Source organism: Comamonas sp. GW821-FHT11H03 (assembly GCF_058807955.1).
This window is the reverse complement of sequence record NZ_JBXARF010000009.1, coordinates 55,266-112,426: the sequence shown is the minus strand read 5'-3', so window position 1 is coordinate 112,426 and position 57,161 is coordinate 55,266. Positions and strand designations below refer to the sequence as shown.

47 protein-coding genes, 1 tRNA gene and 1 riboswitch (1 of these 49 only partly in view) are annotated in these 57,161 nt (G+C 63.0%); of the genes, 29 read left to right on the top strand and 19 right to left on the bottom strand.

Annotated features, from left to right (window positions below; all coding sequences use genetic code 11):
* Positions 1–1,190: the 5' portion of a DUF3482 domain-containing protein gene (locus tag AC1RTQ_RS19240; protein WP_492878063.1), read on the bottom strand. The gene continues 367 nt to the left of window position 1, outside the view; the window shows 1,190 of its 1,557 coding nt (coding positions 1–1,190); its start codon is at positions 1,188–1,190; its stop codon lies beyond the left edge, outside the window.
* A gap of 2 nt (positions 1,191–1,192) precedes the next feature.
* Entirely contained in the window at positions 1,193–2,626 is a 1,434-nt protein-coding gene (locus AC1RTQ_RS19235; protein ID WP_492878061.1) for a DUF2868 domain-containing protein, read from the bottom strand.
* A gap of 186 nt (positions 2,627–2,812) precedes the next feature.
* Between AC1RTQ_RS19235 and trpB the strand changes: the two genes are divergently transcribed.
* Entirely contained in the window at positions 2,813–4,015 is a 1,203-nt protein-coding gene (gene trpB / locus AC1RTQ_RS19230; RefSeq protein WP_492878059.1) for a tryptophan synthase subunit beta, read from the top strand.
* A 121-nt stretch (positions 4,016–4,136) separates the two neighbouring features.
* Positions 4,137–5,513, top strand: coding sequence for a glycerophosphodiester phosphodiesterase family protein (locus tag AC1RTQ_RS19225; protein WP_409811842.1), 1,377 nt, complete (start codon positions 4,137–4,139; stop codon positions 5,511–5,513).
* 14 nt (positions 5,514–5,527) lie between these two features.
* Here the strand turns inward: AC1RTQ_RS19225 and AC1RTQ_RS19220 are convergent, their stop codons facing one another.
* Together AC1RTQ_RS19220 and AC1RTQ_RS19215 are read right to left on the bottom strand one after the other, a co-directional pair.
* Complete coding sequence (locus AC1RTQ_RS19220) at positions 5,528–5,848, bottom strand: hypothetical protein (RefSeq protein WP_492878057.1); 321 nt, start codon at positions 5,846–5,848, stop codon at positions 5,528–5,530.
* Between the two features lie 26 nt (positions 5,849–5,874).
* Positions 5,875–7,107: an ammonium transporter gene (locus AC1RTQ_RS19215; protein ID WP_304349843.1), complete on the bottom strand. Its 1,233-nt coding sequence runs from the start codon at positions 7,105–7,107 to the stop codon at positions 5,875–5,877.
* Between the two features lie 208 nt (positions 7,108–7,315).
* Between AC1RTQ_RS19215 and cls the strand changes: the two genes are divergently transcribed.
* The 3 genes from cls (at position 7,316) to AC1RTQ_RS19200 (ending at position 11,048) form a co-directional block, all read left to right on the top strand.
* A complete protein-coding gene (gene cls / locus AC1RTQ_RS19210) occupies positions 7,316–8,761 on the top strand; it encodes a cardiolipin synthase (protein ID WP_492878055.1) in 1,446 nt (481 codons plus the stop codon).
* A 245-nt stretch (positions 8,762–9,006) separates the two neighbouring features.
* Positions 9,007–10,347, top strand: coding sequence for a C4-dicarboxylate transporter DctA (locus AC1RTQ_RS19205; protein WP_492878312.1), 1,341 nt, complete (start codon positions 9,007–9,009; stop codon positions 10,345–10,347).
* An 8-nt stretch (positions 10,348–10,355) separates the two neighbouring features.
* Positions 10,356–11,048 carry a GntR family transcriptional regulator gene (locus tag AC1RTQ_RS19200; protein ID WP_003071890.1) on the top strand — a complete coding sequence of 231 codons (693 nt, stop codon included), beginning with the start codon at positions 10,356–10,358 and terminating at the stop codon, positions 11,046–11,048.
* A gap of 76 nt (positions 11,049–11,124) precedes the next feature.
* Here the strand turns inward: AC1RTQ_RS19200 and metH are convergent, their stop codons facing one another.
* Positions 11,125–13,884, bottom strand: coding sequence for a methionine synthase (gene metH / locus AC1RTQ_RS19195; RefSeq protein ID WP_302092763.1), 2,760 nt, complete (start codon positions 13,882–13,884; stop codon positions 11,125–11,127).
* 36 nt (positions 13,885–13,920) lie between these two features.
* Positions 13,921–14,030: riboswitch (S-adenosyl-L-homocysteine riboswitch) on the bottom strand.
* Between the two features lie 420 nt (positions 14,031–14,450).
* Here metH and gltS point away from each other — a divergent pair.
* Positions 14,451–15,689 (top strand): sodium/glutamate symporter, encoded by a 1,239-nt coding sequence (gene gltS, locus AC1RTQ_RS19190; protein ID WP_492878052.1) that lies wholly within the window; start codon positions 14,451–14,453, stop codon positions 15,687–15,689.
* 109 nt (positions 15,690–15,798) lie between these two features.
* Here gltS and AC1RTQ_RS19185 read toward each other — a convergent pair whose 3' ends face one another.
* Positions 15,799–16,302 (bottom strand): PACE efflux transporter, encoded by a 504-nt coding sequence (locus AC1RTQ_RS19185; RefSeq protein ID WP_492878050.1) that lies wholly within the window; start codon positions 16,300–16,302, stop codon positions 15,799–15,801.
* Between the two features lie 93 nt (positions 16,303–16,395).
* Between AC1RTQ_RS19185 and AC1RTQ_RS19180 the strand changes: the two genes are divergently transcribed.
* The gene (locus AC1RTQ_RS19180; RefSeq protein WP_492878048.1) at positions 16,396–17,307 is read left to right on the top strand and encodes a LysR family transcriptional regulator; all 912 of its coding nucleotides are present in this window, start codon (positions 16,396–16,398) and stop codon (positions 17,305–17,307) included.
* 318 nt (positions 17,308–17,625) lie between these two features.
* Complete coding sequence (locus AC1RTQ_RS19175) at positions 17,626–18,561, top strand: PPK2 family polyphosphate kinase (protein WP_492878310.1); 936 nt, start codon at positions 17,626–17,628, stop codon at positions 18,559–18,561.
* 154 nt (positions 18,562–18,715) lie between these two features.
* Here AC1RTQ_RS19175 and AC1RTQ_RS19170 read toward each other — a convergent pair whose 3' ends face one another.
* Positions 18,716–19,639, bottom strand: a complete 924-nt coding sequence (locus AC1RTQ_RS19170; RefSeq protein WP_492878046.1) for a fumarylacetoacetate hydrolase family protein — start codon at positions 19,637–19,639, stop codon at positions 18,716–18,718.
* A gap of 209 nt (positions 19,640–19,848) precedes the next feature.
* On the opposite strand from AC1RTQ_RS19170, the gene AC1RTQ_RS19165 reads away from it, so the two are divergent.
* Complete coding sequence (locus tag AC1RTQ_RS19165) at positions 19,849–21,156, top strand: Glu/Leu/Phe/Val family dehydrogenase (protein WP_302092756.1); 1,308 nt, start codon at positions 19,849–19,851, stop codon at positions 21,154–21,156.
* Between the two features lie 321 nt (positions 21,157–21,477).
* Here the strand turns inward: AC1RTQ_RS19165 and AC1RTQ_RS19160 are convergent.
* Positions 21,478–21,554 (bottom strand) — tRNA-Met (locus tag AC1RTQ_RS19160).
* 180 nt (positions 21,555–21,734) lie between these two features.
* Here AC1RTQ_RS19160 and radA point away from each other — a divergent pair.
* The 4 genes from radA (at position 21,735) to AC1RTQ_RS19140 (ending at position 25,130) form a co-directional block, all read left to right on the top strand.
* Positions 21,735–23,120, top strand: a complete 1,386-nt coding sequence (gene radA / locus AC1RTQ_RS19155; RefSeq protein WP_492878044.1) for a DNA repair protein RadA — start codon at positions 21,735–21,737, stop codon at positions 23,118–23,120.
* A gap of 180 nt (positions 23,121–23,300) precedes the next feature.
* Positions 23,301–23,756 (top strand): glycerate kinase, encoded by a 456-nt coding sequence (locus tag AC1RTQ_RS19150; protein ID WP_492878042.1) that lies wholly within the window; start codon positions 23,301–23,303, stop codon positions 23,754–23,756.
* Positions 23,757–23,837: 81 nt separating this feature from the next.
* Entirely contained in the window at positions 23,838–24,776 is a 939-nt protein-coding gene (locus AC1RTQ_RS19145) for a branched-chain amino acid transaminase (RefSeq protein WP_302092752.1), read from the top strand.
* Positions 24,777–24,920: 144 nt separating this feature from the next.
* Positions 24,921–25,130: a zinc-finger domain-containing protein gene (locus AC1RTQ_RS19140; protein ID WP_003059801.1), complete on the top strand. Its 210-nt coding sequence runs from the start codon at positions 24,921–24,923 to the stop codon at positions 25,128–25,130.
* Between the two features lie 45 nt (positions 25,131–25,175).
* On the opposite strand, the gene AC1RTQ_RS19135 is transcribed toward AC1RTQ_RS19140, so the two are convergent.
* Positions 25,176–26,141 (bottom strand): glycosyltransferase family 32 protein, encoded by a 966-nt coding sequence (locus AC1RTQ_RS19135; protein ID WP_492878308.1) that lies wholly within the window; start codon positions 26,139–26,141, stop codon positions 25,176–25,178.
* A gap of 64 nt (positions 26,142–26,205) precedes the next feature.
* Between AC1RTQ_RS19135 and AC1RTQ_RS19130 the strand changes: the two genes are divergently transcribed.
* Positions 26,206–27,339 (top strand): glycosyltransferase, encoded by a 1,134-nt coding sequence (locus AC1RTQ_RS19130; RefSeq protein ID WP_492878039.1) that lies wholly within the window; start codon positions 26,206–26,208, stop codon positions 27,337–27,339.
* On the opposite strand, the gene AC1RTQ_RS19125 is transcribed toward AC1RTQ_RS19130, so the two are convergent.
* A complete protein-coding gene (locus AC1RTQ_RS19125; RefSeq protein ID WP_492878037.1) occupies positions 27,329–28,093 on the bottom strand; it encodes a glycosyltransferase family 25 protein in 765 nt (254 codons plus the stop codon). The two genes, AC1RTQ_RS19130 and AC1RTQ_RS19125, sit on opposite strands and share 11 nt — an antisense overlap.
* A gap of 75 nt (positions 28,094–28,168) precedes the next feature.
* Between AC1RTQ_RS19125 and AC1RTQ_RS19120 the strand changes: the two genes are divergently transcribed.
* Positions 28,169–29,476, top strand: a complete 1,308-nt coding sequence (locus tag AC1RTQ_RS19120; protein ID WP_492878035.1) for an O-antigen ligase family protein — start codon at positions 28,169–28,171, stop codon at positions 29,474–29,476.
* On the opposite strand, the gene AC1RTQ_RS19115 is transcribed toward AC1RTQ_RS19120, so the two are convergent.
* Entirely contained in the window at positions 29,467–30,366 is a 900-nt protein-coding gene (locus AC1RTQ_RS19115; RefSeq protein ID WP_492878033.1) for a lysylphosphatidylglycerol synthase transmembrane domain-containing protein, read from the bottom strand. The two genes, AC1RTQ_RS19120 and AC1RTQ_RS19115, sit on opposite strands and share 10 nt — an antisense overlap.
* Positions 30,367–30,398: 32 nt before the next feature.
* A complete protein-coding gene (locus tag AC1RTQ_RS19110) occupies positions 30,399–31,415 on the bottom strand; it encodes a glycosyltransferase family 2 protein (protein ID WP_492878031.1) in 1,017 nt (338 codons plus the stop codon).
* A 238-nt stretch (positions 31,416–31,653) separates the two neighbouring features.
* Between AC1RTQ_RS19110 and AC1RTQ_RS19105 the strand changes: the two genes are divergently transcribed.
* From AC1RTQ_RS19105 to AC1RTQ_RS19095, 3 genes are read left to right on the top strand one after another with little or no spacing between them, the layout of a single operon-like run.
* On the top strand, positions 31,654–33,060 hold the full coding sequence (locus tag AC1RTQ_RS19105) for an ArnT family glycosyltransferase (protein ID WP_492878028.1): 1,407 nt from the start codon (positions 31,654–31,656) through the stop codon (positions 33,058–33,060).
* A complete protein-coding gene (locus tag AC1RTQ_RS19100) occupies positions 33,057–34,067 on the top strand; it encodes an NAD-dependent epimerase (RefSeq protein WP_492878026.1) in 1,011 nt (336 codons plus the stop codon). Before AC1RTQ_RS19105 ends, AC1RTQ_RS19100 begins: the two co-directional genes overlap by 4 nt.
* Entirely contained in the window at positions 34,064–35,401 is a 1,338-nt protein-coding gene (locus AC1RTQ_RS19095) for a UDP-glucose dehydrogenase family protein (RefSeq protein WP_492878024.1), read from the top strand. The genes AC1RTQ_RS19100 and AC1RTQ_RS19095 overlap by 4 nt, the downstream gene beginning before the upstream one ends.
* A 54-nt stretch (positions 35,402–35,455) precedes the next feature.
* Here AC1RTQ_RS19095 and AC1RTQ_RS19090 read toward each other — a convergent pair whose 3' ends face one another.
* The 3 genes from AC1RTQ_RS19090 to AC1RTQ_RS19080 form a co-directional block, all read right to left on the bottom strand.
* Complete coding sequence (locus AC1RTQ_RS19090) at positions 35,456–36,676, bottom strand: HAMP domain-containing sensor histidine kinase (protein WP_492878022.1); 1,221 nt, start codon at positions 36,674–36,676, stop codon at positions 35,456–35,458.
* A complete protein-coding gene (locus AC1RTQ_RS19085) occupies positions 36,676–37,425 on the bottom strand; it encodes a response regulator (protein WP_302092741.1) in 750 nt (249 codons plus the stop codon). The genes AC1RTQ_RS19090 and AC1RTQ_RS19085 overlap by 1 nt, the downstream gene beginning before the upstream one ends.
* Positions 37,426–37,549: 124 nt before the next feature.
* Positions 37,550–38,908 (bottom strand): AmpG family muropeptide MFS transporter, encoded by a 1,359-nt coding sequence (locus tag AC1RTQ_RS19080; protein ID WP_492878019.1) that lies wholly within the window; start codon positions 38,906–38,908, stop codon positions 37,550–37,552.
* A gap of 103 nt (positions 38,909–39,011) precedes the next feature.
* Between AC1RTQ_RS19080 and AC1RTQ_RS19075 the strand changes: the two genes are divergently transcribed.
* From AC1RTQ_RS19075 to AC1RTQ_RS19060, 4 genes are all read left to right on the top strand, one after another.
* Complete coding sequence (locus tag AC1RTQ_RS19075) at positions 39,012–39,707, top strand: helix-turn-helix domain-containing protein (protein WP_492878017.1); 696 nt, start codon at positions 39,012–39,014, stop codon at positions 39,705–39,707.
* A gap of 68 nt (positions 39,708–39,775) precedes the next feature.
* Complete coding sequence (locus tag AC1RTQ_RS19070) at positions 39,776–40,693, top strand: DMT family transporter (RefSeq protein WP_492878015.1); 918 nt, start codon at positions 39,776–39,778, stop codon at positions 40,691–40,693.
* Positions 40,694–40,730: 37 nt separating this feature from the next.
* Complete coding sequence (locus AC1RTQ_RS19065; RefSeq protein WP_304349828.1) at positions 40,731–41,564, top strand: M48 family metallopeptidase; 834 nt, start codon at positions 40,731–40,733, stop codon at positions 41,562–41,564.
* Positions 41,565–41,659: 95 nt separating this feature from the next.
* Complete coding sequence (locus AC1RTQ_RS19060; RefSeq protein ID WP_492878013.1) at positions 41,660–43,336, top strand: acyl-CoA dehydrogenase family protein; 1,677 nt, start codon at positions 41,660–41,662, stop codon at positions 43,334–43,336.
* Positions 43,337–43,342: 6 nt separating this feature from the next.
* Here the strand turns inward: AC1RTQ_RS19060 and AC1RTQ_RS19055 are convergent, their stop codons facing one another.
* Positions 43,343–44,245 carry a helix-turn-helix transcriptional regulator gene (locus tag AC1RTQ_RS19055; protein ID WP_492878011.1) on the bottom strand — a complete coding sequence of 301 codons (903 nt, stop codon included), beginning with the start codon at positions 44,243–44,245 and terminating at the stop codon, positions 43,343–43,345.
* A 167-nt stretch (positions 44,246–44,412) separates the two neighbouring features.
* On the opposite strand from AC1RTQ_RS19055, the gene AC1RTQ_RS19050 reads away from it, so the two are divergent.
* The 7 genes from AC1RTQ_RS19050 to AC1RTQ_RS19020 all read left to right on the top strand — a co-directional run bounded on the left by AC1RTQ_RS19050 (position 44,413) and on the right by AC1RTQ_RS19020 (position 52,727).
* Entirely contained in the window at positions 44,413–45,975 is a 1,563-nt protein-coding gene (locus tag AC1RTQ_RS19050; protein ID WP_492878009.1) for a 3,4-dehydroadipyl-CoA semialdehyde dehydrogenase, read from the top strand.
* Between the two features lie 3 nt (positions 45,976–45,978).
* Positions 45,979–47,541 carry a benzoate-CoA ligase family protein gene (locus tag AC1RTQ_RS19045; RefSeq protein ID WP_492878007.1) on the top strand — a complete coding sequence of 521 codons (1,563 nt, stop codon included), beginning with the start codon at positions 45,979–45,981 and terminating at the stop codon, positions 47,539–47,541.
* A 190-nt stretch (positions 47,542–47,731) separates the two neighbouring features.
* Positions 47,732–48,895, top strand: a complete 1,164-nt coding sequence (locus AC1RTQ_RS19040; protein ID WP_409811883.1) for an ABC transporter substrate-binding protein — start codon at positions 47,732–47,734, stop codon at positions 48,893–48,895.
* Between the two features lie 155 nt (positions 48,896–49,050).
* A complete protein-coding gene (locus AC1RTQ_RS19035; protein ID WP_492878005.1) occupies positions 49,051–49,920 on the top strand; it encodes a branched-chain amino acid ABC transporter permease in 870 nt (289 codons plus the stop codon).
* A gap of 144 nt (positions 49,921–50,064) precedes the next feature.
* Complete coding sequence (locus tag AC1RTQ_RS19030; RefSeq protein WP_492878003.1) at positions 50,065–51,159, top strand: branched-chain amino acid ABC transporter permease; 1,095 nt, start codon at positions 50,065–50,067, stop codon at positions 51,157–51,159.
* Between the two features lie 19 nt (positions 51,160–51,178).
* The gene (locus tag AC1RTQ_RS19025; protein ID WP_492878306.1) at positions 51,179–51,922 is read left to right on the top strand and encodes an ABC transporter ATP-binding protein; all 744 of its coding nucleotides are present in this window, start codon (positions 51,179–51,181) and stop codon (positions 51,920–51,922) included.
* A 103-nt stretch (positions 51,923–52,025) separates the two neighbouring features.
* The gene (locus tag AC1RTQ_RS19020; protein WP_492878001.1) at positions 52,026–52,727 is read left to right on the top strand and encodes an ABC transporter ATP-binding protein; all 702 of its coding nucleotides are present in this window, start codon (positions 52,026–52,028) and stop codon (positions 52,725–52,727) included.
* 610 nt (positions 52,728–53,337) lie between these two features.
* On the opposite strand, the gene AC1RTQ_RS19015 is transcribed toward AC1RTQ_RS19020, so the two are convergent.
* From AC1RTQ_RS19015 to AC1RTQ_RS19005, 3 genes are all read right to left on the bottom strand, one after another.
* On the bottom strand, positions 53,338–53,811 hold the full coding sequence (locus AC1RTQ_RS19015; protein WP_302092730.1) for a PaaI family thioesterase: 474 nt from the start codon (positions 53,809–53,811) through the stop codon (positions 53,338–53,340).
* A gap of 224 nt (positions 53,812–54,035) precedes the next feature.
* Entirely contained in the window at positions 54,036–55,550 is a 1,515-nt protein-coding gene (gene scpC, locus AC1RTQ_RS19010) for a succinyl-CoA:acetate CoA-transferase ScpC (RefSeq protein WP_304349822.1), read from the bottom strand.
* A gap of 147 nt (positions 55,551–55,697) precedes the next feature.
* Positions 55,698–57,020 carry a solute carrier family 23 protein gene (locus AC1RTQ_RS19005; RefSeq protein WP_302092728.1) on the bottom strand — a complete coding sequence of 441 codons (1,323 nt, stop codon included), beginning with the start codon at positions 57,018–57,020 and terminating at the stop codon, positions 55,698–55,700.
* Positions 57,021–57,161: the final 141 nt, after the last annotated feature.

Here is a 57,161-nt window from a genome sequence, read left to right as displayed (position 1 = left end):
TTCGCTCCCCAGGCCGCTCCCCCAAAGGTGAGCGCCCCCAACAGCGCCCCCACCAGGGCACCGGCACCCAGCGTCAAGCCTCCCGCCATCAGATCGGCCCCCAGTCCTGTGGCCGCACCGGCAGTCAACGCCCCCCACAAGCTGGCCGCCTGCGCATCCACGGGCGTGGTGATCTGAAGCTCGTTGCGCAGTTGATCCTGAATCTGACTGGCCGCCTGACCGTCGAGTCCATGAATCTCGAGCAAGCGCTGGGTGGCCTGCACATCGGCCTGACGCAAAGCCTGCATCAGCCGCTGAACGGCTGCCTTGGCTTGCGTTCCGAGCCGCTCTTCACCCTCTGCCGATTTGCCCAGTTTGGTGGTGAGCTGGCTCAGGCTTTGCCAGGCACGCGCCAGCAGCTTGCCTTGCTCAGGGTCGAGCTTTTCATGCAGCCCCGCTGCCGCCAGCAACTGATCTGCCATGACCGCCAGGCTCGCCTGCTCGCGCTGTTGCTGCTGCCAGGCCCGCTGCTCCAGCAGACGCCGGTAGGCGGGCTGTTTGGACCGGGGCAACAGCGGCGCAATGCTTTGCATCATCTTGCGCTCATGCCACCAGCTGCGCGTGAAGGCATCCAGCACCAGCACGTCGCGCACCACGCTTTGAAAGCTCTGCGTCGCCTGCTGCCAGCGCCGCAAATCTTCCTGCGTCTGCTCTGCCGTGGTGTCGCTGCCGATCTGGTTGAGAAGCACGATGACCGGCTTGTTCAGCCAGGCCAGTATGTTCATCTCGGCGCTCCAGTAGCCGGCATCGGCCGGGTCTTCTGCCGCGTTGACGAGATAGAGCATCACATCCGCATGATCGCGCGCAGCAAGCAAGGCACGCTGGCTCAGGTAAAAAGGCTTGTCGCGCCAGCGGTCCCAGACATTGCTGAGAAACCAGCCCAGCGGATTGCCCTGCTGCCGCAGGCGCTCATAAAGCCGCACGGAGTCGCCGAAACCCGGTGTGTCCCAAAGCCACAACTCATCGCCCTGCTGCGTTTTCTGAAGCAGATAGCGCTGCGACTGCGTGGTCACATGGGCGGCGTCGTCAATCTCGCCGACATCGTCGGCCATCAGCGTACGGGTCAGCGTGGTCTTGCCGATATTGGTGTGCGACAAAAGACACCACTGAATGCTGTTGTCACTCGGAACCAGCACATTGTTCTCACTCATCATCACACTCCTGCGCCGGGCACCAGGGTCGCGTTCAGGCCCGCGCCGCGCACGAATTCCCGCCACAGCTGCTCGCGCTCCTGCACTCGCGCCGGGGCACCGCTGTTGCGCGCACGAAAATCCGCCGCCCATAGCCACACATCGGTCTGCGCGCCCCAGCGGTTCAATACCTGCGCCAGCAGCACGCCATGGATTTCCGCCTCCGGCGTGGCAGCCAGATTGAGCAGCAGCACCTGCTGTGCGTCAACGGCCGAAGCGTCCGGCAAGGGCGAGCCATAGGCCAGCACAGGCAGCAGCTCAAGCTGCGCACCAGCGCCGTAGCTCTGCGCCACATGGTTGCGCAGGGCGGCTTCGCGCTCGGGCGTGATGTCCAGGCTGTAGGGCTGCACCAGCAGCGCCGTTGCGCGCCCCGCCCAGTCACGCTGCAGCTTCTGGAAATAAGGCTGCTGCAGCGGCAAGGCCAGATGCTGGCTCAACCACCAGACCCTGGCACCCTGCCACAGCGCCAGCAGCAGGCGCGGCGCCACCACCATCAAGCCCAGCAGCCAGCTGTAGAGCTGCACCCAGCGTGGCCCCGCATCTGCGGCATCACCGGCCGACCAGCCCTGCAGCGCCTGGATCTGCGCCAGACTCCACGGTGCCAGACCCAGCAGATGCTGCACCGGTGCAAACAGCATGTTCAGACAGGTCTGCACGGCAGACGGCGAGAGGAAAGTGCTCTCCCAGCCCACTTGATATGCCCTGGTCAGGCCGGTCAGCCATAGCGATGCCAGCGCTCCCAGCGCCAGCATGGCGGCCCCCAGATGCAGGCACACAAGCCATTGCGCATGGCGTGGCCGCTGGTTGACCTGCCACCAGTTGCGCTCGAAGTTCAGCGCCATCTTGCGCAGCCCCGTGCCGCGCGAAACACTCCACCGCCTTGCCTGCAGTTTTTGCAGCCAGCCACCGGGCGCCGCTACGGCACCCTGACCCTGCCCAGGCTCCAGCGGTGCAGTCCCCGTCTTCCTGCGCCGCGCCAGGCTGCGCAACCAGGACAGTAGCAACAGCACATAGACCAGCAGATTCCACAGCACGATGCCGATCAGGGAGGCAGAGAGCAGGTCCACACGGTGCGGGTCTGTGATCGCATGACCCGCAAAGCCCAGCGCAAATGCCGCAGCCATCACGGCCAGCACCATCCAGCTTGAGATACCGGCGCGCTGCCGGGCCATCGCCCTTATGTCGGCAGGCAGCTGCGCTGCAGCAATCACGCGTTGTGCCCGCTCATGCAGAAAGCCTTCGAACGCCGCACGGCCGCCGCCCTTGACCTTGCCCTGGGCGTGCAGGCACTCCTGCGTGATGGCAGTGCAACGCTCGGCCGTGGGCAGCGCCTCGTGCGGAGATGCAGTTTCCAGAGCATGGGCAAAGACAATGTCGCGGGCTGAGCGGGCTTTCATGTCGCTATTGTGTTTCAGAGCAGAAGCTTGTTGCCGCCAATATCAAAACAATAGCTGTCAGCGCTTTCATCTTGAGGGCTGCGCTCCTTTCTGTGCCGATTCCATCCGGACTTGCCTGCAAGCGCCTTGAGCCCGCCGTGTGCTATGAATGCAGCTTCGCTGCACCACACACCAAGGAGACAAGCCATGACCCAGAACCCCCAGGCCATGCCCGATGCGCAAGGCTTCTTCGGCCCCTACGGCGGCCAGCTCGTGCCGCCAGAGCTCAAGCAATGCATGGACGAGATTGCCGCAGCCTACGAAGAGATCGTCAAGCGCCAGGACTTCCAGGACGAGCTGGCCGCGCTGTTTGCCGACTATGTGGGCCGACCCAGCCCCATCTTTCATGCCAAGCGCCTGTCCGATCAACTGGGCGGCGCGCAGATCCATCTCAAGCGCGAGGATCTGAATCACACGGGCGCTCACAAGATCAACCACTGCCTGGGCGAGGCGCTGCTGGCCAAGTTCATGGGCAAGAAAAAAGTCATTGCCGAAACCGGCGCCGGCCAGCATGGCGTGGCCCTGGCCACGGCCTGTGCACTGGTGGGCATTCCCTGCGAGATTCACATGGGCCAGGTGGATATCGAGAAGGAACACCCCAACGTCACCAAGATGCGTATTCTGGGCTGCAATCTGGTGCCCGTGACGCGCGGCGCAGCCACGCTGAAGGAGGCCGTGGACAGTGCCTTCGAGGTCTATCTGCAAGACCCCGTCAACACCATTTACGCAATTGGCTCGGTGGTCGGCCCCCATCCCTTTCCCATGATGGTGCGGGACTTCCAGTCCATCGTCGGTCGTGAGGCGCGCGAGCAGTTCCAGAGCCGGCATGGCAAGCTGCCCGACCATGTGGCGGCCTGCGTGGGCGGGGGCAGCAATGCCATGGGCATCTTCACGGCCTTCCTGGGTGACGCATCCGTGCATCTGGTGGGCGTGGAGCCCGCCGGCGAGGGCGTGGACAAGCCCGGCCGCCATGCCGCCACACTGTCGGTTGGCAAGCCCGGCGAGATTCACGGCATGAAGTGCTATGTGCTGGAAAACGCCGACGGCACGCCAGCCGCCGTGCACAGCATTGCCTCGGGCCTGGACTACCCGGGCGTGGGCCCGCAGCACAGCTATCTCAAGGATATAGGGCGCGTGGACTACCAGTCCGTGGACGACCAAGAGTGCTTGAATGCCTTCATGACGCTGTCGCGTGTGGAGGGCATCATCCCGGCACTGGAAAGTGCACACGCCGTGGCCTGGGCCATGCGCGAAGCGCCGAGGCTTGGCAAGGACCAGCATATTCTGGTCAATCTCTCGGGACGCGGCGACAAGGATGCCGATTACGTCGCCAAGAAGCTGGGGCTGTAACAGCCGCATCCCGCACAGGGCTGCCGCCCCGGCAGCCTTGTGCTTCGGAGCGTGAACATGCTCTGATGACATGGTCACACAAGCGTCATCAACAACCGCAAGCATGAGGCGATGTCCATCCATGCCTGAACCCATGTCCCATACCCGCCACCCCGCCTTTGCTCTGACCTTGCTTGCCGCCCTTGCCCTGAGCGCCTGTGGCGGCGGAGACGGCCCGACGCCGGCACCTGCGCCGCAGTTTCTGACGCTGGACGGCAAGCAGCCCCAGGTCATCGCCCACCGCGGCTATTCGGGGCTGTACCCCGAGCAGACACAGATGGCCTACGAGAAAGCCATCGATGCCGGTGCCGACATGATCGAGCTGGACATGCACCTGAGCCGCGACTGCCAGCTGGTGGCACGCCACAACGCCTGGCTCAGCGACAGCACCAATATCGCCGAGGTCGCCAAGATCAATGCCTATGTGGCGGGCCGCAAGCGCAACACGCCCGGCGTGCTGGTCAACGTGAAGTACCCGGCCATTGCCGCCAACGGCCCCGCGCAGTACCTGAGCGACCGCATCGATCCGAACAATCAGAAGTCGGTGCTGCAGGCGCTGGTGGTCGATGGCGAGGACCACACCGGCGACTGGTCCATCTCGGACTTCACCCTGCATGAGCTGCGCACGCTGTTTGGCGGCACCACGCTGGACAACCGCGCCGATCGTCCCAGCGAATGGAATGGCAAGCTGCCGCTGATCAGCGCCCAGGATGTGATCGATATCGCGCTGGCCAAGGGCAAGGCGGCAGGCCGCACGATTGCCGTCTACGCCGAGACCAAGAATCCTTACTGGAACAACCAGCAGGCCATTGCCAACAGTTGCGGCACGGGCGAGCACCCGTTCGAAGATGCCGTGATGGCGCTGCTGGACAGCAACAACCTCAACCGCAAGGAAGCGCCCATCTACATCCAGAGCTTCGACCCCGACAGCCTGAAGTACCTGCGCAAGGCGGGCATGCAGGCCAAGGCGGTGCAGCTGATTGATGGCAACGACTACAACTTCAGGGACGGCTCCGTAGGCTATATCACCGCCGACGAATGGACCTTCATCAGCGGCCGCCCCTATAGCTGGACTCTGGCCGGCGATGCGCGCACCTTCGCAGTCATGCAGACGCCGGCAGGCCTGGCCGAGATCAAGACCTATGCCGACGGCATCGGCCCCTGGAAGCCCCAGGTGCTGGCCCATTCCGTCGTTCCGTACAAGGACGGCGCTGGCCTCAAGGACGTCAACACGCTCAAGGACACCGGCCTGATCGCCAACGCGCACAAGGCCGGCCTGGTGGTGCACAGCTTTACCTTCCGCAGCGAGGCCAGCCGGCTCGCGGGCATCTTCAAGGGCGACCCGCTGCAGGAATATCTGCCTTACTACCGCCTGGGCATTGACGGCGTGTTCACCGACTTCACGGCCGATGGCGTGAAGGCCCGCGATGCCTATATTGCCGAGCTGAAAAAGCAATAGGCCAGGCTTGTGCCTCAGCGCAGACCGCCGATATAGCGTGCCGAGGTGCGCAGTATCTCGGCGGCCTTGGCGGTGACGGAGCCGTCGCTCTGCGCGGTCCCGGCAGGCGCTGCATGCCGGGGCTTGTCGCAGCTCCAGCTGTCCTGCAGACGCCGGGCCAGGCGCGCCAGCTCCTCGTCCTGTTGCTCTCGTGCATGCTCCAGCGCAAAGGCAACCATGGCCTGTGCGTAGGCCTGGTTGCAGGCCATCCACTCGGTATCGGTCACCCGGCCCGTCTTGCGGCGCAACACCACATGCAGATGTGCAGCCACCGCCACTCGCTCGCTGTCCTCCATACATCGCTCCAGTCTTTGATGGACCACTAGTGCTGACGCTCCAGATGCAGGCTGATATCCAGGCCCTCCATTTCCTGCACGGCATCCACCCGCAACGGCATCAGCAGACGGATCAGCACCAGCAACCCGGCCGTGGCTGCGCCGCTGTAGGCAGCCACCGCTGCCACCGCAATCAGCTGATTCAGCACCGTGGCGCCTGTGCCTGCGATCAGGGGGTCGGCAAACACCGCCGTGAGGATGGAGCCGGCAATGCCGCCCACACCGTGCACGCCGAAGACATCGAGCGAGTCGTCGGCCCCCAGCCGGCGCTTGAGCCAGGTTGCGCCCCAGAAGCACAGGGCGCCCGCAATCAGGCCTATCCACACCGCACTGCCCACCTGCACAAATCCGGCGGCAGGAGTGATGGCGACCAGACCGCCCACCATGCCCGAGAGCAGTCCCAGCAAGGTCGGAGCGCCGCGAACCAGCCACTCCACCACCATCCATGCCAGCCCGGCGGCCGAGGCCGCCACCAGCGTGACCACAAAGGCCAGCGCTGCACGCCCGTCTGCGGACAGGGCCGATCCGGCGTTGAAGCCGAACCAGCCGAACAGCAGCAGCGCCGTGCCCATGGCCGTCCAGCCCAGGCTGTGCGGCTCGAAGGGCTCGGTGCCATAGCCACGCCTGCGCCCCATCATGAAGGCACAGACCAGCGCCGCCACGCCCGCATTCACATGCACCACGGCACCGCCGGCAAAGTCCAGTGCGCCCAGCTGGTTCAGCCAGCCGCCGCTCTCCCACACCCAGTGCGCCACCGGTGCATAGACCACCACGCTCCACAGCGCGGCAAACACCAGCAGGGCCGCAAAGCGCATGCGCTCGACCACGGCCCCCACGATCAGCGAGGTGGTGATGATGGCGAATGCGGCCTGGAACAGGGCATAGGCCGCTTCGGGCAGATGCGGCGCCAGATGGCTGACCGAGATCACGCTGCGCCGGCCATCAAAGTGCAATGAGGCAAACCAGGCGCGCCCCAGATTGCCCAGCCAGGCAGACTCGGCAGTAAACGCGAGCGAGTAGCCCAGGCCGAACCAGGTCAGGGTCACCACACAGGCCACCGCGAACACGGCCACCATGGTGTTGACCACATTCTTGCGACGCACCAGCCCCGCATAGAACAGGGCGATGCCCGGCAAGGTCATCAGCAAGACCAGCGCCGACGCAACCATGACCCAACCCGTATCTGCCTTGTCGATGGCAGTCAATGGCACCATTTCCATGCACTCCCCCCTGCTTGTTTGCTTTGACAAAGAAGGAAGCAGGTTCCATGCCAGTGCCGTGTCCATCTTCTGTCGCTGCATTACTGATAGCAGGTAGCGTTTTCCCATCAAAGAGTTCAAGCTCGCCGCATATGAATCAGGGCTTGCAGCTTGTGCTTGGGGCAGAGCCCGTTATGCTCGACAAGGTCCATCGTTGCTGCACTGATTCATGACCTGGCTGCTGCTGACTCTTCATGTATTGCTGATTGCCGGTTTCGGCCTGCGCATCCTGCTGCGCCGGGACATGCGACCCGACGTGCGACTGGCCTGGCTCATGGTCATCGTGCTGCTGCCCTATGTGAGCTGCCTGCTGTACTACCTGTTTGGCGAAGTGGCCCTGGGCCGCGTACCAGGCCGCAGAAGACTCAATGTGCGCCAGTTCTGCCAGTCCCGCAGCGGCGCCGCGGCTGATGCCGGCCGCAGCCCGCAGGCACTGCCGGCCATTCCCGATCAATGGCTGCCGGCCTTCCGCTATGCCTCCTCCATCAACGGCTTTGTGCCGCTGCCCGGCCACAGGGCCGAGTTGATGCGCGATGGCGCACATGCCCGTGCGCAGATGCTGGCCGACATGGATGCCGCACGCCACGAGATCAATGTGCTGTACTACATCTGGCTGGACGACAGCACCGGCACCGATGTGGCCCATGCCCTGATGCGTGCCGCACAGCGCGGCGTGACCTGCCGGGCCATGGTCGACGGACTGGGATCGCGCGCACTGACGCGCTCGCCACTGTGGCAGCAGATGCGGCAGGCCGGCGTGCACCTGGCCATTGCCCTGCCCATCAGCAATCTGCTCAAGGTCATGCTGACCAGCCGCATCGACCTGCGCAACCACCGCAAGATCACGCTCATCGACGGCAGGATCTTCTATTGCGGCAGTCAGAACTGCGCCGACGAAGGCTTTCGCATCAAGTCTCGCTATGCCCCCTGGGTGGACATCATGCTGCGCCTGCAGGGGCCCGTGGTCACGCAGATGCAGCAGGCCTTTGCCAGCGACTGGGCGCAGTCCGATGCGCGCTTTGCACCACCGGCAATCGAGGCCGAGGCCGGCGCTGCCGCTGACGACGGCTTCCATGCCGTTGCGATTGCCGAAGGGCCGACGGAAAGAGCACGCTCTACACCCCAGCTGGTTGCCTGCCTGCTGGCCTGTGCGCAGCGCGAGGTCGTGATCTCCACCCCCTACTTCGTACCAGACAGCACGGTGCTCGATGCCTTGTGCGCCGCCGCGCTGCGCCAGGTGCAGGTCACGCTGATCCTGCCCGCCCGCAATGACTCCTGGATCGTCGGCGCAGTCAGTCGCAGCCACTACTGGCGGCTGCTGAGCGCCGGCATCCATATCCACGAATTCCGCCCCGGCCTGCTGCATGCCAAGACCCTGTGCCTGGACGGCTCGGTCAGCCTGATCGGCTCCACGAATCTGGATCTGCGCAGCTTTGACCTGAACTTCGAGAACAATGTGCTGCTGCACGACGAAGCCATCACCGAGGCCATCCGTCAGCGCCAGCAAAGCTATCTGCGCGATTCCGATGCGGTGACGCTGGAACAGGTGCGTGCCACTCTCTGGCGCAAACGCATCTGGGACAACCTGCTGGGTGCACTGAGCCCGCTGCTGTAAGCCTCATGCCCTGGCTTTGGGCATGCGCTGCGCCCGCGCACCACGCGCGTGCATGCCTGCGCGCCCTCTCGCACCAAGGCGGAACGCCCTTTTATTTCATACGTGAAAGTCAGGGCTGATCCTCCCCTAATTGATGCAAATCTGCAGGAATACCCTCTGCTGGCACGCCTTTCGCTTGCCTACATTCTTGTATTCAAGTTTCAGCCAACTTGCATACAAGATTCCACAACTTGCGAAAGACGACTATGCGCCGCTTTGTCAGATCACTGTTCGGACAGGTAGTGATCGCACTCATACTGGGTGTGCTCGCCGGACTGCTGGCCCCTGAATGGGCCGTGAAACTCAAACCCCTGGGCGATGGCTTCATCAAGCTCATCAAGATGATCATTCCCATACTGGTGTTCTGCGTGGTCGTGCACGGCATTGCCGGCGCGGGCGACCTCAAGCGCGTCGGTCGCGTGGGCGTCAAGGCCCTGATCTATTTCGAGGTGCTGACCACCATCGCCCTGGGCATGGGCCTGGTGCTGGCCTTTGTCTTCGAGCCCGGCGTGGGCATGAACGTGGACACCAGCAAGCTCGACGCCTCGGCCATGGCGGCCTACGCCAGCAATGCCGACAAGCTGACCAGCGGCGGCACGGTGGACTTTCTCATGAAGCTCATTCCCACCACCGTGGTGGAGGCCTTCGCCAAGGGCGACGTGCTGCAGGTGCTGCTGTTCGCCGTGCTGTTCGGCTGCGCGCTGACCATGCTGGGCGAGCGCGGCAAGCCCGTCTCTGATCTGGTGGACGCCTTGTCCATGGCCCTGTTCAAGGTCATGGGCATCATCATCAAGCTGGCACCGCTGGGCGTGCTGGGCGCCATCGCCTTCACCGTGGGCCAGTACGGCATAGGCTCGCTCAAGCAGCTGGGCATGCTGGTGGCGCTGTTCTACGTCTCGGTGCTGATCTTCGTGTTCGTGGTGCTGGGCCTGGTGATGCGCCTGTCGGGCTTCAGCCTGATCAAGCTGCTGCGCTATCTGCGCGAGGAGCTGACCATCGTCTTCGCGACCACCTCGTCCGACAGCGTGCTGCCCCAGATCATGGCCAAGCTGCGCAACATGGGTGTGCGCGACTCCACCGTGGGCCTGGTGATTCCCACCGGCTACTCCTTCAACCTGGACGCGTTCTCCATCTACATCACGCTGGCTGCGGTCTTCATCGCCCAGGCCACCAACACCCCGATCAGCATGTCCGACCTGCTGACCATTCTGGCCATCGCGCTGGTGACCTCCAAGGGCGCACACGGCGTACCGGGCTCGGCCATCGTGGTGCTGGCCGCCACCTTGCACGCCATTCCCGCCATCCCTGCGATCGGCCTGGTGCTGGTGCTGTCGGTGGACTGGTTCATGGGCATTGCACGCGCTCTGGGCAATCTGATCGGCAACTGCGTGGCCACCGTGGCGATTGCAGCCTGGGAGGGCGACATCGACCGCGAACGTGCCCATGCGGTACTTGACGGCAAGGCCGAGCCACTGACCCAAGAAGAAGACCATGCATCTGCTATCGTGCCGCCTGTCATAGTCCCCATCCCTCACTCTAGCCACTGAACCAAGCAATGACTCCTGCCTCTCCACAACACATCGCGGAACGCGTTGTCGAAGCCATCCTGGCCCAGAAGCTGGCACCCGGCGAACGACTGGGAGAGCAGGAGCTGGCCAACAACTTCGACGTCAGCCGCACCGTGGTGCGCGAAGCGCTGATGCAGCTGCAGGCCCGTGGCTTTGTCCAGGTTCAGGCCCGCAGGGGCTGGTATGTGGTCCAGCCCTCGGCGGCCGAGGCCATGGACGCGTTCTCTGCCCGGCGGATCATCGAGACCGGCATATTGCAGGAGGCCGGCAAGCCGCTGCAGCGCGTCATCACCAGGCTGCGCCGCCATATCGCCCAGGAGCAAAAAGCCATTGCCGGCGCGGACAGCGCCACGCGTGCCTTCCTGCTTGCGGATTTCCATGTCTGCCTGGCCGAACAGATGGGCCACCGGCTGCTGGCCGACACGCTGCGCGATCTGACGGCACGCACCACCCTGGCTGCCACGCTCTATCAGTCCACGCACAGCGCCAGCCAGTCCTGCGCCGAGCACGAACGCATCGTGGCAGCCCTGGAGCGCGGCGACACCGAGGGTGCCAAGGCCCTGCTGCTGGAGCATATAGGCATGGTGGAGCGCTCGCTGGAAATCCGTGCGACCGAGACCGAGGAGCCCGGCGACCGGCTGCGTGCCACGCTCGCCCCCGTGCTCAAGCAACGCCTCTGAGCGACACGCTCCCAACGAAAAAAGCCAGGGTCGACCCTGGCTTTTTTCATCTGCGAGGTACGACCTCGAAGCGGGCTCAGCCCAGATTCGGCGCCAGATAACGGCGCAACTCCTCGATATCCATAGCGCGTCGCTGGGCCATATCGGCGAGCTGGTCTTCGCCGATCTGGCCCACGTTGAAGTAGCTGGCCTCGGGGTTGCCGATGTAGAAGCCGCTCACGCTGGATGCGGGGTTCATGGCCAGGCTCTCGGTCAGCGTCATGCCGATTTCATCGGCCTGCAGCGTCTTGAACAGATCGATCTTGGCCGTGTGATCGGGGCAGGCAGGATAGCCGGGCGCGGGGCGAATGCCCTTGTAGGCTTCCTTGATGAGTTCCTCGTTGCTCAGGCTCTCGTCTTCGGCATAGCCCCACAGATCCTTGCGCACGCGCTGGTGCAGACATTCGGCAAAGGCTTCTGCCAGGCGGTCGGCCAGGGCCTTGAACATGATGCCGCTGTAGTCGTCCAGCGCAGCTTCGAACTCCTTGTCCTTCTTTTCGGCGCCGATGCCGGCGGTCACGGCAAACAGGCCGGCATAGTCGGCAATGCCCGACTCCTTGGTGGCCACAAAATCGGCCAGGCAGCGGCTGGGGCGCATCACGGGCCGGCCATCCGGGCCGTCCACGGCCTGTTTTTCGGTCTGCTGACGCATGCCGTACCAGGTAGTCAGCACCTGGCTGCGCGACTCGTCGGTGTAGAACACGATGTCGTCACCCACGCGATTGGCCGGGAACAGGCCCATCACGCCATTGGCCTGCAGCCAGCGGCCGTCAATGATCTTTTGCAGCATGAGCTGGGCATCGGCCAGCACCTTGCGCGCTTCCACGCCCACGACCTCATCGTCGAGGATGGCCGGGTACGGCCCCGCCAGATCCCAGGTCTGGAAGAACGGACCCCAATCGATGTACTGGGCAATTTCGGCCAGGTCGAAGTTCTTGAACACGCGGCGGCCCAGGGTGCGCGGCACCACGGGGGCATGGTTCACCACGGCAGCATTGGCTCTGGCCTGCTCCAGCGTCCACAGTGGCGTCTTCTTCTTGTTGGCATGCTGGGTGCGCACCTTGTCGTAGTCGGCGCTCAGCTCGTTCAGATAGGCCTGCTTGCCTTCGCCCAGCAGGCTCTGCGCCACGCTGACCGAGCGCGAGGCGTCGGGCACATAGACCACGGGGCCGTCGTACTTGGGAGCAATCTTCACGGCCGTATGCACGCGCGAGCAGGTCGCGCCGCCGATCAGCAGCGGAATCTTCTTGATGCGGAAGTAGTCGTCCTTGTCCATCTCGCCGGCCACATACTGCATCTCTTCGAGGCTGGGAGTGATCAGGCCCGACAGGCCGATGATGTCCGCGCCCTCGGCCTTGGCACGCGCCAGGATCTCGTGGCAGGGCACCATCACGCCCATGTTGATGACTTCGAAGTTGTTGCACTGCAGGACCACGGTGACAATGTTCTTGCCGATGTCGTGCACGTCGCCCTTGACGGTGGCGATGACGATCTTGCCCTTGCTGGTCACGTCCAGGCCCGCCGCTTCCTGCTGGCGCTTCTCTTCCTCGATATAGGGCACCAGGTGGGCCACGGCCTGCTTCATCACGCGCGCGGACTTGACTACCTGGGGCAGGAACATCTTGCCGGCACCGAACAGGTCGCCGACGATATTCATGCCGTCCATGAGCGGGCCTTCGATCACGTGCAGCGGGCGGCCTCCGCCCTGCACCACGATCTGCTGGTAGGCCTCTTCGGTGTCTTCGGTGATGAAGTCGGTGATGCCGTGCACCAAGGCATGCGACAGACGCTCGCCCACGGTCTTCGGTGCCTCGGGCGTGCCGCGCCATTCGAGCTTCTTGCTGTCGTCCTTGGCCGCGCCCTTGGCGCTGTCGGCGATCTCCAGCAGGCGCTCGGCCGCATCGGGGCGGCGGTTGAGCACCACGTCCTCCACGCGCTCGCGCAGCTGGGGCTCCAGGTCATCGTACACACCGACCATGCCGGCATTGACGATGCCCATGTCCATGCCTGCCCCAATCGCGTGATAGAGGAACACCGTGTGGATGGCCTCGCGCACGGGGTCGTTGCCACGGAATGAGAACGAGACATTGGAGACGCCGCCCGAGACCTTCGCGCCGGGCAGGTTCTGCTTGATCCAGCGCACGGCCTCGATGAAATCGACGCCGTAGTTGTTGTGCTCTTCGATGCCGGTGGCCACGGCAAAGATGTTGGGGTCGAAGATGATGTCCTCGGGCGGGAAGCCCACTTCATCAACCAGAATGCGGTAGGCGCGTTCGCAGATCTCGATCTTGCGAGCAAAGGTGTCGGCCTGGCCTTTTTCGTCAAACGCCATCACCACGGCGGCAGCGCCATAGCGCTTGACCAGCTTGGCGTGCTTCTTGAATTCCTCGACGCCCTCCTTCATGGAGATCGAGTTGACGATGCCCTTGCCCTGCAGGCAGCGCAGGCCGGCTTCGATCACATCCCACTTGGAGCTGTCCACCATCACCGGCACCTTGGCGATATCGGGCTCGGAGGCAATCAGATTCAGAAAGCGCACCATGGCGGCCTTGCTGTCCAGCATGGCCTCGTCCATGTTCACATCGATCACCTGGGCGCCGTTTTCCACCTGCTGGCGCGCCACGGCCAGCGCCTCCTCGTACTGCTCATTCAGGATCAGGCGCGCAAAGGCCTTGGAGCCGGTGACGTTGGTGCGCTCGCCCACGTTGACGAACAGCGTCTCATCGCCGATGAAGACGGGCTCCAGGCCCGACAGGCGCATGGGAGGAATGGCAGTGGAAGGGATAGCAGCGGACATCAGCTCACCTGTGTGAAAACCAGAAACAGAATCGAAAACAGGTGAGCGCCGTTGGGAGTGCAGGCAGATCGCCAACCGGATCTGCGACCCCGAGCCTGACGGGTCAAACATCTCAGGGATGACCTGCTGCAGCGCTCCTCGGGGTGAAGCCCGTCATTCTACGGCGAGGGCAGGCAATCGGGGCGTCAAGGCGCTTTGCCCCGCGGCTGTGCAGGCGGGCTCTTTGCGAATGGCTATAGCAGATTCGACTTTCCACACCCCAAAAACAGGAGCAGGGCAAAAGGTAATTTCGCAAAACACGAATGCAACCATCTCATTTCAAGCATATTCCCGACATGGTGCACATTCGCAGGGAATGGAGCGCACCGCTTTCCTGCTCTCAGGCAGCCCGGCACCGACGGGTCCGCTTGCCATGAGTGGACAAGCACCTACAGCCCCTATCTTTGAGTCTTTGGCACCATCAACAGCAAATGTCTGGTCCATGTGCTCAGCCGTGCACCGCCGAATGGCCAGCCATGACCGGGCAGGCCCTTCGGCCGTTGCATGGAACCACCCAGGAGATCTTCATGAACGTGACCTTCGGCGCGTACTACACCCTCATCATGGCCGTGCTTGTGCTCATGCTTGGCAAGCTCATGACAAGACATATCCGCTTTCTGCGCGACTTCAATATTCCCGAGCCTGTCGCCGGCGGCCTGGTCGTGGCGGCCATCATCTTCATGCTGCATCAGACCACGGGACTGGCGCTGAGCTTCGAAGCAAGCCTGCAGTCGGCGTTCATGCTGGTGTTCTTCTCCTCCATCGGCCTGAGCGCGAACTTCGCCAAGCTGCGTGAGGGCGGCTCCTCGCTGTTACTCTTCCTGGGTGTGATCGCCGTCTTCATCATGATGCAGAACATCGTGGGCGTGAGTCTGGCTTCCTTGCTGGGGCTGGATCCGCTGATCGGCCTGGTCGCGGGCTCCATCACGCTGGTGGGCGGTCACGGTACGGCCGGTGCCTGGGGCTCGGTGCTGGAAAACCAATACGGTCTCACGGGAGCCACCACCCTGGGCATTGCCTGCGCCACTTTCGGTCTGGTCATCGGCGGCCTGGTGGGCGGCCCGCTGGCCAAGCGGCTGATCACGCGCCATCAACTGGCCCAGCCGCTGACCGATTCCGAGCAGCTGCGCGCCGATGCGCCCACCGTGAGCGAAGGCAGCGCGGTCGCCAACTTCGAGTCGCCCAACAAGGCACCGCGCCTGATCACGGCCGATGCGGCGGTGGAGACACTGGCCCTCTTCGCGGGCTGCCTGGCCTTTGCCGAATTCATGACCGGCCTGACCACGGGAACGGTCATCCAGCTGCCTACCTTTGTCTGGGCGCTGGCCGGCGGCGTGGTCATCCGCAACGTGCTGGACTATATGTTCGGCTTCAAGGTCTTCGACCGTGCCATCGACGTCTTCGGCAATGCCTCGCTGTCCATCTATCTGGCCATCGCGCTGCTGTCGCTCAAGCTGTGGGAGCTGACCGATCTGGCCGGCCCGCTGATGGTCATTCTGGCAGCGCAGGCCATCGTCATGACGCTGTATGCGGCCTTCGTGACCTTCCGCATCATGGGCCGCAACTACGACGCCGCCGTGCTGGCCGCCGGCCACTGCGGCTTCGGCATGGGAGCCACGCCCACGGCCGTTGCCAACATGCAGGCCATCACCAACCAGTACGGCCCTTCGCACAAGGCCTTTCTGATCGTGCCCCTGGTCGGCGCCTTCTTTATCGACCTCATCAACGCCTTTGTGCTGCAGGCCATGCTCAGCATTCTTCGCTGAGCGCTGCATCAGCCCCCAAAAAGAAAGCGTGTTCCCGGTAGACAGGAACACGCTTTTTCATGGTTGCTTGCGCTTTCAGGGCAAGCGTCAGAGGCTTGTGCGGCTCAGATCATGCCGCCACGGCCTGGGCCGAAGCGGGCAGGCCGAAGATGCGGTCAAAGGCCCAGTTGAAGGCAAAGGTGTAGACCATGAAGAACACCAGCAGACCGGCTTCCATCACGGCAGCCTCCCACAGCGAGATGCCGAACCACCAGGCCATCAGCGGGATCAGCATGGCGGCGATGCCGCCTTCGAAACCGATGGCATGCACCACGCGGCGCATCAGGGAACGGCCCTTGACGCTCTGGCGCGATTCCCATTTTTCGAACAGGTGGTTGAAGCTCAGATTCCAGCAGATCGCGATCGCCGACGCAGCCACGGCCATGACGCCGGAGTCGCTGGCCTTCTGGCCGATGGCCATGAAGATCAGGCTGGAGACGATGATGGCGATGATTTCGTACAGACCCACATAGAGGATGCGGCGCTTGGGACCTTGAAGGCCCTTGGCCTTGGTGGGGGCCGCAAAGGCGGCGGTATTTTTGAGAGACGCGGCAGAGGAAGAAGCGGATGCCATCGCTGAGGCTTGTTGAGACATGGGCTGCAGTGTATGTTCTATAAATTGAAGATAAAAGTCAGTTCCTTTCAATTTTTCTGACAGATCGACACCATGTCCTTTAGCGCCGACCAGGTTCCGCTGTTTCTTGCCGTGCTCGATGCCGGCTCCTTCTCGGCGGCTGCACGCAAGCTCGGGCGTGTGCCCTCGGCCGTCAGCATGGCCATTGCACAGCTGGAGGCAGAGCTGGACCTGCAGCTGTTCGAGCGCAGCGGGCGCGAGCCCGTGCCCAGTGCCGCCGCCCGCGCGCTCGAGCCACAGGCGCGCCTGCTGGCCGAGCAGTTGCAGTTGCTGAACTGGCAGGCTCAGGCACTGCATGCGGGTCTGGAGGAAAGGCTGACGCTGGCCATCGCCCCCGAGCTGCTGGCCACGCACTGGAGCGAACCGCTGAGCCGTCTGGTGCACGAGTTTCCCGCGCTGCCGATTGAGGTGCTGGCCGCTCCCCAGGCAGATGCGCTGGAGCTTTTGCATGCGGGCCGCGCCCATCTGGCCCTGGTATTTGAGCGACCCGCCATGGACGGGCGCGAGGGCTTCCAGGAAATGGGCCGCGAGACGCTGGTGGCCGTGATGTCGCCGCAGTTCGAGCCCTGGCTGCAGGCGCTGGCCGAGCATGAGCAGGGCCGCACCACACTGCCACAGCTCACGGTGGAGCAGTTGGCCGCCACGCGCCAGGTGCTGGTGGCCAGCCGCGACCCGCAGCAGACCGATCCGCGCTTTGTGTTTGCGCGCCAGCTCTGGCGCACGGACAGTCACCAGGCAGCGCTGTCGCTGATCGGCGCAGGTCTGGCCTGGGGCTGGCTGCCCAAGGGCCTGGTGGAATCGCATATCGACAGCGGCGCGCTGATGGAAATTCCCGTGCTCAACATCAGCAACGGCACGACCTTGTTCGTGGACTGGGTCTGGTCCAAGGAGCGTGCCCAGGGTCTGGCAGCCAGGCGCTTTGTGCAACTGCTGCGCGAGCGCTGAGCCTCCATGGGCTGGCCTCCGACATCTGGCCTTGAAGCCAAAAACGCATCAGGAGCAGAATGTACAAGCGCCAGCCGCTAGTCATTCCATAGCGAATCAATTTGCACTGCACAGGAGTTTCAATACATGCCCCGTCAGCCCGCCAAAGCCGCCCCCGCCACATCGCCTGCTGCGCCCCCCGAGCCGGACCGCCAGCCGGCACGCAAACGCCTGCCGTTTCCGACCAGCGCATCGGTCAAAGCCGCCAAGACGGCCAATTCATCTGCGCCGCAGCCAGCCCCCGTCACCAAACCTGCCACCAAACCTGCAGCCAAAACTCTGAGCAAGGCCTCAGCGAAGGCACCGGAACTTCCTGCGCCCGCCGCTGCCCATGTCTACCCCTTCGAGACCAAGGACAAGGCGCTGCGCAAGCTATGGCAGCCCTGGCACCCGGGCCAACCGCACGACAGTCGCTTGACCGCCGGGCAGCCTCGGCCCGCAGTGGATCTGCAGAAGTTCGACCCGACCGCCAAGCCCTTTTCCTCCGACCAGGGCAAGCAATATGACAAGGACAGCGTGAACCAGCTGGCCGAGGCACTGGACGGGCTGCAGAATGTTTTCTATGCCGACCGGCGCTTCAAGCTTCTGGTCATCCTGCAGGGCATGGATGCCGCAGGCAAGGACGGCACGCTGCGCGCGGTCTTCGGCCGCATGTCGCCGCTGGGCGTGCGCACCGTGGGCTGGAAGGCTCCCAACGAGGCAGAAAAAGCGCATGATTATCTGTGGCGCATTCACCAGCAACTGCCGGGGGCGGGCGAGATCGTGCTCTTCAACCGCAGCCAGTACGAGGATGTGCTGGTGCCCGTGGTCAACGGCTGGCTCACGCCCGAGCAGCAGACCCAGCGCTATGCGCAGATCAACGACTTCGAGCGCATGCTCAGCGAGACCGGCACGGTGATCGTCAAGTTCATGCTGCACATCAGCAAGGACGAACAGCGCGAGCGGCTGCAGCAGCGCCTGGACGACCCCTGCAAGCACTGGAAATTCGACGAGAACGACCTCAAGGTGCGCGCCCAGTGGGACGACTACCAGCAGGCCTACGGTCAGTTGCTGGGCGCCACGCACACGCCCTGGGCGCCCTGGACCATCGTGCCCGCCGACTCCAAGACGCACCGCAATCTGATGGTGGCCACGGTGCTGCGTGAGGTGCTGACCAATCTGGAACTCCAGTATCCGCCCGGCGCACCGGCGCTCGATCACATCAAGGTCCGCTGACGCGGCCAGTGCCCGCAGCCATTGGCGCTCGTAACTTGCTCTTAAAAACAGAGCTTCTAGCGCATGACAGTAATGAATTTCAGATTAAAAAGAATCTGAAATCATTCATCAGCAAGCGCAAGCAGCTCCTATTTTTGAAGATCCTCAGGACGGATCAGAACTGCCAGCCCAGTGCGCCCAGACCGTCGAACTCCATCTCGAAGCGATCGCCGGCCTGAAGCGGCATGCAGCCGCACCAGGTTCCCGTCGTCACCACGGTGCCGGCGGGAACGCTGCCGTATTCGCGTGCCACATGCTGCAGCCAGTCCACGAGCAGCCAGGCCGGATCGCCCAGGCTGTGCGTGCCGGTAAAGCGCTGCGGCGGGCCGCCGTTCACGGCCACCGTGCACAGTTGCCGCGCCCAGTCGCGGCCGGCGATGACGGAAGCGCTCTGCCACTCGCCCAGCGCCAGTCCGCCATGGCATTGGCCGTCGGCCAGCAAGGCCAGAGCCGGGGCCTTGAGGCCGTCGCGCCAGCGCACATCCACCCATTCCACGGCCACGCAGGCCGCGTCCACCAGCGCCAGCGCGCTGTCGTAATCGAGGACTGCGGCCTGCTCGGCGCTCACATCCCGGCCTATGCGCAAAGCGATCTCAGCCTCGGCACAGCGCAGATTGAAGACGGTCTCGGGCGCGGGCACCGGGTTCAATCCCTGGCGAATGCCGTCCTCGGGCAGCGGCACATGCAGCAGAGCTGCGTTGCGGCCCGGGCCGCCGGACTTCCAGTAGCGCGGCGCGCGATCGGCGGGCCACCAGTTCCAGGTGCGTGCCAGCGCGCTTTGCACGGCACGGGCATCGATGGCATCGCGCATCAGCGCTGCCACGTCGGCGCCCGAGGCCTGGGCCGTGCCCAGTTTGCGCGACCACCACAGCGCATCGGCCGTGGCATAGCTGTCCTCGGGCAAATCGGGCCACAACGTCTTCCAGTCGGGCAGCACCTCTTCCTGCGTCTGCAGCTCGGGAGCCAGCCCTATGGGCGGGGTATTGGCAAACGGTGCCGGGCCGCACCAGCCGCTTTTGCAATCATTGTTTTCAGACATGACGGCAATGATGGCAAATTTCCTGTCTCCATGTCACCAATTGAGTGCTTGGCCCACATCCAGAGCGGCTTTCAGATGGTTATGCACAAAATGCATAACATCTCAAACAAGAAGCCTTGGACAGGAAAATTCGGCGCGCGCACACTGTGAATCCCGGACAGCAAGGACTTACAACGACCTTGCTCCACTCAGTCAACCAGGCCTACATCATGCAAGCCAAAGACTCTTCAGCGCTGTCCACAGCGCATGTTCTGCCCTCCTACCTCAACCCTGATCATCTCGGTCCCTGGGGCATTTATCTGCAACAGGTCGACCGTGTGACCCCCTATCTGGGCTCGCTGGCCCGCTGGGTGGAAACGCTCAAGCGTCCCAAGCGCATCCTGATCGTCGATGTCCCCATCGAGATGGATGACGGCCGTATCGCTCACTTCGAGGGCTACCGCGTTCAGCACAACCTGAGCCGCGGTCCCGGCAAGGGCGGCGTGCGCTTCCACCAGGATGTGACGCTGTCTGAAGTGATGGCACTGTCGGCCTGGATGAGCATCAAGAATGCCGCCGTGAACGTGCCCTACGGCGGTGCCAAGGGCGGCATCCGTGTCGACCCGCGAAAGCTGTCCAAGGCCGAGCTGGAGCGCCTGACACGCCGCTATACCAGCGAAATCGGTCTGCTGATCGGCCCCACCAAGGACATTCCAGCACCTGACGTGAACACCAACGGTCAGGTCATGGCCTGGATGATGGACACCTACTCCATGAACACGGGCGCCACGGCCACCGGCGTGGTCACGGGCAAGCCCGTGGACCTGGGCGGATCGCTGGGTCGCGTCGAGGCCACGGGCCGCGGCGTGTTCACCGTGGGCGTGGAAGCCGCCAAGCTCACCGGCCTGAATGTGCAGGGCGCACGCGTGGCCGTGCAGGGTTTCGGCAATGTGGGCGGCACTGCGGGCAAGCTGTTTGCCGATGCCGGAGCCAAGGTTGTGGCCGTGCAGGACCATACGGGCACCATTCAGAACGCCAATGGCCTGGATGTGACGGCATTGCTGGAGCATGTGGGCAATACCGGCGGTGTGGGTGGCTTTGCCGGTGGCGAGGCCATGGATGCAGCCGCCTTTTGGGGCGTGGATTGCGACATCCTGATCCCGGCGGCACTGGAAGGCCAGATCACCGAGGAAAACGCCGGCCAGATCAAGGCCAAGCTGGTGATCGAAGGTGCCAACGGCCCCACCACTCCTGAGGCCGACGACATCCTCAGCGAAAAAGGCGTGCTGGTTCTGCCCGACGTGATTGCGAATGCCGGCGGCGTGACCGTGAGCTACTTCGAGTGGGTGCAGGATTTCTCCAGCTTCTTCTGGACCGAAGACGAAATCAACGCCCGTCTGGTGCGCATCATGCAGGAAGCCTTTGCCGGCGTCTGGGCCGTGGCCCAGGAGCACAAGGTGACACTGCGCACCGCCACCTTCATCGTGGCCTGCAAGCGCATTCTGCACGCCCGCGAGGCACGCGGCCTGTATCCATAAGCACCCCTGAGGCGCTACGCGCGCCTTCGCCCTGGCCGGGCCCCCCTCGCCGGACGCCCCTGGCCGGGCGCCCTCTCTCTACGCGCTTCGCGCCAAGGGAGGGGGACGCTGCCTTCGCCGGGGCGGCCCGGCCGCGAGGCGGCTCTTGCTCGGCATCTCTTTCAAGACTTACGCAAAACGGGTTCAGGCAGGGTGACTGCCGCAGGAGGCAGGCAGTGGCTGCATTCTTGCTTGCGCAAGTCCTGTCTTTGCTGGGATAGGCGCCTGTGCTGGCGCGAGCACAACGAAAAAAGCCTTCTGTTTCCAGAAGGCTTTTTTGATTGGTTGCGCGAGAAGGATTTGAACCTCCGACCTTTGGGTTATGAGCCCAACGAGCTACCAGACTGCTCCATCGCGCGGTAATTTTTTTCTCAACAGCGTTGCTGTGTCGATAGGCGCAATTGTAGCCTAAATCGGCCTGTCATGCGGAGCAGTTATATAAATACGCGCTTTTTATGGTTATTGGCTCTGAGATTTGTCGCCAGCTTCCGATTGGCAGCAGCAATTGTCGCCCATGCCAGTCGGTATAGTTGCCGCCCATGGCCAAAGAGAAAACCACTTTCACCTGCAACGCCTGTGGCGGCACCAGCCCGCGCTGGCTGGGCAAATGCCCGGGCTGCGGCGCCTGGAACACACTGGTCGAGACCGTGGCCGACTCCGCCTCGGGCGGCAAGAACCGCCTGAGCCAGCCTCAGGGCTATGCAGGTCTGGCCAATGCCCAGCCCGTCACCCCGCTGTCGGCCATCGAGGCCCAGGATGTGGCGCGCACGCCCAGCGGCATCGAGGAACTGGACCGCGTGCTTGGCGGCGGCGTGGTGGAAGGCGGCGTGGTGTTGATCGGGGGAGACCCCGGAATAGGTAAGTCCACACTCCTTTTGCAGGCCATGGATGCATTGCATCGTATGGGCCTGCCAACGCTCTATGTAACGGGCGAGGAAAGCGGCGCCCAGGTGGCGCTGCGTTCGCGCCGGCTGGGGCTGGACAACAGCCAGGTCAATGTGCTGGCCGAGATCCAGCTGGAGAAAATCCTCGCCACCGTGGAAGCCACCCAGCCTGCCGTGGTGGTGATCGACTCGATCCAGACGGTGTATTCGGACCAGCTCTCCTCGGCTCCGGGATCCGTGGCCCAGGTGCGCGAATGCGCGGCCCATCTGACGCGCGCGGCCAAGACCACGGGCATCACCATCATTTTGGTGGGCCATGTGACCAAGGACGGCGCGCTGGCCGGCCCGCGCGTGCTCGAGCACATGGTGGACACGGTGCTCTACTTCGAAGGCGACACGCACAGCAACTTCCGCCTGGTGCGCGCCATCAAGAACCGCTTCGGTGCCGTCAACGAGATCGGCGTCTTCGCGATGACGGAAAAAGGGCTCAAGGGCGTGACCAACCCCAGCGCCATCTTTCTGAGCCAGCACAGCGAGCCCGTGCCCGGCAGCTGCGTGCTGGTGACGCTGGAGGGCACGCGCCCCATGCTGGTGGAAATCCAGGCCCTGGTGGACCAGGGCGGCCCGGCCGCACGCCGCCTCTCGGTCGGCCTGGACCGCGACCGGCTGGCCATGCTGCTGGCCGTGCTCAACCGCCATGCGGGCGTGGCCTGCGCCGACCAGGATGTCTTCGTCAATGCCGTGGGCGGCGTGCGCATCAATGAGCCTGCAGCTGACCTCGCTGTGATGTTGGCAATCACTTCCAGTCTGCGCGGCAAGTCGCTGCCCAAAGGCTTTATTACGTTTGGCGAGGTTGGTCTGGCCGGAGAGGTGCGCCCAGCACCTCGCGGCCAGGAGCGGCTCAAGGAGGCGGCAAAGTTGGGATTCACTATCGCCGTGGTCCCCAAGGCCAATGCACCCAAGAAACCCATCGCCGGCCTGGCCATCCATGCCGTGGAGCGCGTGGATGAGGCCATCAACATCGTGCGCGGCATTGGTTGATGTATTTTGATAGCTGCTAGCGCTTGTAAATTATAGATTTCAGACAATAAATTGTCTGAAATTCTTTATTCATATGCGAATGCAGCTACTGTTTTTGAAAACCCCTTGATCACAGCAGCCTGTACGGGCATACGCACTGCCCGCACACTCGAACCCACACCCTCGTAAGACAATAAGCCCATGAATTTGCGCAATATTTTGGTTCCCCTGGGCCTGATCGTGCTGACGATCGCAGCCTACAACTCTGCGGGCTGGCCGGGCGTGGCGGCCGTGGCAGGCGGCATCCTCATGTGGGGGCTGCTGCACTTCACGCGCCTGATGACCATCATGAAGAAGGCATCGGACCGGCCTATCGGCTATGTGGGCAGCGCCGTGATGCTCAATGCCAAGCTCAAGCCCAAGGCCCCGCTGGTCCATGTGGTGGCCATGACCCGCTCCCTGGGCCAGCGCCTGTCCGAAGAAGGCCAGAGCCCCGAGATCTACCGCTGGACCGACGGTTCGCAGTCCCATGTGACCTGCGAGTTTGTCGCCGGCCGCCTCATGAAGTGGGAGCTGCAGCGTCCCGAGCCCAAGGAAGACCTGAACCCGACTGCCGCGCAAGCAACCGCCCGGACATCGCCCCCGACCTCCCCCTAAAATGGCAGTTTCAGGAGACAAGCGCTGCCGCCGACCCGGCAGCAGCGCCCGCTGAACACACAACCCATAGAGGATGGTTTTATGAGCCCTGTTGTTCCCTCGATGTCCGACCGCGACGGCAAGATCTGGATGGATGGCCAGCTGGTGGAGTGGCGCGACGCCAAGATCCACGTGCTGACCCACACGCTGCACTATGGCTGCGGCGCCTTTGAAGGCGTACGCGCCTACGAAACCGCACAGGGCACGGCCATCTTCCGCCTTGAAGAGCACACCAAGCGCCTGTTCAACAGTGCCAAGATTCTGCGCATGCAGATCCCGTTCAGCCAGGAGCAGGTCAACCAGGCCCAGGTCGAGGTGGTCAGGGCCAACGGCCTCAAATCCTGCTATCTGCGCCCGCTGACCTGGATCGGCGACCGCAAGCTGGGTGTCTCGCCCAAGGGCAACACCATCCACCTGATGGTGGCAGCCTGGGCCTGGGGTGCCTATCTGGGCGAGGAAGGCATGCAGCGCGGCATCCGCACCAAGATTTCCAGCTACACCCGCCACCATGTGAACATCACCATGAGCCAGGCCAAGGCGGTGAGCAACTACACCAACTCCATCCTGGCCAATACCGAGGCTCTGGACGACGGCTACGACGAGGCCATCTTGCTGGACGCATCGGGCTTTGTCTCCGAAGGATCGGGCGAGAACATCTTTGTGATCAAGGACGGCGTGGTCTACACCCCCGACCTGTCTGCCGGTGCACTCAACGGCATCACCCGCAACACCGTGCTGCACATCTGCAAGGACCTGGGCCTGGAAGTCGTGCAAAAGCGCATCACCCGCGATGAGCTGTATATCTCGGACGAGCTGTTCTTCACCGGCACCGCCGCAGAAGTCACGCCCATCCGCGAAGTGGACCGCTTACAGATCGGCGAAGGCCGCCGCGGCCCGATTACCGAGAAGATCCAGGCGGCCTACTTTGACATCGTCAACGGCCGCAACCCCAAATACGCACACTGGCTCACCTTGGTATAAATCAACCCCCTGAGCGGCTTTGCCGCTTCCCCCTCGGGGGACAGCACCGTCGCTGCGGGACGGCCCTTGCTTGGTGCTTCTGATCTCAATTGCGCCAGTATTTCCGGCCATGCTTCACTATTGAAAACACGAAAGACACGAGAAATGACCACGAATGCCGTCGTCGAACTGGCCGCCAAAGACCTGAACGCCCAGGGTGGTGTGTTCTGCCCCAGCCCCAAGGCCGATATGAAGCTGTGGAACAGCCACCCCAAGGTCTATCTGGACGTGGCCAAGACCGGCGATGCCAAATGTCCTTATTGCGGCACGACTTACCGCCTCAAGGCGGGCGAGGTGTTTGCTGGCGGGCATTGAAGCAACCACCGCTCATGAAAAAGGCTCCCGTCAGGAGCCTCTTTTTTATGCCTCGGGATTGAGAGCCCGATGCCAGGTGCTGCCTGGCACTGCCCCGCCGTGAGCTTTGAACATTTCCGTGAAATGCCTCCTCTCCCCACCCCTGAGCTTGACGATGGGAGCACTGATCTTCGGCCCCTGAACCCGGCACAGCTGGGGATACAGCAAATACCATTTCCAGCGCAAGGCATGGTGATAGTAATAGGCCGAGTCCTCGGCCTTGAACAATGCCATGCGTGAATACCGTCTTTGGCGCAGCACCTGCTGCGCCGTGATATGGATCAGCAGGTAATGAGGGTCGCCGATGTTCTGCCGGATACCGGCCCAGTCTGACCGGGCCTGAAGCCGCTGCAGATAGGCCTCGGTTCCCTCGACAATCAGGGCCTGATGGAATTCCCGCTGCCAGGCGACGATGAAATCAGAGCCCGCCAAAGCGCCAAATGCCCAGCTTTCAATGACAGGCGTGTGCACCTGGGTAGTGAATTTTTCAAGATAGAAGCCCACAAACTCCGTCCTGGAGTCGGCAGCTGCCTGCATCCAGCTCAGCGAGCGTGTCAGCAAGGTGCTGGCATCCAGCCAGAAGCCCCCGTGCAGGGCCACGAGGTACAGGCGCAACCAGTCGGACTGCTTGGTGGGATGCAACTCAAGGAACCGGGCAGGCAAAGCCCCTTGCTGCACGTACTGAGCCAGGTTGCCTGGATGCACAAGGCATACCTCATAATCCGGACACTGCAAATGCCAGCTCTGGATGCATTCGCGCACAAACGAATCAGGCTGAGGGTGGTTCCAGTAGGTCCACAGCTTCTTGGGAATCGCGGCACTTTGCGGCGCGGCCAATATCGGCGCCGAACCCAGCACCTCGCCATCGACAACCAACGGTGCCGCATCGCCGTAACTTGCCGAAGATTTCAGCGTCCGGGGCTGAACCAGCTTTAATGCACTTTTGAACAAATGGGCAGGAATCCGGGTCATGGTGCCGATAAACAATAAAAAACAACAAACACAAAATGATTCGTGCAGATTGTCCATCAGAACGATGAATTCAACCTCCTTTGCCAAGCCCTGTACCGAGGGCACAACACCGGTCCGCATTCTTCACTTCGTGACCGGAGGATTCTCCGGTGCCACCCAGGTCGCGGTGGATCTGAGCCTGGCCGCGCTGCGCACGCCCGGCTATGAGGTTCTGCTGGTGCTGCGCCGCAAGCCCAGCACGGATGAACGCAAGATTGACGCACTGCGCCAGCAAGGCCTTCAGGTCATCGTGGTGTCCAACTGGCTGCATGCACTGACTGCCTGGGAGCTGCGCAAGATCATTCGCGAATTCAGGCCCGATGCGTTGTTCGCCCATGGTTTCAGCGACCATATCTGGGGCCGGCGCGCTGCAGCGGCTGAGGGGGTGGCGCATGTCTTTCATGTGGAACACAACTCGCGCGAGCGCTACACGCCGCGTCGTCTGCGCCAGGCCCTGGCGCTGGAGCCGTTCACCCAGGCCCATATCGGCGTCTCCGAAGGCGTCAGGACCAGCCTGGTCGAGCGGGGTTTCCCGGCCGAGAAATGCATTGCCATCTGCAACGGCATCGACCTGACGCGCTTTCCTCAGGAAGCCATGCCCTCGCTCTGGCAAGGGCGCGAGCCGGCGATTTACATGGCCTCGCGCTTTGCGCGCCAGAAAGATCACGACACGCTAATCAGGGCTATGGCCACTCTCAGGCAACGCGGCCTGACGCCCACGCTCTATCTGGCCGGCGCAGGCAAGAGCTCACTCAGGACCAGAGCCGAGCGGCTGGTGGCTGAACTGGGACTTGAGCAGCAGGTTCGCTTCCTGGGCAATGTCTCGGACCTGCCCCAGCGACTGTCCAGAACGCAGATCTTTGTTCTGGCTACGCACTGGGAAGGCATGCCTCTGGCTCTTGTGGAAGGCATGGCCGCAGGCTGCGCCTGTGTCGTCTCGGATGTGATCGGCGCCCGGGAAGTCGTCACCCCCGAGGTGAACGGCCTGCGGGTGCAGGAGTCAGACCCCGACTCCATGGCGGATGCACTGCAACGACTGCTCCAGGACCCAGCCCTGGCCCAGCGCCTGGGCGCAGCGGCGCGTGCTCAGGCACTCGGCCACTATGGACGCGAGCAGATGTGGGGCCAATATCAAAGGCTGCTGCCGCTCAAGGCTTGAGCACCGCCGATACCTGGGGTTTTGCCGCCCGGAGATTGCCCCAGTTCAATGCCAGCTTCATCTTGAATTTGCGCATTTTCTGCAGGCGGCTCGTCGGGGCTGCCTGCTGGGCCCAGATGCTGCTGACCTCACTGGTATCGTCCAGAGCAATGACCGAGGGATAGACCCCGTAAACGCGCAAGTCGTTTTCAAACCAGAAGCGGATATCCACATCCACCGGCCTGTCGAAGGGAACACGTGCCTCCAGCATCTTGCGGGCACCGGAGCGGCTGATGACATAGCCGGCAGCAAAGCTGGGCACCCGCTGATAGGAGATCAGCTGCAAGGCCCCCGCGACCAGCGGACCTTGGTTGGCTATCTTTTCCGGCTCACGCCCGTAGAGCTTGATCATGTCCCAGCTGCCATCGGCGGGCAGGGCTTCTATCGCTGCCAGCGCCTGCGGCAATTGCGGCAGAAGGCGCACATCATCCTCGAAGACCACCATGGCTGGCGCATCGCTATCCAGCAGCTGCTGCCATGACCTCAGATGACTGGCATAGCATCCCTTCTCTCCGTTGCTCAGGGGCTTGAAGTAGCGGCCATGGCTTTGCGGCGCACAGAAGAGCCGTTTTTGCTCGGCCTCGGACAGATCCGCCCACCACACGGCAGGCAAGCGCGACGCCGTCAACCCCATTTGCGCGAACTGGGCTGTCATGCGCTCGCGACGCTCAGCGTCCTTGGACAAATTGATAAAGACAATGGGCAATGACAACATACACTTCTGCACCGAACACAAGACCTGCAGTGTAGGTTGAAGCCCACTGCCTCGCAGAAGAACCCGATTAGAACTATGAACGAGCCTACACCCGTCACCCCTCAACCCGGCCAGCCCGGCAAGCGGGCGGCTGCCCTTGCTCATGCCCTGGATGCCGCCTGCTTTGCATTCTTTGCACTGAGTCTTTGCGTTCCCTCTGGCTACTCTTACGGATCCACGGCCCTGGCTCTTTTGGCTCTGGTCGGTTCCGTCGCCGCTCGCCCCAAGGACCCTGCCCGCCGTGAAACCTTGGTGCTGGTGGGGCTGATGCTGGTGCTGGGACTGCTCTGGAGCCTGTCCTTCGATCGCTGGTTCTCGGCGGCGGGCTGGGGCTATGGCGCAAAATATGCCCTGGCAGCTCTGAGCCTCTGGTATCTGAGCAAAACAGGTGTCCGGCTCTCGGCCATTGTCTGGGGCCTGGCTCTGGGCTGCGCGGGCGCCCTTGTCATTGCCCTGTATCAGGCTGGTGTGCTCAAGATGCCGCGCGTCTCCGGTTTCACCAATGCCATCCAGTACGGCGGCATCGCCATATATCTGGGTTTTGCCACCTTGTCCCTGGCCTTGCTGGGCCGCTGGAGCAAGCCTAGAACAGCCGCCCTGGGCTTGCTGGGCGCATGCGGTGTCTTTGCGTCCTTTCTTTCCGACTCCCGCGGCTCCTGGGTAGTGATCCCGCTGCTGATCGCGGCCATCTGGCTGATGGCATGGCTCAATGGCTACAAGCGTCTGGCCAGCATGACGGCGGCAGCCATGCTGCTGCTCGGGCTGATCGTGGCAGTGCCGACCTACCAGAAGGTGGAACAGCGCAGTGCCGAAGCAGCACGTGAAGTCTCACAGTATCTGCAGGACCCCCAGAAATATGCCGTGACCTCGGTCGGCCAGCGCCTGGAGCAATGGCGGCTTGCGATTCATCTGATCGAGCAGCGCCCCTTCAGTGGCTGGGGACTGGCCGGCTACCCTGCGGCCAAGCAGCAGATGGTCGATCAAGGCCTGGCCCATCCCTCGGTCATGGAGTATGGGCATGCGCACAACGAAATCCTGGACATGTGGGTCAAGCGCGGTCTGCCAGGTCTGATCCTGCTGCTGGCGTTCTATGCCGTGCCTGCCGCCATTTTCTGGCCCACGCAGCGCCGTCTGGCGCACGCCGATGCGGCGCAGCGCTCCAGGCTGCTGGCTCTGCGCGCAGCGGCCACGCTGCTGCCGCTGGCGTATTTCGGCTTTGGCTGGACCCAGGTGTTCTTCGCACACAACAGCGGGAACATGTTCTATATTTTCAGCCTCGCAGTGCTCTGGGGCGGTATTTGCAGAATGGAAACCCAGTCCGCAGTCACCCAAACTCAGCCCTGAGCCCTACCCGGCAATCCCAGGGCCAGAGCTCCCAGAGCCCCCTGGCCCAGGGCAAAGACTCCATAGAGGAGGCCGATGCCAACGGCCAATGCGGCAGGCACTCCGAACGGAGCCAGCGCCGCAACGGCTGCGGCTTCACGGGTGCCCCAGCCACCCACACTTACAGGCAGTGCAGCCATCAGAAACACGGGTGCGATGACAAAGGCCCATACGGCCAGCGGCAAATGCAGGTCCAGAGCCATGGCCCCACATGCCAGCGCACCAGCAGACAGCAATTGCACCAATGCCGAGGATGCTGCTTGCACCCACAGTTGCAGCAGAAAGTTCGGGCTGCCTGCTGCCATGCGTACCGGCTCCAGCCATGCGCCAGGCAGCTTGAACCAGTTGCTGCGCAGGCCCTGCAGAACAATCCAGGGCAGCAGCAACCACAGCACGATGACGGCAAGCAGCAGGGCGATGAAGACGGCGGTATTCATGTGTACCCAGGGGGCAAGCGTAGAAGCACAGGCCACCGCCCCCAGGCCACCGATCGCGCACAGCATCCACAGACCGCTGACACGATCCAGAATTACCGACAGATTGCTGGGCGCCTTGGCCTGTCCGGTCTTCTGCAGCGCAATTGCACGATAGACATCGCCGCCCACGACAGCGCCTGGCAAAAGCACATTCAGGCCTATCGCCTGAAAATACCAGCGCATGCCGGAGGCCAGCGACATCTCGGCCCCAAGCCACCGCGCCATGGCACGCCAGCGCCATGCCGACACGACGTTGGAGGCGATGGAAATCCCGAAGCCCCCCAGCAGCCACCAGGGATTGGCCTGCTGCAGCCGGCCCCAGAGCTGGACCGGATTCGCGAGATAGACAACGGCGGCCAGCAAAGCGATGCCCATCAGGGCCCGGACAAACGCCTTACGCGCCTTGCTCACAGAGCCGCGGTCTCGGTTTTCTCGGCCTTGTCTGCAGGCTTGTATTCGACAGCGCCGTAATCCTTGGCGTGGTACTGAAAGCCGCTGCCCGACTCGTAATAGATACGCGTCAGCAGCTCGCCGATCAGGCCCGCCGCGATGAACTGCATGCCCATCAGCACCAGCATGACCCCAGCCATCAACAAGGGGCGGCCGCCAATCGCTTCGCCCATGATCTTCTGCGCCAGCAGCCACAGCAGAATCAGCACGCCGGGCGTAGCCATCCACAGCCCCATGCCGCCAAAGGCATGCAGGGGACGCTGGCGAAAGCGCATGAAAAAGACAATGAAGATCAGATCCAGAATCACCCGGAAAGTGCGATCTATGCCGTACTTGGAGACACCGCGCGTGCGTGCATGGTGACGCACCGGAATCTCCGTGATGCGCGCGCCCGCATCACGCGCCAGCGAAGGAATGAAGCGGTGCATCTCGCCATACAGGCGAATGCGGTCGATGATTTCGCGGCGATAGGCCTTCAATGCACAGCCATAGTCGTGCAGCTGCACATTGGTGAATTTGGAAATCAGGCGATTGGCCAGCACCGAAGGCAGGCGGCGCGACAGTGCCTTGTCCTGGCGATTCTTGCGCCAGCCCGAGATCATGTCCACATCGGGGTCGTTTTCCAGGCGCTCCAGCAGCAGCGGAATATCGCCGGGTTCGTTTTGCAGGTCGGCATCCAGCGTGACCACATAACGGCCGCGCACTCGGTCAAAACCGGCTTGCAGGGCACTGGACTGGCCGTAGTTGCGCACCAGGCAGACAGCACGCACCCAGGGGTGTTGTTCGGCCAGCTCGCGCAGACGCTTGGCACTGCCATCCGTCGAGCCATCGTCCACTGCAATCAGCTCGTAACTCAGTGCCTGGGTGCGCATGGCCTCGTCAATGCGGGCCACCAGATCGGGCAGATTATCGAACTCGTTATATACAGGAACAACGATGGAGACTTCGGGGTTTGAATCGTGCACGGACGTCATGCTGAATGATTGGGGATAACAGTCACCTATACTAACTGAATACCCCATGCGCCATTTGCGCCAAGCCCATTGTTTGGCCTGCAAAGCCAAGCGCAATCGTAAGTGCGCACTATCAAAAAATGTGCACTCGCCAAATCCTATGGCATCAAACTCCTCGACTTCTATTCGCCCAGACTGGCAACAAGCCCTGTATGCCAAGCCATGGATATGGCTGGCCCTTTTGGTGTGCGCCCATATCGTGTCCCGCATCTGCATTTCGGCGGGCATGAAATGGGATGAGTCCGAACAGATTCTCTGGGCCCAGCAATTGCAGCTGGGCTATGGCCCACAACCGCCTCTGTATACCTGGATGCAATGGGCGGCCTGTCAGATTCTCGGCCCTTCGGTGCTGGCTCTGGCGCTGCTCAAACATCTGCTGATTGCCCTGACCTATTGCCTGGCATGGCTGGCTGGCCGGCAGTTGCTGGGTCAGAAAGGGGCCTGGTGGGTTGCAGCAAGTCTGCTGCTGATGCCTCCCTTCGGCTGGGACTCGCTACGCGACCAGACCCATACGGTGATGGTGACGGCAATGACCATGGGTCTGTGGTGGGCTGTGCTGCGCCAGGTGCAAAGGCCGCAAGCCGTCAATTTTGTTCTGATCGGCCTCTTCTGCGGTCTGGGCATGCTGTCCAAATACAGCTATGCCATGCTCATTGGCGCCTTGTTCCTGGCCTCCGTGACGGTGGCACAGGTGCGTAGCGCCATCTTCTCCAGGGGTTGGTGGCTGGCTCCGCTGGTGGGGTTGCTGGTGTTTGCGCCCCATGGCTTCTGGCTGGCTTCGCACTGGGGCATGGCAACCACCGAAACCGTGCAGAAGATGTCGATCTCCACCGAGGCCTCGCACCTGAAGGGTCTGGGCAATCTGCTCAAGGCGCTGCTTGCGACCTTGGGTCTGTGGCTGATAGCAGCTCTGGTCAGCTACCGCTCCAGACTCTGGAGAACAGGCAGCAATGCGTCTTTGCCGGCCCAGGTCTGGGCCTGGCCTTTGCTGCGCAACTACCTGCTCATCATTGCCATCTGCCTGCTGGCCATGGTGCTGGCGGCAGATGTCACGGACTTCAAGCAGCGATGGATGCTGCCTCTGACGGCCATTGCACCCTTGGCCCTCTATGTCTGGCGTCCGACGCTTCTGGAGCAAGGCGTGGGCCGGATGTTCACCACCTTCGTCGTCGTCTTTGCGCTGATCTTTCTGATCATGGCAACACTGCGCCCCTGGCAGGGCGGTCGCAAGAACGATCCCGACGAGCTCAACCATCCGGTCAAGGCGCTGGCCCAGGAACTGCGCAAGGCAGGTTATGAGGGCAAGGGAGTCATCGTTGGCTCGGACCATATGATGGCGGCCATGCTGCATTCGCAGTTCCCGCAAACTTACGCCCTGGGCTGCTCTGATGGCGCACAACTGAGGCAGTGCCTGTCTCAGGCCGACGCCGATACCGCAGGCGGCCTGCTGCTGATCACACGCGCCGACAAGCCCGTCGCGGGCTGGTGGGACGACATCTTCACCACACAGGCAAAAACCGCAGTGCAGACACTGAGCATCCCTTTCGAGAAAATGCCTGCCAGCGCAACACCTGCGCAATACCAATATCTCTGGATTGCCCCATGAATCCCGTTCTGATCACCGGCTGTGCCGGCTTTATCGGCATGCATTGCGCCAAGCGACTGCTTGAGCAAGGCGTGCCCGTGGTTGGCATCGACAACCTCAACAACTACTACGACGTGGCACTCAAGCATGCCCGCCTCGCCGAGTTGCGTCCGCACGCCCACTTCCGCTTTGTGGAACTCGATGTGGCGGACCGGCAAGGCATGGCCGACCTGTTTGCCCAGGTGGCTCCAGCCAAGGTGCTTCATCTGGCCGCGCAGGCCGGTGTTCGCTACTCCATCGATCAGCCCGACGACTACACCGACTCGAATCTGCTGGGCTTTGGCAATATCTTGCAAGGCTGCCGCAAGCACCAGGTCGGGCATCTGGTCTATGCCAGCAGTTCCAGCGTCTATGGCGGCAACACCAAGATGCCGTTTGCCGAAAGCGACGCGGTGGACCACCCCATCAGCTACTACGCAGCCACCAAGAAGGCCAATGAGCTGATGGCTCATACCTATTCGCACCTGTACGGCATACCCACCACAGGCCTGCGCTTCTTCACGGTGTACGGTCCCTGGGGTCGCCCCGACATGGCCTTGTTCAAGTTCACCAAGGCCATACTGGCGGGCGAGCGCATCGATGTTTATGGCGACGGCAAGCTGGTGCGCGACTTCACCTATATCGACGATATCGTCGAAGGCATCATGCGCGTGCTGGACAAGCCCGCCACGCCCGACGCCAGCTATGACAGCCAGAACCCCAACCCTGGCACCAGCACCGCGCCCTATCGCATCTTCAATATCGGCAACAACGCGCCCACCGTGCTGATGGACTACATCGCCGCCTTGGAGGGCGCCCTGCAAATGACCGCCCGCAAGCAAATGCTGCCCATACAGCCCGGGGACATGCACAGCACATCGGCCGACACGCGTGCCTTGCAAGCCTGGGTCGGCTTCTCGCCAGCCATGCCCGTGGTCACGGGCGTGCAGCATTTTGTGGATTGGTATCGCTCTTTTTATCGCGTATGAAAGTTACTGTCTTTGGTACCGGCTATGTCGGTCTTGTGCAAGGCGCCGTGCTGGCCGATGTGGGCCACCAGGTGCTTTGCGTGGATGTGGACGAGAAGAAGGTCGCGGCACTCAAGGCCGGCCAGATTCCCATCCATGAACCTGGCCTCGATGCACTCGTCATCAACAACCAGCAACTGGGCCGTTTGCAGTTCACCACCAATGCCGCCGAAGGCGTGGCACACAGCGAGCTGATCTTTCTGGCCGTGGGCACACCGCCCGATGAAGACGGCAGCGCCGACCTGCAATATGTGCTGGCCGTTGCCCGCACCATCGCCAAGCACATGGACGGCCCGCGCATCGTCATCAACAAGTCGACCGTGCCCGTGGGCACGGCGGACAAGGTCTCGGCCGTGATCGCCGAAGGCCTTGCACAACGCAATCTGCAGCATGCGTTTGACGTGGTGTCCAACCCCGAGTTTCTCAAGGAAGGCGCGGCCGTGGGCGACTGCCAGCGCCCGGACCGCATCATCATCGGCACCGGCAACCCGGCTTCCGAAGCCAAACTGCGCGAGCTCTACGCCCCCTTCAACCGCAATCGCGACAAGATCGTGATGATGGATGTCCGAAGCGCCGAGCTGACCAAATATGCAGCCAATGCCATGCTGGCGACCAAGATCAGCTTCATGAACGAGATCGCCAACCTGGCGGAAAAACTGGGAGCCAATGTGGAGGCCGTGCGCCGTGGCATTGGCAGCGACCCGCGCATCGGCTATCACTTCATCTACCCGGGCGTGGGCTATGGCGGCAGCTGCTTTCCCAAGGATGTGAAGGCGCTGATACACACTGCCAGGGAGGTCGAGTTCGAGCCTCTGCTGCTCAATGCCGTAGAGGAGCGCAACCATGCCCAGCGCAATGTGCTGTTCGAGCGCATCAGCGCCTTCTACAGCGGCCAGCTTGAGGGAAAGACCATCGCCGTCTGGGGCCTGGCCTTCAAGCCCAATACCGACGATATGCGCGAAGCGCCCAGCCGCAATCTGCTGGAGTCGCTCTGGAGCGCCGGCGCCAAGGTGAAAGCCTACGACCCTGTTGCCATGAAGGAAGCGCGCCGCATCTACGGCGAGCGTGCCGACCTGGAGCTGGTGGATAGCCCCCTGGCTGCCGTGCAGGATGCAGACAGTCTGGCCATCGTGACCGAATGGCAGATCTTCCGTGCGCCGGACTTCGACCTGCTGGCCGCAACGCTGCACGACAAAATGATTTTTGACGGCCGCAACCTCTACGAGCCTGCCCTGCCTGCCAGCCATGGCCTGGGCTATGTCTCCATAGGCCGTCCCGCCCAGCAGCCGCGCTGAAACAAAAAAGCCCCGCAGACCGAAACCTGCGGGGCTTTTTTTTGGGGCTGCTGCTCAGGCCAATGGCAAGCTGATCACGAAGCTCGCACCGCTATGGCCGTCCTTGCGTGCTTCACAGTACACCGTACCACCATGTCGCTCGGCGATCGAACGCACCAGCGACAGGCCCAGGCCCACACCGCCGGATCGCTCACTGGCCCCAGGCAGGCGATAGAACTTCTCGAAGATACGCTCGCGCTGCGCCTTGGGAACTCCAGGGCCGTGATCCTCGACACGGATCAATGCCATGCCGTCCTGCCTGGACAGGGACAGAGTGATCTCGCCCTCGCTGTAGCGGCGCGCATTCTCCAGCAGATTGCGCACGGCGCGGCGCAGCAATTTCGCGATACCTTGCACCTCAAGCGGACCATCGGTCTGCATCTCCAGATCGGCATCGATGCGCGCGCACTCCTCGGCCGCCAGACCGATCAAATCGACCGACTCCACCGTACCCACATCGACCTCGCTGGAGTCCAGGCGGCTGGCCAGCAGGATCTCGTCGACCAGCTGGTCAAGCTCGGCAATATTGCGCTGGATCTCGGCCTTGGCGCGTGCACTGGCCGGATCATCCCCCATGAACTCCAGGCCCATGCGGATGCGCGTCAGCGGCGAACGCAGTTCATGCGAGGCATTGGCCAACAGCGATTTGTGAGACGTCATCAAGGTCTCGATGCGCGCTGCAGCGGCGTTGAACTGGTGCGCCAGATCCGCCACCTCGTCATGACCATGCTCGGGGACACGCACCGACAGATCGCCCTCGCCGAAGCGCTTGACGCCGCGCTGCAGGTTTTCCAGACGCTTGAGCAGGCGACGAATGATGGGAAACACGCCCACAACCACCGCCACGCCGACCAGGCCCAGCATCCACAGAAAGCCGAACGGCGGCCGCAGCCAGAAGGCGACGGCACCATCACGCGGTGGAGGACGACCCTCACGCCACTCGCGTGGCGCCATCCACAGCTCATAGACCTGCCCGTCCCGGGCGGCAATTTCAAAACGCACGCCATCTACGGGCGAACCGGAGATGCGGTTGCCACGCCCCTCCACAAGAACCTCGCCCTCGGGGCCTTTGAGCACCATCTCGCGCGAGGGCGGCGTGGTGCTGTTCTGAGCGCGCTGCTCTTCGGCAATATTCCAGGCCCAGGCCACGCACAGCGTGAGCACGGCCACGCCGACCACCACCGCCAGCCAGATGCGCAGATACAGGCGCTGGGAGAAAGCATGCAGCAGCTTCATCAGTCTTGTTGCTTGGCAAAAACGTAGCCCACACCACGCACGGTGAGAATGCGCTTGGGAGCCTTGGGGTCGGCTTCAATAGCGGCGCGGATGCGGCCCATGTGCACGTCGATGGAGCGGTCGAAGGCCTCCAGTTCGCGGCCGCGCACGGCTTCCATGATCTGGTCGCGCGTCAGAACGCGACCGGCGCGCTCGGCCAGTGCCACCAGCAGGTCGAACTGGTAGGAGGTGAGGTCGGCCTGCTGCTCGCCCACCGACACGGTGCGGGCATCGCGATCGATTTCCAGGCTCCCGAAGCGCATGACGGCATTCGCGGGCGCCGCCTGGCTGTCGCTGCCTTTGCGGCGCAGGATGGCGCGAATGCGGGCCAGCAGCTCGCGCGGCTCGAAAGGCTTGGGCAGATAGTCGTCGGCGCCCAGTTCCAGACCGATGATGCGGTCCATAGGATCGCCCTTGGCGGTCAGCATCAGCACAGGCACCTGTGCCGCAGTACCGGGCATGGAACGTATGCGACGGCAGACCTCCAGACCGTCCATGTCGGGCAGCATCAGGTCCAGGATCACCAGGTCGGGCAGCTCGACCGAGCCACCATCGCTGGGTTGCAGTTGTTCCAGGCCGCTTTTGCCGTCAGCCATATGGGTCACTTCCAGGCCGTTATTGCCCAGGTAATCGCTCACCATTTGCGCCAGGCGAACGTCATCCTCAATCATCAGAAGTTGGTGCGTGCTCATAGGGGGCAGTGTAGTCATGCTCGCGCCTCGATATTTCTTCAAGACGTCATGCTGAAGCACGCAGGTGACCTGCTCTTGTCTGCTGCGTAAAGTTGGGTAAACGCCGAGCCGCTCAAAAACAATAGCTATCAGTGCTTACCCATCAAGCGCCAGAGCCAATTTTCACTCTGGATGCCAGGAAAATCAGCAGCAGCACGGGGAATCCCATCAGCGCCGTGGTGTGGAAGAACGCCTCGTAACCATAAGCATCGACAAACACCCCCGAGAAGCCCGCCAGCCACTTGGGGGCCAGCAGCATCATGGAGCTGAACAGCGCATATTGCGTGGCCGAGTACTGCACATTGGTCAGGCCCGATAGATAGGCGATAAAGGCCGCCGAGGCAATTCCCCCAGCGAGATTGTCGGCACTGACCACCCAGACCAGCGCCGAGACATCGTGGCCGCGTGTGGCCAGCCAGGCAAACAGCATATTGGTGCCAGCCGACAGCACGGCGCCCAGCATCAGCACGCGCATCACGCCCCAGCGCACGGCCATGATGCCGCCCACAAAGCCACCCAGCAGCGTCATGATGACGCCGAACACCTTGGTCACGGCAGCCACCTCTTCCTTGGTGTAGCCCATGTCCACATAGAACGGGTTGGCCATGATGCCCATGACCACGTCGCTCACGCGATACAGGCCGATCAGCGCCAGCAGCAGCAGCGCCTGCCACCGGTAGCGGCCGATGAAGTCGGCAAACGGAGCAATTAACGCGCCCTTGATCCATTCGGCGGCATTGCGCGCCGGTGCGATGGGACGGGTTTCAGGCTCGGGCGAGAACAGCACCGTGACCATGCCCACCAGCATGCTCGCCGCCATGGCCGTATAGGCCACATGCCAGGCCTGCACCATATAGCCCTGCACATCCCCTTGCACCTGCGCCGCCACCCACAGCACGCCGGCGCCGGCCCAGATCATGGCCAGGCGATAGCCGGTCTGGTAGGTGGCCGCCAGGGCTGCCTGGTCGTCGACCTTGGCAGACTCGATGCGATAGGCATCGAGCGCAATATCCTGCGTGGCCGAGCCGAAAGCCACCAGCAGCGCGCACCACACCAGCGGCTGCAGGGACTGCTTGGGGTCCATGAACGACATGCCGAGCAGGCCCGCCACGATCAGCAGCTGCGAAAACAGCAGCCAGCTGCGCCGCCGCCCCAGCATGCGCGTCAGCGCCGGCAGGGGCAGGCGATCCACCAGCGGAGACCACACCCATTTGAAGGCATAGGCCAGACCCACCCAGCTCAGGAATCCTATCGTCGTGCGATCGATATCGGCCTCGCGCAGCCAGAAGCTCAAGGTGCCCAGCACCAGCAGCAGCGGCAGGCCGGCCGAGAAACCCAGGGCCAGCATGCGCAAGCTGGTGGGCTGGGCATAGACCTTGAAGGCCTGGCTCCAACTGCGCTTGGGCTTGATGACGACATCTGCGGAAGTGGGGCTGGTGCTTGTTTGGGACGACTCGGTCATGGTCTGGTTCTCTGAGGCAGAGGGCATTATCGGTTGCCCGCGCCAGTCGCCGGACGCTACCATTACCGCGACCGCCGTCTCTTTCTGTAAGCCCGATTGACCCATGAGCCGTGACACTGCATCTCCGCGCCCTGTGCTTGACCAGGCACAGGCATCGGTGCGCAGCTACAGCGGCGAGCATCAGGCCCATGCCCATGACTACGCCCAGATTCTGTTTGCACTGCAGGGCCGCATGGAACTGGAGGTGGCCGGCAGACCCAGCTTTGTCGACAGCGCCTGCGGCATGGTCATCCCCGCAGGGGCCGACCATGGCTATCTGGCCGCACCGCAAACCCAGGTCCTGGTGATTGATGCACCCATGGCCCAGGGGCTGGACAAGCTGCGCCGCTTTGCCGTGCCCCCGTCGCTGCGCTTTCCGCAATCGAGCCTGTCGGCTGCCGCGCAGATGGCGCTGGTGCTGCAGGCTCCCACCTTGCTGCAGCGGCGCGGCCTGGATCTGCTGCGGCTGCAGCAACAGGTTCAGGCCGCTTTGCATGAAAGCTGGCCCACGGCCCGGCTGGCGGGCCTGATGCACCTGAGCGTGGCCCAGTTCCATGCCCGTTTTGTGGAGCTGACGGACCGCACCCCGCAGGACTGGCTGCGCGGCCTGCGTCTGGACGCCGCCGTGCTGCAGCTCAAACAGGGGAGCGCACTTGAAGCGACCGCGCTGCGCTGCGGCTACGCGTCGGCCAGCGCCCTGGCCTATGCATTGCGGCGCGAGCGCGGCGTGACATCGCGCCAGCTGCGTCAGCCGCGCTGAGCCCTCCCCCTCACTTCAAGCGTTTCTCGACAGATGCGCGGCCCGCGCCCGCGCATGATGGCTCACTCATGTCTGTCACTTCTGCTATCTCTTGCTCATCGCCCCGCAGCGCTTTGGGCCCTGTCGGCCTGGTACTGGCCGCTGCCATGCTCTGGGGCACCACGGGCACGGCACAGCATTTCGCGCCTGCGCCGCTCTCGCCTTACTGGGTAGGCGGCCTGCGCATGGTCATGGCCGCGCTGTTCTTTGTCGCTCTGGCGATGGTGCTGGACCGAGGCCAGGCGCGCCAACCCATAAGCTGGGCGCGCATCGTGTTCTGCGGCCTGTGCATGGCCGTCTACAACCTCAGCTTCTTTGCCGGCATCAAGGCCAGCGGCGTGGCCCTGGGTACGGCACTGGCCATAGGCAGCGGCCCCATCTGGGCCGGTCTGATGCAGGCCGTGGTGCAAAAGCGCATGCCCAGCCCTCAATGGTGGCTTGGCACCTGCACCGGTGTGGGCGGAGGCATTGTCATGGCGCTGGCTGCCACCGACAGACAGCATCTGCCATGGACTGGCATGGCCCTGTGCCTGCTGGCCGGTCTGTCCTATGCCGCCTATGCACTGGTCAACCAGGCGCTGGTGTTTCAGGCGCGTGTGGCCACGGTCAATGCCTGGGTGTTTTCCTGCGCAGCCCTGCTGTCGCTGCCCGTTTCGGCCTGGCTGGGCGGGCCGCTGCAGATCAGCGCCGACGGCTGGGCCGTGGTGATCTATCTGGGCATGGTCGCCACGGGGCTTGCCTATCTGCTGTTCTCCGTGGGCCTGCGCGGCATGTCTGCCGCAACCGGCGTGGCACTGAGCAAGGCCGAGCCCATCACCGCTTTTGCACTGTCTTTGCTGGTGGTCGGCGAGCGCCCCGCCTGGTGGTCCGTGATCGGTCTGCTCGGCGTGATCGGCGGCCTGTGGCTGGTGGTGCAGGCAGAGCGCAAGACGGCAGAAACCGTCTGACCCGAGGCAGAGTGCAGCTCGCATAGACTTGGCGCTCATGCACGCCCTCATCTCATCCCTGCGCCTGCCCTCCACCCGCAACTGCCTGCTGCCCGCACTGGTCTGCGCTGCGTTGATGCACGCGCCCGCTCAGGCTCAGGTGGAGGTAGGCAAGGCCTCGGTGATGCGCCAGCTGGTGCCGGCCGAGACGCTGGAAAACTCTGCGACCCAGCAATACCAGGAACTGCTGCAAAAAGCCAAGGCTCAGGGTGCGCTGGCAGACGCTGGCAACCCGCAGCTGCAACGCCTGCGCGGCATTGCCCAGCGCCTCATTCCCTATGCCGCGCAGTGGAACCCGCGCGCCAGCCAGTGGCGCTGGGAGGTCAACCTCATAGGCAGCAAGCAGATCAACGCGTTCTGCATGCCCGGCGGCAAGATCGCCTTCTACACCGGCATCATCGACCAGCTCAAGCTCACGGACGACGAGATCGCCATGATCATGGGCCACGAGATGGCCCATGCCCTGCGCGAGCATTCGCGCGAGCAGCTGGCCAAGAATCAGGCCACCAGCATAGGCATATCGCTGGGCGCGCAACTGCTGGGTCTGGGCGATATCGGCAATGCCGCGGCACGCCTGGGCGGCCAGTTGCTCAGCCTCAAGTTCAGCCGCAACGACGAAAGCGATGCCGATCTGGTCGGACTGGAGCTCGCGGCCCGCGCCGGCTTCAACCCGCAGGCCGCCGTGAGCCTGTGGCGCAAGATGGGCCAGGCCACGGGCGAAGGCGGCATAGGCTTTCTCTCCACGCATCCGACAGGCCCCGATCGCATACGTCAGCTGGAGGGAAACGTGCCGCGCGTCATGGGCTTGTACGAGCAGGCACGCAGGCGCTGAGCACCGGTCACAAGGCGGTTGAAAACCCGCTTTGCGTCAACCATGACGCGCTCTATATTGGCCTGTGACGAGCGCACAGCCACAGGAGTGATCGCATGCAGGCCCTGGACACCCATGACGTCTTCAACCAGTTCGATGAGCTGACCGATATCGATCTGCTGCAGGTCGATACGGCCTTGCAGGAAGTGCTGCAGCGCCAGCAGGCCCAGGGCTTTGTGCCAGCGCTGAGCCGCTTTGCGCAACAGCTTGGCCAGAAGCACTGCTGGGAGCAGGCCGAACTCGCCAACCGTCATACGCCCGAGCTGCAGCGCTTTGACGCACGCGGGCGTGTGCTCGATGCTGTGGAATTCCATCCCAGCTGGCATCGCCTCATGCAGCTGTATCGCGAGCAGGGTCTGATCTCCTTGCCCTTTGAGAGCCTGAGCCGCGGTCGCTGGAGCGCCTGGGCCGCCGGCTTTTACCTGCACGGCCAGGTGGAGCAAGGCTCTCTATGCCCAGCCACCATGACCACGGCGGCCATCCCCGTGCTGCAAAAAGAGCCCCAGCTCTGGAGCCAGTTGAAAGCCCGGTTGTTCAGCCACGAGTACGACGCGCGCGATCTGCCCTTGAGCCAGAAAAAATCCATCTGGATAGGCATGGGGATGACGGAGAAGCAGGGCGGCTCGGACGTGCGCGCCAACACCACGGTGGCCCGTCCCGTGCATGAGGGCGGCCGCGGCGGCGAGTATCTGCTGCGCGGCCACAAATGGTTTTTCTCGGCCCCCATGTGCGACGCCCATCTGGTGGTGGCGCGCATGGCCACGGCAAGCGGTGAGCTCGGCGGTCATGCCTGTTTTTTCGTGCCGCGCTGGCGCCCTGATGGCAGCAAGAACCCGGTGCGTGTGCAGCGCCTCAAGGACAAGGTCGGCAACCGCAGCAACTCCAGCTCGGAAGTGGAGCTGCAGGACGCCTGGGGCATTCTCATGGGCGAGGAAGGGCGCGGCATTCCCACCATCATCGAGATGGCCAGCTACACGCGACTGAACTGCGTGCTGGGCAGCGCGGCCATTGTGCGCAGCGCCACCGTGCAGTCGATTGCCTATGCGCGTCAGCGATCGGCCTTTGGCAAACATCTCGCGGATCAGCCGCTGATGGTCACCGTGCTCGCGGACCTGGCCCTCGAAAGCGAAGCCTCCATGCAGCTCGCCATGCATCTGGCGCAGGCCTATGAGCAGGAGGCCGAAGGCGATCTGCTGGCTCGCGCCTGGAAGCGCATCATGACTCCGGCCGCCAAGTTCTGGGTCTGCAAGCGCTCGGTGGAGATTACGGGCGAAGCCATGGAGGTCTTTGGCGGCAACGGCTATGTGCAGGACAGCATCGTCGCGCGCCTGTTCCGCGAGGCGCCGGTCAACTCCATCTGGGAAGGTTCGGGCAATGTGATGTGCCTCGATGTGCTGCGCGCCATGGGCCGCGAGCCCGAAGCCGCGCGCCTGCTGTTGCAGGATCTCAGCGATATGGCTGCCGACCGGCCCCTGCTGACGGCAATGGCGCAATCGCTGGCCCAACGCCTGTCTGCAGCCCCTGATGCACTGGAGCCGCAAGCCCGCCGACTGGTGCAGGACTTGTGTCTGCTGGCCCAGGCCTGCCTGATGCACAGGCACGCGCCCGCCCCCATGGCCGATGGCTTCATCCACACCCGCCTGGGCGCGCAGAACGGAGCCATGGTGGTCGGAGCGTTCGACCCAGCCGGGCTCGACATTGCGGCCATACTTCAGCGCGCCCTGCCCGCCTGAATCCGCTCAGGCGGCGACCAGCGCTTTCAGTTGCCTGAAACTTTGCGGCAAGCTCTTGCCGCTGGTGTCCAAGACATGATCGGCCTTGGAATAAAAGGCCGATCGGCCGTCCAGAATCCGGCGCAAATCATCCATGGCCTCGGGGTTGGCCGCCATGGGCCGCGTGTCGCCCTGGGCCACGACACGGCTCATATGCTCATCGGGCTGGGCCTGCAGCCAGACCGTCGTGCAGTGGCTGAGCAGTTCGTTGAAGGTTGCGGGGTCTGACACGATGCCGCCCGGGGTGGCAATCACCACATCGCTGTAGATCTGCACGGCCTCTTCGAGTGCTCGACGCTCGTAACGACGATAGGCGCCAGCTCCATAGAGGTCATAAATCTCGCGCACGCTGCAACCCGCCACTCGCTCGATCTCCTGGTTCAGCTCCAGAAACGGCACATTCAACTGCTCGGCCAGCATGCGCCCCAGCGTGGACTTGCCCGCGCCGCGCAGGCCTATCAGGGCAATGCGCGAAGCCCGGTGCGGATCGCCGATGGGTGCGGTACCCAGAATCTCTCCAGCGGCCAGTCGCACGCGCTTCAAGTCGGCTTCGCTGCGGCCTTCCAGCAGCTCGCGCAGCAGCAACCATTCGGCACTGGCAGTCGTCACATCGCCCAGCAACTCGGCCATGCTGCACTGAAGTGCATTGGCAATCTGCTGCAGCACCAGGATGGAGACATTGCCCGTGCCGTATTCGAGATTGGCCAGATGCCGCTCCGACACCACGGCGGCAGAGGCCAGCCCACGACGCGTGAGACCGCGGCGCGCACGCAGATTGCGCACCCTCTCGCCCAAGGCCTGCAGCAGCGGGCTTTTGCCCGCCTCATCCCCTTCCGCAACCAGCGCGGATGCCATGTCTAACTGATCCATAAAGCTCCTCAGAGGCCGTGAATGATAAACAGTCGGGGTTAACGCGAATCATGCAATATATTGCTTGACACTGCATTGTCTCGTATTTATCTTCTGATTGCACGCACAATATTGCATGTTTTATCAAAGATTTGATGCTGCTCAGATCGGCACCTCAGGAGACCCCCATGACCGAGTTACTGGCCAACCATGTGGCAGGCCGCTGGCAAACCGGCGGCGGCCCGGGCAGTGTGTTACGAGATCCGGTACTGGGGGTCGAGCTGGTGCGTGTCGATGCCACAGGGCTTGATCTGGGTGCCGCCTTTGCCTTTGCACGCGACACCGGCGGCAAGGCCTTGCGCGCCCTGAGCTACGCCCGGCGCGCCAGCCTGCTGGCCGAGATTGCCGCCGTGCTGCAAAGCCGGCGCGATGCGTATTACGAGATCTCCACCGCCAACAGCGGCACTGTCAGAAACGACACCGCCGTCGATGTGGACGGCGGCATCTACACCCTGAACCAATACGCCAGATGGGGCGCAGCGCTGGACGATGCCAGACATCTGAGCGACGGCGAAGCCGTGGCGCTGGCCAAGGACGGCGCTTTTCTGTCACGGCATATCCAGGTTCCGACACGTGGCGTGGCGCTGTTCATCAACGCCTTCAACTTCCCGGCCTGGGGGCTGTGGGAAAAAGCGGCTCCAGCCCTGCTCTCGGGCGTGCCCATCATCGTCAAGCCGGCCACGGCCACCGCCTGGCTGACCCAGCGCATGGTCAGGGATGTGATTGATGCCGGCATATTGCCGCCGGGGGCGCTGTCCATCGTCTGCGGCAGTGCCGCCGGATTGCTCGATCAGCTGCAGCCCATGGATGTGGTCTCCTTCACAGGGTCTGCGGACACGGCTGCGACCATCCGCTCCCACGCGGCCATCACCCGCCATTCGGTGCGCAGCAATATCGAGGCCGACAGCGTGAACTGCGCACTGCTGATGCCCGGCCATGTCCCGGACAGCGAAGCTGCTGCCTTGCTGGCGCGTGAAGTGGTGCGCGAAATGACGGTCAAATCCGGCCAGAAATGCACGGCCATACGCCGCGTGCTGGTACCGCAAGCACTGTACGACGGTGTGGCCCAGGCCATCGGTGCACAACTGGCCAAAATCACCGTAGGCAACCCGCGCAACGAGGCTGTGCGCATGGGATCTCTGGTCAGCCGCGAGCACTACGACAGCGTGCAGCAGGGCCTGGGCCGGTTGCTGGAACACACCACGGCCCTGCATGACGGCAGATGCAACGCGCTGATCGATGCCGACCCGGCGATTGCCGCCTGCGCCCAGCCCGTGCTGCTGGGAGCACAGGACCCCGATGGCAGTGCACTCGTGCATGGCATGGAGGTCTTTGGCCCCGTGGCCACTCTCATGCCCTACCGTGACCTGGCCCATGGCCTGGCACTTGCGCATCGCGGACAGGGCTCGCTGGTCTGCTCAATCTATGGCGATGACGACAAGGCACTGGCCGCAGCCGCCACCGATCTCGCAGCCAGCCACGGCCGCGTGCATGTGGTCACCCCCGCTGTCGCCAAGCTGCATACCGGCCACGGCAATGTCATGCCCCAGTCCCAGCATGGCGGTCCGGGCCGCGCAGGCGGCGGCTCCGAACTCGGCGGCCTGCGGGCACTGGATTTCTATCATCGCAAAAGCGCCATACAAGCTGCACCGCAGGTTCTGCAGGCACTGGCCGAAACGACGGGAGCATGAGCCATGACCGACTTCAGCCAAGCCTTCAACTTTGCCCAGCATCTGTTCGATCTCAACCAGGCGCGCGGTGACAAGAACGCCTACACCGATGACCTGGGCACGCTCAGCTATGCGCAGTTGCAGGAGCAGGCCCGCCGCCTGGCGCATGGCCTGCTCGCTGCCGGCATCCATCGCGAGGAGCGCGTGCTACTGGTCATGCACGATATGCGCGAGTGGGTGATCTCCTTTCTGGGAGCCATGTACGCAGGTGTGGTGCCGGTGGCGGTGAATACCTTGCTCACCGCAGCTGACTACGCCTACATGCTCGAGCATTGCCGTGCGCAGGCGATTTTCACCAATGGCGCGCTGGTTGCCGTGGTGCAGCAGGCCCTGGAGCAGGCGCAGCACGAGGTCAACCATATCTGGGTCGCCAGGCCTGATGAAGCACCGCAAGGCCTGCCACCGGCCTTCGAGCCGCTGCAGCCTTGGCTGCAGCAACAAACGCCGCTGGCCCATGCCGCCAGAACCATGGGCGACGACCCCGGCTTCTGGCTGTATTCCTCGGGCTCCACCGGCAAGCCCAAGGGGGCGGTGCATACCCACGCCAACCCCTACTGGACGGCCGAGCTGTATGGCAAGCCGGTGCTGGGCCTGAGCGAGAGCGATGTCTGCTTTTCCGCCGCCAAGCTTTACTTCGCCTACGGTCTTGGCAACGCCCTGACATTCCCCCTGAGCGTGGGCGCCAGCGTGGTGCTGATGGCCGAGCGCCCCACACCGGAAGCCACCTTCAGGCGCTGGACCGAACACCAGCCCACGGTGTTTTTCGGCGCGCCGACGGGCTTTGCAGGCATGCTGGCTCACACCGCCTTGCCGCCGCGCGAGCAGGTCAGCCTGCGCATGTGCTCCTCGGCCGGCGAAGCCCTGCCGGCAGAGATTGCCCAGCGCTTCAAGACCCACTTCGGCGCCGATATCGTGGACGGCATCGGCTCCACCGAAATGCTGCACATCTTCATCTCCAACCGCCCGGACGACATACGCTACGGCAGCACGGGAAAGCCTGTACCAGGCTATGTGGTGGAGTTGCGTGGCGAGGACGGACAGCCCGTGGCCGATGGCGAGATTGGCGACCTCTACATCAAAGGCCCTAGCGCCGCCCTGATGTACTGGGCCAACCGAGACAAGACACGCGACACCTTCCAGGGCGTCTGGCTCAAGAGCGGCGACAAATATGTGCGCGATGCCGAGGGCTACTACACCTATGCAGGCCGCAGCGACGACATGCTCAAGGTCAGCGGCATCTATGTCTCGCCCTTCGAGGTCGAATCCACGCTGCAGCAGCACCCTGCCGTACTGGAGGCTGCCGTGATCGGCGTGACCGACGAACAGGGCCTGACCAAGACCAAATCCTATGTGGTGTGCAAGCCCGGACAGAGCGCCAGCGAGGCCGAACTCAAGGCCTTTGTAAAGAGCCGGCTGGCCGCCTACAAATACCCGCGCTTCATTGAATTTGTCGATGAGCTGCCAAAGACCGCGACTGGAAAGATCCAACGCTTTCGCTTGCGTGAGCTGGAATCCAAACCACGCTAATTGCTTATCGCAAGGTTGCAAGAAGCTATCAAAACAGTAGTCACAAACTAGGGCAATCGCTGGTATTGCTTTAAACCTAAAGTTGTTAGAGTGCGCTCGTGCATCAGTGCCAACCCCAGCACCACAGCCAGTCATAACCGTTGATCTGAGAGTAAGCCGGCATTCGTCCATCAACCAGCAGGAGACAAGCATGAGCAAGCAATGGGCAATATGGAGCGCAATCGCACTGGCTGCCGCCGCAAGCGGCAGCAGCGCCATGGCGCAGGAGAAGATCAAGGTCGGCTTCATGCTGCCTTTCAGCGGCACTTATGCAGCCCTGGGCGTGGCAATCGAGAACGGCTTTCGCATGCAGGTAGCCGAGCAAGGCGGCAAGCTGGGCGGACGCGAGATCGAATACTTCAAGGTCGACGACGAATCCGATCCCGCCAAGGCCACGGACAACGTCAACCGCCTCATCAAGCGCGACAAGGTCGATGTGATCGTCGGCACCGTGCACTCCGGCGTGGCCATGGCCATGGCCAAGGCTGCCAAGGAAAGCGGCACTGTGCTCATCGTGCCCAATGCGGGAGCCGATGCAGTCACCGGCCCCATGTGCGCGCCCAATATCTTCCGCAGCTCCTTCTCCAACTGGCAGACGGCCTACCCCATGGGCGTGGTGGCAGCCAAGGAGGGCAAGAAAAATGCCATGACCCTGACCTGGAAGTACGCTGCCGGTGAAGAGGCCGTCAACGGCTTCAAGGAAGGCTTCGAGAAAAGCGGCGGCAAGGTCAGCAAGCAGCTGACGCTGCCGTTTCCCAACGTCGAATTCCAGGCTCTGTTGACCGAGATCGCAGCGGCCAAGCCCGATGCAGTGTTCTCCTTCTTTGCGGGGGCAGGTGCCGTGAAATTCGTCAAGGACTATCACGCCTCGGGCCTGTCCAAGACCATTCCGCTCTACGGACCGGGCTTTCTGACCGACGGCACGCTGGAGGCTCAGGGCGAGGCCGCCCAGGGCATGCTGACCACGCTGCACTATGCCGACGAACTGGGCACGGCGCGCGATCAGGCCTTCCGCACCAACTACGCCAAGAGCTACAAGCTGCAGCCCGATGTCTATGCCGTGCAAGGCTATGACGCCGCGCAGATGCTGGCCGTGGGTCTGAAGGCCGCCGGTGGCGACATCGGCAAGAAGGATGTCTTCCGCACCGCCATCGAAAAAGCCACGATTGCCAGCCCGCGCGGCGACTTCACCTTGAGCAAGGCGCACAACCCCGTGCAGGACATCTATCTGCGCAAGGTTGACGGCAAGGAAAACAAGAAGATCAGCGTGGCAGTGAAGGCTCTGGCGGACCCTGCCCGCGGCTGCCGCATGTAATAGACGCGGGCCCTGCCGCCCGGGATACGTCGCTGCTCTGCGCTTGCCGCACCTTCGGTGACGGCCACGGCAGAGCGCCTCGTCTCCAGCGCGAATCGACGATTCGCCGGACTGTATGCCCCGCTTTGCAGCCTCCTGCTTCAACAAGGATTGCCGTGGATCTCGCCACTTTTCTGGTGCAGTGCCTGAACTCTGTTCAGTACGGACTGCTGCTGTTTCTGCTGGCCTCGGGCCTGACGCTGATCTTCGGCATCATGGGGGTGATCAACCTCGCCCATGGCAGCTTCTACATGATCGGCGCCTATGTGGCGTTCTCGCTCGCACCGTACCTGGGCCAGCATTTCATCGTCATGCTGCTGGTCGGCGTGGTGCTGGCCGTGGTGCTGGGCTATTTTCTCGAATGGGCATTCTTCAGCTTTCTCTACGAACGCGATCACCTGCAGCAGGTGCTGATGACCTATGGCCTGATCCTGGTGTTTGAAGGCCTGCGCGCCATCCTCGTGGGCAACGATGTGTATGGCGTGGAAAAGCCTGCCTGGCTGGCCGGCAGCTTCCCTCTGATGGGCATGATGCAGTACCCCTGGTACAACGTGTTTGCAGCCGCTGCCTGCCTGCTGGTGGCGCTGCTGATGTACTACACCGTCAACCGCACGCGCCTGGGCATGATGATTCGTGCCGGTGCCAGCAATCGCGACATGGTGCGCGGCCTGGGCATCAACATCAAGCGCCTGTACCGCATCGTCTTTGCCATGGGCGTGGCCCTGGCGGCACTGGCCGGCATGATCGCGGCGCCCATGAGTTCGGTCTACCCCAATATGGGCTCCAGCGTGCTCATCATCTGCTTTGTGGTGGTGGTCATCGGCGGCATAGGCTCGATTACCGGCGCGCTGATTGCATCGCTGCTGGTGGGCTTTGTGGATACCTTCGGCAAGGTGTTCTTCCAGGAGCTCAGCGGCATGAGCATCTATCTGCTGATGGCCGTGATCCTGGTATGGCGCCCGGAAGGCCTGATGGGAAAGAGATGATGAAGCTCCCCCTGACTCGCTTCGCGCCTTCCCCCTCTCCCGCTATGCGGGAAGGGGACAACACCTTCGCTGCGGGACGACCCTTGCCCGGTGTCTCCTGCTTGGCACACGCCAGTTCTGCAAGCAGTGTCAAGGATCATTGATATGAGCGACACCTCCTATACGCCGCTGCCGCAATCCAACCAGGCTTATGCACAAGCGCCGGCCGTCACCAGCCAGAGCCGTCCCATTCGCGCCCAAAGCGTCTGGGTAGGGGTAGTGCTGCCGCTGGCCGCCGCAGTGCTGCTGGCGGCCGCTCAGCCCCTGTGGTCGGCCTATCTCTCCGATCTGGTCGTCAAGATCATGATCCTGTCCATCTTTGCTCTGAGCCTGCATATCCTGGTGGGCGGCGCAGGGCTGGTCAGCCTGGGCCATGCCGCCTACTTCGGTCTGGGTGCCTATGCGGCGGTGAAGGCTGCCGGCCAGGACGGCAGCAACTTTCTCGTCATGCTCGGCGCCGCAGTCGGCGTCTCGGGCCTGTATGCGCTGGTGGTGGGCGCCCTGAGTCTGCGCACCAGGGGCGTGTACTTCATCATGGTCACGCTGGCGTTCGCTCAGCTGGCTTTCTTCGTCGTGCACGACGTGGGCTACTTTGGCGGCAGCGACGGCATCTACCTGATGCAGCGCCCAGCCATCGGAGCACTGGATATGGAAAGCAGCACCACGCAGTACTACGTGGTGCTGGCGGCCCTGGTGCTGGTCTACGCCTTTATCGCCATGCTGCGTCACTCTCGCTTCGGCCATGCACTGGCCGGTATCCGGGTCAACGAGCAACGCATGCGCGCTGCCGGCTTTGCCACCTACGGCTACAAGCTCGCAGGCTTTGTGATTGCCGGTGCACTGGCGGGGCTGGCGGGCTTTCTGCTGGCCGCACGCGATGCCGTGGTCAACCCCGAGCTGCTGGCCTGGCACCACTCCGGTGAAGTCCTGCTGATGCTGATTCTGGGCGGCGTGGGTTCGCTGCGCGGTGCGGTGCTGGGCACCATCACCTTTGTGCTGCTCAAGGAGGTGCTTGGCACGCACGCCATCGTGGGCAATGCTGCGGACCACTGGCAGCTGACGCTGGGCATCGCCATCATCGCGCTGGTCGCGCTGCTGCCCAAGGGCCTGGTCGGCATCAACGACAAATGGCAGAAGAAGGCAGCAGCGCGGACCGGCAAATCGCCAGAAGCTGTCGAGCAAGGAGCAGACCGTGGTTGATACAGGCAATGCTCCCAAGATGTCCGTGCGCGGCCTGACGCGGCGCTTTGGCGGGCTGGTGGCCGTGAACAATGTGGATCTGGATCTGCACCAGGGCGAGGTCCATGCCGTCATCGGCACCAACGGCGCAGGCAAGTCCACGCTGATCAACATGCTCTCGGGCGAGATAGCGGCCAGCAGCGGCAGCATTGCGCTTGAAGGCCAGGACGTCACGCAGATGCCGCAGCCGCTGCGCGCCAAGGCCGGCATCGGCCGCAGCTACCAGCGCACCACCATCTTCCCCGAGTTCACGGTGCTGGAGAACTGCCGGCTCACGGCCCAGGCCCAGGCGCTGCCCAGGCCCTGGCGCATCTGGGAATCGGCCCAGCATTGCGCAGCCAGCATGTTGCAGGCGAAATCTGCACTGAATCGCGCCGGTCTTGCACAGCATGCCGAGCGCATTGCCGGCAGCCTGAGCCACGGCGCCAAGCGCCAGCTGGAGGTCGCCATGTGTCTGGCCACAGCACCACGCGTGCTGCTGCTGGACGAACCTCTGGCAGGCATGGGCGCCGAAGAGACAGAACGCATGCTGGAGCTGCTCAAGGAGCTCAAATCCGCGCATGCCGTGCTGCTGGTGGAGCACGATATGGATGCCGTTTTTCGCATTGCCGATCGCATCACCGTCATGGTCAACGGCAGCGTGGTGGCCACGGGTACGCCCGATCAGATCCGCAACGACCCGGTGGTGCGCACCGCCTATCTGGGAGAGGAAGAGCATGCTTGAAACAAGGCACCCCCCGAGCGGCTCTGCCGCGCCCCCCTCTCTCGCTGCGCGGGAGGGGGACGGCACAGGCACGCGCCCACTTTCCGGGGCCTCGAACCATGCCATGTTCAGCCTGCAAGAGGTGCACAGCTTTTACGGCGACAGCCATATCCTGCACGGCATCTCCCTGGAGTTGCCTCAGGGCCAGGCCGTGGCCCTGCTGGGCCGCAACGGCATGGGCAAGACCACGCTGATCCGTACGCTGATGGGCTATGTGGCGGCGCGCTCGGGCCGGGTGTTTGCCGATGGCAAGGAAGTGACGAATTGCGCCCCCGAACGAATGGCGCGTCTTGGCATTGGCTATGTCCCCGAAGGGCGCGGCGTATTCCCCAATCTCTCCGTCAGGGAAAACCTCCTGATGAGCGCCAGAGCCGGCCTGGATGGCAGCAGTAGCTGGACCTACGAGCGCGTGCTGGAGACCTTTCCGCGGCTCAAGGAACGTCTGTCCAACGGCGGCGACCAGCTCTCGGGCGGCGAGCAGCAGATGGTCTCCATCGGCCGCGCACTGATGACCAACCCGCGCCTCATGATCCTCGACGAAGCCACCGAGGGGCTGGCCCCGCTGGTGGTGGCCGAAATCTGGCGCGTGATTGCCCAGATTCGGGAAACCGGCATCTCCACGCTGATCGTGGACCGCGACTACAAAAAGGTGCTGGCCCATACCGACAAGGCCGTGGTGATGGAAAAAGGCCGGCTGGCCTTGCAGGCTCAGTCTGCGGATCTGTTGCAGCAGCCGCAGAAGCTGTCGGCGTTGCTGGGGGTTTGAGCGGGGAAAGGTTTTGCGCCTTTCTTACATGGCAGAGTTCTTCTCTTTGATATGAGGCAGAGGGCGGGTCTCGGCCCGCCTCGCCGACTCACTTTCTTGCTGGTGACGGAAGGCCGCTCCCAAGAAAGTAAGCAAAGAACACCACCCCTACTGCCCACGTCCCTCCGCTTCGCTGCGGGCAACCTGCGCCGTCAAAATGGGTCATAGCAGAGCTTCTTTATCAAACTGATAGCTGTTACCGCAATCTGTATAAGCGCTAGAAGCCAATTTCGTCATAACTCTCGCAGGCCGTCCGATCCCGCTTTCACCCGTCTGGCTGCGCCTGCGGCACGCAGTTCAGGCTGCGGGCATTGGCACCGAAGAGTGCCAATGCTTCGTGCTCTGACTTGCGGCAACGTGTTTGAGCGAAGTGCGCCAGCACACAGCGAGTTTTGCCGCACCGCGGTCTGAATTGCGTGACACAGGTTTGCCCGGAGCGAAGCGCAGGGACGCAGACATCCGGGTCGCATTCTTTGGGTTACGTTTCTTGTGCGAGCAAGAAAGGTAACTCGCCTGCCGGGGCGAGTCCCGGCCTCTGCACTAAAAACAAAGCGGTCTCGCAAACAAAAGCCTACTGCACCCCACCCAACGAAGCCGCATCCAGCCGCGCATTCTTGGCGGCCTCAGGCGGCAGGATCGCCATCGTCAGGCTGCAGTTGCAGGTCAGCTTGCCTTCCTCATCGCGCAGCTCCACCGCCCAGACATGCGTGGTGCGCCCCAGATGCGTGGGCCGCGCCGTGGCGGTGATCCAGCTGCCCTTGCGGCCTGCGCGCACATGGCTGGCGGTCACGCCCAGGCCCACGCAGCGGTAGCCTTCGGGAATGCTGCAGGCCGCAGCCATCGACCCCAGCGTCTCGGCCAGCACCACGCTGACACCGCCGTGCAAAATGCCGTAGGGCTGGCAGGTGCGTTCATCCACATGGATGCGGGCGCGCACATAGTCGTCGCCGTACTCGGTGAACTCAATGCCCAGATGGGAAATTGCAGTGTTTGCGCTGCCTGCGTTCAGCGCTTTCAGATCGAGCTCTCGGGTCCAGATCGCCATACCAGTCCTTGTGGTGCATGAAAAAAGGACGCTCCTTGCAGAGCGTCCTTTGATGCTACAAGCTTGGTGCCACAACGCTAGCACCAAGCGGACTAGGCACAGCTTTCACCCCCTCCACACTCCAAGTCAGAGACACCAAGCAAGGGCCTGGGCGGCCCCGCCGCCCCGCAGCAATGGTGTCGTCCCCCTGGGGGAAGGCGCGAAGCGCCTCAGGGGGAACCTGTTCAAGCACGCATATCGCCCTGGTCCATGAAGCGCTGATGCCAGGACAGCGCCTCGGTCAGGATGTGCGGCGTGTGCTGTGCACCCTGCTGGCGCGAGCGGTCGAAATAATCCTGCAGCTGGGCCCGGTAGTCCGGATGGACGCATCGGTCGATGATGACTTGCGCACGCTGCTTGGGCGACAGGCCGCGCAGATCGGCCAGACCTTGCTCGGTGACGATGATCTGGGTGTCATGCTCGGTGTGGTCCACATGCGAGCACATGGGCACGATGCAGCTGATCTTGCCGTCCTTGGCCACCGAAGGCGTGACGAAGAAGGACAGATAGCCGTTGCGGGCAAAGTCGCCCGAGCCGCCGATGCCGTTCATCATGCCCGTGCCCATGACATGGGTGGAGTTGATGTTGCCGTAGATGTCGGCCTCGATCATCGAGTTCATGGCGATGATGCCCAGGCGGCGCACCAGCTCGGGGTGGTTGGAGATCTCCTGCGGGCGCAGGATGATGCGCTCGCGGTAGAAGTCGATGTTGTCCTCGAAATCCTTGTAGGCCGCAGCAGACAGCGAGATGGAGGTGGCCGAGGCCTTGCTCATCTTGCCCGCGCGCAGCAGATCCAGCATGCCGTCCTGCAGCACCTCGGTAAAGCCCAGCAGGTTCTCGAACGGGCCGGTCAGCAGTCCGGCCAGCACGGCATTGGCCACATTGCCCACGCCCGACTGGATGGGCAGCATTTCCTTGGGCAGGCGGCCCATCTTCATCTCGTGCGCGAGGAAGTCGATGATGTAGCCAGCTATTCTTTGAGAGTTTTCGTCCGGTGTGGCAAACACATTGTCGCGGTCACCCTTGTGGGTTTCGACCACGGCGACGACCTTGGCGGGATCCACCTTCAGATAGGCATCGCCGATGCGGTCGTCGGCATGCGTCATGTTGATGGGCATGCGGCGCGGCGGGATGGCCGTGCCGTAGTAGATGTCGTGCATGCCCTCCATCCGGGCTGGCGGCTTGGTGTTGACTTCCAGAATCACCTTGTCGGCAATCTCCAGCCAGGTCTTGTTGTTGCCCACGGCCGTGGACGGGATCAGCAGGCCGTCGGCAGTGACGCCCAGCACCTCGATCACGGCGATGTTCATATGACCCAGAAAGCCGAACCAGGCATGCTGTGCCACGTGGGACAGGTGCATGTCGATGAAGTCGATCTCACCCGAGTTCACGGCCTTGCGCGCGATGGGATCGGTGTTGAAGGGCAGGCGCTGACCCAGGGCATGGGCTTGGGCCATCACACCGTCGCACTCGGCGGCGGTGGACGCGCCGGTCCAGACATTGATCTTGTAGGGCTTGCCCTGGGCATGCTCGGCCTTGGCCCGGGCCGCTATGGCCTGGGGCAATGCCTTGGGGTAACCGGCTCCGGTAAATCCGCTCATGCCGACATTGACACCGTGGGGAATCAGGGCGGCGGCCTCTTCGGCCGTCATGACGCGCGAGAGGAATTCTGGGTAACGTACGCGATCTGCGATGGACATTGCATGCTCCAGCTAAAAAAAACCGCCCGGGTGGGGCGGCATATCTCCAGCGAGAAATGTTACCAGCGCGGAACATTAATATCGGAACTCCCGGCAAAGGCCCCGCGCTGCTGTCAGGGGAATGTTCCCCCGATTACATGTTGGCACTCACTTGGCCTGTACCTTGGTTTCAGATTTGCGCTCGCCCATGGTCAGCAGTGCGTACAGGATGATGGCGCCAAAGGTGGCGCAGCCGATGCCGCCCAGCGCGAATTCGCCGAACCGCAGCGTGAACTCTCCGGTACCCAGAATCAGGGTGATGGCAGCCACGATCAGATTCTTGGTGTCGGAAAAGTCCACCTTGTTGTCCACCCAGATCTTGGCGCCGGCAATGGCGATCAGACCGAAAACCACGATGGAGACACCGCCCATGACGGGCAGGGGAATGGCCTGGATCAGCGCGCCGAACTTGGGCGAGAAGCCCAGCAGCACGGCCAGCAGGGCCGCCACAAAGAACACGGCCGTGGAGTAGATGCGGGTCGCCGCCATCACGCCGATGTTTTCGGCATAGGTGGTCACGCCCGTGCCGCCGGCTGCGCCGGAGATCATGGTGGCCACGCCGTCACCGATGAAGGCCCGGCCCATGTACTGGTCCAGGTTCTTGCCCGTCATGGCCGTCACGGCCTTGATATGGCCCAGGTTCTCGGCCACCAGAATGATGACCACGGGAACGATCAGCAGCATGGCATTGCTGGTGAACACCGGCGCATGAAAGCTGGGAATGCCGAACCAGGCGGCACTGAGCACGCCGCTCAGATCCACGGGCTTGCCCCAGCCCAGGCCGTTGGTGAAGACGGCGTAGAGTACGCTGGCAATGATCAGGCCGATCAGGATCAGCAGGCGCTGCAGCATGCCGCGCGTGAACACGGCCACCAGCGCAACGGACACGAAGGTCAGCGCCTGCATCCAGGATTCGAAGTTGTTCGACGCCATGTTCTTGATGGGAATCGAGGCCAGGTTCAGGCCGATGATGGCCACCACGGCGCCCGTCACCACGGGCGGCATGAAGCGCTCGATCCAGGCCGTGCCCACCATCTGCACCAGCAGGCCGACCAGCATGTAGACAAAACCGCAGGCAATGATGCCGCCCAGCGCCACGCCGATATTGGCGTTGGCAGGGCCCTGGCTGGCCACATAGCCGGTGGCGATGTTGACCACGCCGATGAAGGCAAAGGAAGAGCCCAGATAGCTGGGCACCTTGCCGCCGGTGATGAGAAAGAAGATCAGCGTGCCGATGCCGCTCATCAACACCGCCAGATTGGGATCGAACCCCATGAGGATGGGGGCCAGCACGGTGGAGCCAAACATGGCGATCACGTGCTGGATACCCATCAAACCGGTCTGCGTCCAGGGCAGTCGCTCATCGGGGCCGATGACGCCACCGCCCTGCAAGACATCGGACGATCGCTCCGTCCATTGAAACATTCCCATCCCATCGCTCCTTGGAGATATCAAAAACGGAGCAGATTATGGCAAGCAGTGCTTGCCTGCTGGGGTCGTGCAAGCACTGGTAAACCGGGGACTGTGGTCTCTCGCACACGCGGGAAAACAGCTGTACAAGAGCAAACTATC

Excerpts from the sequence above, each read along its gene's own strand:
- AC1RTQ_RS19235 (WP_492878061.1), bottom strand. The coding sequence starts at position 2,626 with ATGAAAGCCCGCTCAGCCCGCGACATTGTCTTTGCCCATGCTCTGGAA.
- trpB (WP_492878059.1), top strand. The coding sequence starts at position 2,813 with ATGACCCAGAACCCCCAGGCCATGCCCGATGCGCAAGGCTTCTTCGGC.
- AC1RTQ_RS19225 (WP_409811842.1), top strand. The coding sequence starts at position 4,137 with ATGCCTGAACCCATGTCCCATACCCGCCACCCCGCCTTTGCTCTGACC.
- AC1RTQ_RS19220 (WP_492878057.1), bottom strand. The coding sequence starts at position 5,848 with ATGGAGGACAGCGAGCGAGTGGCGGTGGCTGCACATCTGCATGTGGTG.
- AC1RTQ_RS19215 (WP_304349843.1), bottom strand. The coding sequence starts at position 7,107 with ATGGAAATGGTGCCATTGACTGCCATCGACAAGGCAGATACGGGTTGG.
- cls (WP_492878055.1), top strand. The coding sequence starts at position 7,316 with ATGACCTGGCTGCTGCTGACTCTTCATGTATTGCTGATTGCCGGTTTC.
- AC1RTQ_RS19205 (WP_492878312.1), top strand. The coding sequence starts at position 9,007 with ATGCGCCGCTTTGTCAGATCACTGTTCGGACAGGTAGTGATCGCACTC.
- AC1RTQ_RS19200 (WP_003071890.1), top strand. The coding sequence starts at position 10,356 with ATGACTCCTGCCTCTCCACAACACATCGCGGAACGCGTTGTCGAAGCC.
- metH (WP_302092763.1), bottom strand. The coding sequence starts at position 13,884 with ATGTCCGCTGCTATCCCTTCCACTGCCATTCCTCCCATGCGCCTGTCG.
- gltS (WP_492878052.1), top strand. The coding sequence starts at position 14,451 with ATGAACGTGACCTTCGGCGCGTACTACACCCTCATCATGGCCGTGCTT.
- AC1RTQ_RS19185 (WP_492878050.1), bottom strand. The coding sequence starts at position 16,302 with ATGGCATCCGCTTCTTCCTCTGCCGCGTCTCTCAAAAATACCGCCGCC.
- AC1RTQ_RS19180 (WP_492878048.1), top strand. The coding sequence starts at position 16,396 with ATGTCCTTTAGCGCCGACCAGGTTCCGCTGTTTCTTGCCGTGCTCGAT.
- AC1RTQ_RS19170 (WP_492878046.1), bottom strand. The coding sequence starts at position 19,639 with ATGTCTGAAAACAATGATTGCAAAAGCGGCTGGTGCGGCCCGGCACCG.
- AC1RTQ_RS19165 (WP_302092756.1), top strand. The coding sequence starts at position 19,849 with ATGCAAGCCAAAGACTCTTCAGCGCTGTCCACAGCGCATGTTCTGCCC.
- radA (WP_492878044.1), top strand. The coding sequence starts at position 21,735 with ATGGCCAAAGAGAAAACCACTTTCACCTGCAACGCCTGTGGCGGCACC.
- AC1RTQ_RS19150 (WP_492878042.1), top strand. The coding sequence starts at position 23,301 with ATGAATTTGCGCAATATTTTGGTTCCCCTGGGCCTGATCGTGCTGACG.
- AC1RTQ_RS19145 (WP_302092752.1), top strand. The coding sequence starts at position 23,838 with ATGAGCCCTGTTGTTCCCTCGATGTCCGACCGCGACGGCAAGATCTGG.
- AC1RTQ_RS19140 (WP_003059801.1), top strand. The coding sequence starts at position 24,921 with ATGACCACGAATGCCGTCGTCGAACTGGCCGCCAAAGACCTGAACGCC.
- AC1RTQ_RS19135 (WP_492878308.1), bottom strand. The coding sequence starts at position 26,141 with ATGACCCGGATTCCTGCCCATTTGTTCAAAAGTGCATTAAAGCTGGTT.
- AC1RTQ_RS19130 (WP_492878039.1), top strand. The coding sequence starts at position 26,206 with ATGAATTCAACCTCCTTTGCCAAGCCCTGTACCGAGGGCACAACACCG.
- AC1RTQ_RS19125 (WP_492878037.1), bottom strand. The coding sequence starts at position 28,093 with ATGTTGTCATTGCCCATTGTCTTTATCAATTTGTCCAAGGACGCTGAG.
- AC1RTQ_RS19120 (WP_492878035.1), top strand. The coding sequence starts at position 28,169 with ATGAACGAGCCTACACCCGTCACCCCTCAACCCGGCCAGCCCGGCAAG.
- AC1RTQ_RS19115 (WP_492878033.1), bottom strand. The coding sequence starts at position 30,366 with ATGGGCATCGCTTTGCTGGCCGCCGTTGTCTATCTCGCGAATCCGGTC.
- AC1RTQ_RS19110 (WP_492878031.1), bottom strand. The coding sequence starts at position 31,415 with ATGACGTCCGTGCACGATTCAAACCCCGAAGTCTCCATCGTTGTTCCT.
- AC1RTQ_RS19100 (WP_492878026.1), top strand. The coding sequence starts at position 33,057 with ATGAATCCCGTTCTGATCACCGGCTGTGCCGGCTTTATCGGCATGCAT.
- AC1RTQ_RS19095 (WP_492878024.1), top strand. The coding sequence starts at position 34,064 with ATGAAAGTTACTGTCTTTGGTACCGGCTATGTCGGTCTTGTGCAAGGC.
- AC1RTQ_RS19090 (WP_492878022.1), bottom strand. The coding sequence starts at position 36,676 with ATGAAGCTGCTGCATGCTTTCTCCCAGCGCCTGTATCTGCGCATCTGG.
- AC1RTQ_RS19085 (WP_302092741.1), bottom strand. The coding sequence starts at position 37,425 with ATGACTACACTGCCCCCTATGAGCACGCACCAACTTCTGATGATTGAG.
- AC1RTQ_RS19080 (WP_492878019.1), bottom strand. The coding sequence starts at position 38,908 with ATGACCGAGTCGTCCCAAACAAGCACCAGCCCCACTTCCGCAGATGTC.
- AC1RTQ_RS19075 (WP_492878017.1), top strand. The coding sequence starts at position 39,012 with ATGAGCCGTGACACTGCATCTCCGCGCCCTGTGCTTGACCAGGCACAG.
- AC1RTQ_RS19070 (WP_492878015.1), top strand. The coding sequence starts at position 39,776 with ATGTCTGTCACTTCTGCTATCTCTTGCTCATCGCCCCGCAGCGCTTTG.
- AC1RTQ_RS19065 (WP_304349828.1), top strand. The coding sequence starts at position 40,731 with ATGCACGCCCTCATCTCATCCCTGCGCCTGCCCTCCACCCGCAACTGC.
- AC1RTQ_RS19060 (WP_492878013.1), top strand. The coding sequence starts at position 41,660 with ATGCAGGCCCTGGACACCCATGACGTCTTCAACCAGTTCGATGAGCTG.
- AC1RTQ_RS19055 (WP_492878011.1), bottom strand. The coding sequence starts at position 44,245 with ATGGATCAGTTAGACATGGCATCCGCGCTGGTTGCGGAAGGGGATGAG.
- AC1RTQ_RS19050 (WP_492878009.1), top strand. The coding sequence starts at position 44,413 with ATGACCGAGTTACTGGCCAACCATGTGGCAGGCCGCTGGCAAACCGGC.
- AC1RTQ_RS19045 (WP_492878007.1), top strand. The coding sequence starts at position 45,979 with ATGACCGACTTCAGCCAAGCCTTCAACTTTGCCCAGCATCTGTTCGAT.
- AC1RTQ_RS19040 (WP_409811883.1), top strand. The coding sequence starts at position 47,732 with ATGAGCAAGCAATGGGCAATATGGAGCGCAATCGCACTGGCTGCCGCC.
- AC1RTQ_RS19030 (WP_492878003.1), top strand. The coding sequence starts at position 50,065 with ATGAGCGACACCTCCTATACGCCGCTGCCGCAATCCAACCAGGCTTAT.
- AC1RTQ_RS19025 (WP_492878306.1), top strand. The coding sequence starts at position 51,179 with ATGTCCGTGCGCGGCCTGACGCGGCGCTTTGGCGGGCTGGTGGCCGTG.
- AC1RTQ_RS19020 (WP_492878001.1), top strand. The coding sequence starts at position 52,026 with ATGTTCAGCCTGCAAGAGGTGCACAGCTTTTACGGCGACAGCCATATC.
- AC1RTQ_RS19015 (WP_302092730.1), bottom strand. The coding sequence starts at position 53,811 with ATGGCGATCTGGACCCGAGAGCTCGATCTGAAAGCGCTGAACGCAGGC.
- scpC (WP_304349822.1), bottom strand. The coding sequence starts at position 55,550 with ATGTCCATCGCAGATCGCGTACGTTACCCAGAATTCCTCTCGCGCGTC.
- AC1RTQ_RS19005 (WP_302092728.1), bottom strand. The coding sequence starts at position 57,020 with ATGGGAATGTTTCAATGGACGGAGCGATCGTCCGATGTCTTGCAGGGC.